Genomic DNA, 57,671 nt, shown 5'->3' on the forward strand with positions numbered 1-57,671 from the left:
GCTTATGGATTCAGAAACTTTAATAATTTTAGAGTAAGATGCTTATTAAATTGGCACTTTAATTATTAGTTTAGCATAACAAGTACTGAAGAACCTTACATATTCATCTAAATCAATATCTGAAACTTGATTGGGTAAATCTTCCCAAACTAATCTAACAACCTCACCATAATCATTTAATATCATCTTTCCATTCTGAATCTCTCCTAACAAGCATTCACAAGTACGCACACAAATTGTCAGAAAATAGGCTCCATTTGAAGAATAATCATAACCTTTTAATCGAATAGATCGGCGATTACGACTAATGAATTTTGACATAATTTTTATCTCTCTGTTATTATGGTAGGGGTAATTCATGAATTACCCCTACTTCATTTCTACTTCTTTTGTTTCACTACTTTTAGCTATCCGCGCATTTATTAATTCTTCTACCCGTTCTGTATATGTCCAGCCTGGTAAAATGCTGTTGACGCGAATTTTATCGCTACCCAGTTCTTGGCTGAGAGTTTTAGTTAAACCAATCACTGCTAATCGAATGGAATTAGACAACACAAGATTTTGGACTGGTTGTTTAGTTGAGGTTGAGGTGATGGTAAGAATCGCCGGTGCTGTAGATTGGCGTAAGTGAGGTAAAGCAGATTTTACCAAGCGGACTGTACTCAGCAAAGTTAAATTTATAGAAGTTTCCCAAGTTGCCAAATCAATATCATCAAAAGTGCCTGCGGGCGGGCCTCCGGCATTGGTAACGAGGATATCCAACCCGCCGAATTTCTCTACTGTGGCATTAATTACCCGTTCAATATCTGCTTGATTGGTAACGTCTCCACGCAGAGATAGCACTTCTGTGCCTGTTTCGCTTGCAATCTCCGCAGCAGTTTTGTCAATTAACTCACTGCGGGCGCAGATGGCAACTTTTGCACCCTCACGGGCAAATTGCCTTGCTGTAGCTTTGCCCAAACCTTTACTAGCAGCAGTCACTAAGGCGACTTTGCCACGGAGTTGCAAATCCATAATTTTGATTTTTCTTGTTTACAGTAACTTGAAGCCAAGGTGATTGAGAACTTCCCGCAAGCGATCGCGTCCTCTCAGTGATTCTACGGTTGCAATCCGTTGGGCTGAGTGTTCTGACCAATCACCAGGGACATTCATCTTTTGTTCAGTATAGAATTCTTTCATAATCTCGTTGTAATGAGCGATCGCTTCTTCTTGATCTGCCAATTTATAAGTTTCGCGGTGCAGCACAGCTGATTGTGGCAATCGTGGCTTAATCGCTGCTTCTACTTCTGGATTCGGATAGCCTACACACAGCCCAAATACAGCATACACAGAGGAGGGCAAATTCAATATCTCTGCTACCTCTTGCGGGTGGTTGCGGATTCCACCGATATATACTGTTCCTAAACCGAGTGACTCGGCTGCTATTGTTGCGTTTTGCGCCGCCAAAGCTGCATCAATTGTTGCCATCACAAACATCTCCAAGTAATCCAGCGCATCATGAGATATGCTGCGACTATCAGCAACGTAATTTAGACGCGCTAAGTCTGCTAACCAAACCAAAAATAAAGGAACCTGCTTAATATGTGCTTGGTTCCCTGCTAGTTTAGATAACTCCTCTTTGCGCTGTTGATCTTCAACTGCTACCACACTCCAGGTTTGCAAATTAGAGGAAGTAGATGCAGATTGGGCAACTGCAATTAGCAACTCCAGAGTTCCCGGTGGTAGAGGAGAGGATAAATAAGATCGGATTGAACGGTGAGATAGTAGTGCTGTTAGAGAATCATTCCATGCAATTTCGGGATTGAAAGGAATTTCACCGTAGCGCGATCGCAGTAATTCTGTAGGATTAGTCATAATCAATTTCAAGATTCACACTTCAAAAATTTTCAGTTGTTTTATTTATAAGGATAGCTAACTGAAAACTCTTGAGGAACAGGCGCACAGCGCCGTATTCCGTACTTCTATCTACCCACATCTTTCTTAACATGGCTGTAATGACTAATGACTAAATCGGGGAACGGCTATTCCTCCTACCTCTATTGTTGAGATGAGATTCCCGCCGATTTTCGTTGAAACACTACTGAAAGATTATTAGCTGGCATTTGGTAAGTTTGTTTCAAGGTGAGATTTTGTGCGCTAGCTGCTGCTACAACATCATCCAAGTTACGTATACCCCACTCTCGGTTTTGGGCGCGTAAAGAGTTGTCAAAAGTGGCATTACTCGGTGCTGTATGTTCTCCAGCTTGTTTGAAGGGCCCATACAAATAGAGGATATCTCGTGCTTTTAGGATACGACCTGCCCCTGCCATTAGCCCCAAACAGGCTGACCAAGGTGAAATGTGAATCATATTGATGTTGACGATGGCGGTAATTGGCGAGGTATCCAGCCACTGGGTTACTGCCCCTTCCTCCACTGCCCAAACTGGTTCTCTAACATCAAGTTCAAGCGGTGGATAAATATTATTACATCCAAGGTGTTCAGTCCATGCAATAATGCTGGCTCTTCTTTGTGGATTTGTATCTGTTGGTAACCACATACAATCTCTGAGTCTGGGCGCAAAAAAGACTGCGTGTTCACCAGTACCACTGGCGATTTCCAAGATCGTGCCACTCTTAGGCAATACTTGTAAAAGTACTTCTAGAATTGGTTCACGATTGCGCTCGGTTGCTGGTGCATATTCTCGTGCGTCTTGTAGTGTCATCCGTATCGTTTTTACATAGCTAATTTCATTTTAGTGGCTATTGTCTAAAAACCATAGGAAACAGGTATTACGAATTACGCAAAGCGTTACTAGAAAATTATTCTAAGAAGAAAATATGATCGAATCAGAGCTAAACTGCTTAGAGTTTACATTTGATAGCAGTAATGTTTCTTGAGTATCTCCCAAATTAAAATTCAAAAGATGTCTGATGTTACAGTATTGAAAGCTAGCGATCGCCTTGGTGGTCGGCACAGACAGAACTACTTCCAAGTAGCGATCGCTTTGTGGTGGGTATTATGGATACAATCATAGATTATCGGACTTAAACATTACAAATTACGAATTAGTATAAGATTGTTTTGGCTGTAGCGATCGCCTGATCCACACTCTCCACAATATAAACATTCTCTGGTGATAGCTTTTTAAAGAAAATCTTACTTTCTTCATCATTAGTCAACAAAATTACTTGCTTATTTCCTTTCAAAGCTAAGGCAATTTCTGAAGCAGTTCCTGCACCCATACCGCAGGCAATTACCACATCACTAGTGAGAACATTAATATTATTTCTAGCATTTCCCATGTCTGTGAAAATAGCAATATCTACTGAAGAGGAAATACTATCTTGATTATCGCTGGGAAGAATACCAATAGTTAAACCCTCATCAGATTTTGCACCTTTACTTACTGTATCCATTACACCTACATTTCTACCACCGGTGAGTAAAATCCATCCTTGTTTGGCAATAAGTTGATCTAGTGTATAAGCATTTTGTAAATCATTTGCTGTCGCATTTTTTCCAGGCCCCATCACCCCAACGATAATTTTTCTCATAGAATTTCAATTTCTAGCAGCATTTTATAAGTAGTTGCTCTTACGGGAGCAATTACTACATGGGTATAGTTATTATTACTAGATAATTGTAAAAATTGATGTAATGATAAAATAAATAAATTAACTCTTTTCAGAAAATATAAATTAGCTTATCTTCGACTGTATCCGTCTCTAACTTCCACCTTGAAATGATTATCATTACTATATAAGTGAATATTTAATTTCCTGAAAGTCTTATATAGCCAAGATTTTGGGGTTTACCTGATACTGGCTTCTAAATTTTATAATGCCAATTTTAAAATTATTCGTTTTTTGCATAAAACACAAAATTTGAGGTGAATAGTATTGTATGGTTGTGTGGGATTTTTTTCAGTTTATAGTAGAGAATATTCCTGCTGTTACGAGCGCTTGGGGATTCTCTGTATAAACTGTGTCAACTTCTAAAAGTGATTTCAACTCTCTGGAATCCTATTTAGTCACACTGAAACTATAACTCAACGTTAGTCAAGAAAGGATTGATATGCGCTTACCTATTGCTATTGGTGCAATCTTAGTAGCATCTTTGACTTTGAACGCTCCAGTAATTTCTGTGCCTCCTACGCATGGAGCAAAAGCAGAGATTAATAACTCGAACTTAACACAGCTAAGAATTAATCGCCAATTGTGGAATCAAAAAAAAATTAACAACTATCGCTACAAACTTAGCAATAATTGTTTTTGTCTTCCCGATTTTAGAGGCCCAGTAATCATTGAAGTACGTAACGGCATCACAAAATCTATCACGAATGCTCAAACTGGTAAGCGAGTAGATCCAAACCTATTACAACAATATAGTACAATCCCTAAACTCTTTACTTTGATTCGGAATACGATCAATAGTGGAGAATCTGAGTTAACTGTAGTGTACAACCCACAACTTGGTTATCCAACCCAAATTAATATCGGTAATCTAGCTGCCGATGCTGGAGTATTTACTACAATTAGCAATTTTGAAGTCCTTCATTAGGGTTCATACATAAAGCGATTGAATCCCCACTAAGAAAGTTTGAATTTAAGTTTACACAAATGAACCTAATATTGTTTCTACAAAATAACAAAACAACCCACCCTAAATATTTGCTGATGGAAAACTAGTTAAATTAAGGGGCAGGTTGTTATATTTCAATATTTTTGATTTTGCTGCCCCAACTTTTAGATAGACAATCGCTGAACTAGCCTTTTTGGACAAGTCAGGAATTTTCTATTATATAGCAATCCTATTTGAGTTGTGAAAAATATAGATTAGGAAACGAACCGCCTTTCCTTCTCTTCGAGAGGCTGCGCCAACGGAACGCTACGCGAACGCGCAGCGTCTCGAAGAGAAGGACGCCAAGGAAAAAAAGAAGAAAGAGAGATATAATTTTCACGAATGATTTCGGACTGCTATATGAATGTTTTCTTTAGCTATATTTACTTTATTTGTTGCAGATTACTAATTGTAATGAATATTTCATCATCAGTTCTTTGCTTATCATAATCAATGTTAATTTGAGTAGGATAGCCAAGTGTCGGATTATATTGTACAGTCAAGTTGTCTGCTCTTTGAATGAACGCATTTCTAATGATATTAAAGAGTTTAGGAATTGTATTGTATTTTTCAAAAAATCCTGCATCTACTGGATTTTTACTATATTTATAAGTAATGGAAGTTGTGACTCCATTACGTACTTCAATAATCACTGGTTCTGTGGCTTTGGGGAAACAGAAGCAACTTCTAGTAAATTCATAGCGATAGTTAGAGATTCTTTTATTTCTCCATAATCGGGAATTATTCTTAAATTGTTCTAAAGCGAAACTATTAGACGCTGGTTTTTGAGCTACCTGTATAGGAGGTTGAGATATTACAGGCGTACTCAAACCCAAAGACGCGACTAAAATGGCAGTAATTGCAATTGGTAAGCGCATATAAATCCATCCTTAACTTGAATTTTTTAGTAGTTTAACTTCTTAGTAGTCTAACGTGCTTCAAAGTCATTACCAAAAAAATGAAATTATTTTTGACACTCATCCATAGCCTAGTTTTACTTATCTAAACGGGCTGCGATCGCATTCAACAACGGCAAAATATCTAACTTTTTGTATTTGATTTTAATATTGTTGTGTGATCTTATGTAACTTGAGGGTTATAGCTTTCTATATTGCCCAGCTTCTATCCAAGATTATTGTATATAAAAATATGCCAGAAACTAAATCAAGTCCCCATACACATATAAACACATCAACCAAAGCTGATACCTTAGCCGCATCTATTATCTCCTCTTCTAATCCTCAAGAAATCTATGATGTTGTAGTAGTTGGCGCTGGGCCTATTGGGTTAGCAACTGCCGTTGGCTTACGTAAACGTGGTATTGAAAATGTCCTTGTCATCGATCAAACTCGCACCTTCCGTCAAGTTGGACAAACAGTGGATCTTCTCCCCAATGGATTACAAGCTCTCAAATACTTAGATCCTAACGCTTACGGAGAAGTCAAAAAAACTGGACTGGATTTATTGAATCCCAAGCAGTCTAATGGCCAGGAAACTGTCGAATCTGCTCAAAAGCAACAACCTGCAAAGGCTTCACCGCAATGGGTTTATAAAAATTTACAAGGGAAGATAATTAATTCAATTTCGCTTAGTTTTGATGACTGGTTTCAAGATTATGGCGAGGGTCGAGTGCCAATTTCTTGGTACAATTTGCAGACAACCCTTAGACAGCTACTTCCAGAAGACCGAGTTAAAGCTAATCACCGTTGTATTAATGTTGTGAATGAGCCGGAAAAAGGTTATATCCGCATAGATTGTGTAGGTGACACACGAATAGAAACCAACCCCTACGCGTATTGGGCAGAGGGACAGAAAAATAATGATATGCAGCTCCAAAACTCAGATATTACCCCCCAAGAATTAGAAACAAAATCGATTAGAGCTAAACTAGTTGTTGCAGCAGATGGGATTAATTCTACAGTTCGTAGGCTGCTTTACACAGATACTCAATATCATGATTTTACCCGACCTGAATACTCTGGGTTTGCAGCTATATATTGTAGGGAAATAGCTGAAGTACCAAAGGAACTATGCACGAAACTAGAAGAAGATTTCTTTCAAAACTCACCACTTGTAACAATCACTAATGATGAAATCTCTGAAAACTCTGTTTGTATAAATAACATCAGGATAATATTATTTCGCAGATCAACTGGTGAACTTGGGTACATAATACATCTTGCTTTGCTTTTAGACTCATTGCAAGGAAAGTCTGGAAGTTCTTTAATTGACTTAGCTTTGCAGGAATTGGAGAAAGCAGGTTTTCCTGATGCGCTCAAGCAATTAGTGCGTATATCTCCTCCTGCCAACATGCAGCAGCGTCCATACTACATTCACCGCGCTACTATTTCGGATTCTATACAAGTTTCTAACCCAACTGACCTCAATACTGAAGCTAATCCTGCCAAAATTCCACCAGCCTGGAGTGTAGGGCGAATCGTATTAGTTGGCGATGCAGCACATGGAATGCCTCCCTTTATGGCTCAAGGAGCTAATCAAGGATTAGAAGATGCGCTAATAGTTACAACACTCATCGCTAAAATTGCTGAGGAGAATAACTGGGACGATCTCCAAGCTATAGCCAAAGCCTTTGAGAAATATGAGTGTCTTCGTCGCCCTTTGATGGTATACGTGCAACAGGCAACATTAACGCGATCGCCCCACTCATCAGACAAAGAGTGGCAGGAGTACAGCCAACAGCTGTATCGCCGCAATTTCGACCAAGTAATAGAGGCGCTGTAGTTTCCCGTCTGGGAAAAATTTTTATTACAATGCAGATGTCCACTAGGCGGCGTGCTGTCTATCCACGTAAATCCAGAAGATAATCGATGAGTAATCAATTACAAGACTACAATCCTAGCGGCATAGGTGAAGTAAATGGCAACCTCTTAGGTTTGCCCTGCGATTATGAGTCTGCAAACCTGATTGTCTTTGGTGTACCGTGGGAAGTCACTGTTTCTTACGGCGCAGGCACTGCTAACGGCCCACAGCGAATTCTCGATGCTTCGACTCAACTAGATTTGTTCGATTTTGATAACCCTGATGGTTGGAAGCAGGGAATTTTCATGGTGGAAATTTCCCAAGATATTTTAGAGAAGAATACATATTATCGCGCCTTGGCAGCAAAAATTATTGAACGATTAGCCCAAGGTAAACAACTCTCAGATACACCAGATTTAACACCTGTCCTCACAGAAATTAATCAAGTTTGTCAACAGGTAAATCAATGGCTGTTTGAAAATTGCCAGCAAGCAATTAATAATGGTAAGCGAGTTGCAGTCATTGGTGGGGATCACAGTTCGCCGTTAGGTTATTTCCAAGCATTAGCGGCTAAGTACGCAAACTATGGCATTTTGCACATTGATGCCCACGCAGATTTACGTGATGCGTATGAAGGATTTGAGTTTTCTCATGCGTCTATTATGTTTAATGCGATGAAAATACCGCAAATTTCCAAGCTAGTGCAGGTGGCTTTGCGTGATATTAGTCATGATGAAGTGCAAATGATTGACCAATCTGATAGTCGCATTATTGCATATTACGACCCAGCCATTAAACAAAAGCTTTACTCTGGAACAACTTGGATTGATTTATGCCGAGAAATTATTAGTCATTTACCTGAGTCTGTTTACATTAGCTTTGATGCAGATGGTCTAGATCCCAAACTTTGTCCGAGTACAGGTACTCCTGTTCCAGGTGGGTTGGAATTAGAGCAAACATTTTGTCTATTCCGGGAATTAGTCAATAGTGGGAGAAAAATTATTGGCTTTGATATCTGCGAAGTCGGTGATGGTGAGTGGGATGGTAATGTTGGAGCGCGGGTAGTTTACAAACTGGCAAATTTAATGGATTTATCTCAGCAGAAAATATAAACGATAAAATTGTGGCAGAGTGGGAATGATACTGAACTCATGGCGATGACTACAGCAACTCCTTTGTTTCTAACTCCTGAAGAATTCCTCAATATGGATGGGGTTCTCTCCCCAGCAAGAACTACCCTCTGCCGCTTTTGCGAGTAAGTCGCAGACTTCTTCATCCGTAGTTTGGGGAAAGTTTTCGTACCAAAGACCAACGCTTTGGAAATGTCTAGGTGTCAAGATACAAACAATTTTATCTACCTTAGCTTCTAACTCATGGCAAGTTTCGGGTGCGCCGACAGGTACAGCAATCACAATCTGAGCGGGTTGCTGCTTTCGCACAGCCACGACAGCAGCCCACATAGTTGCACCAGTGGCTAAACCATCATCTACTAAAATGATCGTGCGTCCTTGTAAATTTGGTAAGGGACGCTTTGAACGATAAAGCCGTTCTCGCCGCTCTAACTCCCGTTCTTCTTGCACTGCCACCCTAGCAATGACTTCATCGGATATCTTCACCAAGCTGATTATATATTCATTGACTATCCGCACTCCACCAGAAGCGATCGCTCCCATAGCTAATTCTTCTTGATCGGGCACACCCAATTTACGTACCACCAAAACTTCTATTGGAGCATTTAATGCTTTGGCAATCTCAAAAGCAACGGGTACACCACCCCTTGGTAGCCCTAATACCAAAACATCTGGGTGGTTACTATAAGCGGCTAACTCTTTAGCTAAAACTTGACCCGCAAACCTCCGGTCTTTGAATTGCATGGTGTGGCACTCCTGATTAGTTTACAAAAAAATTAAGTTTTTACATGGATTTGCCCTTGACTTTTTTTAATTAATTTTGGGTTCAACAGCCCAGAATGATAGCGTTCGCGTAGCGTCTGGTTGAGAAGCATTAGCTCATCCTGGAGCGTCTTGCAATTTTTAATTAATAATTTTTAGTTTTTAATTGGAGCATTAGTGCAATATCTCGTAGAGAAGCGACTTAACTGCTTGCCTCTACCAAGAAATTTCTTAATCGAACGTATTGAAAAGGGCGCGATTTTGCGCGTGGCCAATAAACTCATCATCTTTCATTTTCCCTCCAAATTTGTCTTAATGCATGACTTGTTAAATTTTTAGATGTTCTGAACTGATCTTAGAAAGCTAACAATTCCGTGCCCTCTGACTAACGAGGCGACATCTTCAATTTCCAGTTCTATCAAACGGATGAGTTAATTTTTACTTTCGCATTTTGGGCTGATCCCATTTCACTACTCCACACTCTACACCCGCCCGGAAATGGTTTAGCAAGAGAAAAAGCTTACCGTAGGCAACAGTAAACCAGTTACCAGTTCAGTTTTCTCCCACTTCCTAATCTTTATTGTTAAACCAAACACTGGGTATTTTTTTTACTTTAAATTATAAAATAATTACTTAATTATTGGTAGATGCCAAAATTTAGAAAAATACACTGATAATTCAACTGCTAATTCTTCACCAGCTTCCTTTTGCTTCCATTATCTTTTGTTTACATGATTTTGATACTATCTTTACATTATTCTTTATTTGTATGTGTGGGATAATACAGAATATACTCTTTCCTTAAGTAATGCGTAGTATTATGCTTGGTATTAGAATAAAAACCTCGTCAAAATTACCCGACTTAACACTTTTGAATAAAAATTCATAGAGTAGAATAACTGAATATTGCTCAGACATTTTTAAAATTAAAAGCAGGATTTTTTTAATGATCAGCTTAAGTCATTCGGAAAACGGCACAACTAGCAGCACAGCAGCCACTAAGAGGCTGGCAAGGGCGATGATGGTTTCTGGTGGGGAGTTCTCACTGATATTAGCTTGTTGTAATAGTGTTGAAAGGCAGCAGCAAGTGCTGAATGTGTTAACAGAATTTTCATCAGCAGATATCCACGAAATCCTGCTTTCATCTGCAACAGACACATTGTATACAGCTATTACAACTACGATTGGTGCTACTCAACCCGAAGCTTTGATGGTACGGGGTTTAGAATCTGTAATAAAAATTAACCAACTAATCATCAGTACCAACATTATGCGAAATCAGTTTCGGAAAGACTTCCAGTTTCCGTTGGTGTTGTGGGTCAATGATGAAATTCTGCAAAAGCTAGTTTGGCTAGCACCCGATTTAAAAGACTGGGCAGCTAGTACTATTAGATTTGATCTACCTCAAAATCAGTTAGTTGAAGCTGAACAACAAGCGATTAGCGCTTAATATTGCCTGAGATTACTTGCAAAATCTTGTATACGGTAAGTTTGAGCCGAGCAAAACCTCTGCTAGGGTTTTGTACGATTCTTTATCTAAAATTACTTTTATCTATATCTATACTTCACCAAGTTTACAATCTGCTGTATAACGCTTTCCCTATGGGGAAGCTATAGAAAATAATTAACCACAGATGAACACAGATACTCGTAGGGACATAGCAATGCTGTGTCCCTGATTCAAATGAGAATCGCTATAAGGAACAAACAATCACTACATCAGCGTCTTGTCTTTATATCTGTTTTAGAAGACAGGTACTAACATTAATTCCAACTTGTGAAGTTTTGGAATTGTATTACTTTATTATATATTATTGGCTGGATACTATTTATGAGTTCTATAACTCTTTACTAAATCTTACTATGAAATTAATGCTGAAAGACTACTTTAACCCCAATCAAGCGCGAATTTTCACTGTTTTGATTTTGACTGGAATTTTGTCTGTTACTAGCAGTTTAACATTTATCAAAGGTGCTACGGGCGCTACTGCAAAGTTCTCGCTAGAAACAAGCAATGAAGTTTTCAAAGACAATATTAAACTAAACCGTTTGCAACGTCCAGTAACTAACGCGGCACTGCAAGATTTAGACCATAACAATGAGCGATCGCTACGTTTAGCTTTGGCAAACAATCTGCAAAATAAATTACCCACATCTGTAAAAAAGGCTGTTTTGCAAGCCGCCTCCAAACGTTTGCGACAGCCAATTTCTCAGCTAAGAATCATTGAGTTTCAACAGCAAACTTGGAAAAATGGCTGTTTAGAATTAGCTAAAGCTGATGAATTCTGTACCGAAGCTTTGGTACCAGGTTGGCGGGTGGTTGTAGGCAAAGATGAACAAACCTTGGTTTATCATACCAATCAAATAGGTTCCGCACTCAGGCAAAATGAAAAGGCTAGCTCAAGTCCACTAACCCCGGTGCGAATTCCAGTCAGCGAGTTACCACCACCATTAGCTGGACATGTAGTATTTCGGCAAATTTCCAGTGGTGGTTTTGCTGGTAGAACTTACGAGACTGTTTTACTCAAAGATGGACAATTAATTCGGGTGCGGATTGGTGATGCTAATGATTCTGAGCGTAGTATTCGCCGCGTTTCTGTGCAACAGGTGCAACAATTTGTGCGATCGCTAGAACGTTTTCAATTTAGTAAATTCAAGAATTTGAGTTACCCAGCCCCAAGTGGTTCTGCTGATTATATCACCTATACTCTTACCAGCCAAAAGGGTACGGTTCAGTATAACGATATTTCTCGAAATAACCTGCCAAATGATTTACAAGCATCAGTCAAAGCCTGGAATGATCTTATAGCTAGCGCCAAATAAGAAACCTCTGCATGAATAGCGATTATTTTAGCGCTTACAATCGAAACGATCGCTATTCATACTGATTGCTCATAATTTGATCGTGTCTGTAACTAAATGATGAAAAGGTTTATAAAGTGGTGTGTTGAGTTTCATTCTTGGTGGAATCTTCGCCAAAGCAGAAAGTCTCTTTTTTTTGCCGTTATAACTAGCTTGAGTGTAGTTGCTACGGTGATGCTATCGTTCCCCTTAAACGCTCAAATTAATCTGCCGCCAACGCCAGCATCTGAGTTAAGGGGAGTGTGGTTAACAAATATTGATAGTGATGTGTTATTTGAGCGCGATCGCCTCAAGGGATCTTTGCAACGCCTGGATCAACTCAATTTTAACACGATATATCCAGCGGTTTGGAATTGGGGATATACATTGTATCCTAGCAAAGTTGCAGCCAAAGTTATCGGGCGATCGCTCGATCCTACACCCGGACTCAAAGGGCGAGATATCCTCAAAGAAATTGTCGATGTGGGACATCAAAAAGGGTTAACAGTGATTCCCTGGTTTGAATTTGGCTTCATGGCACCAGCAGATTCTCTATTAGCTAAAAATCGTCCCCAATGGCTCACTAGTAAGAGTGATGGAACTCGGATTCTCAAAGAAGGCATACATAATCGCGTTTGGCTAAATCCCTTTCGCCCAGAAGTACAACAATTTATTCAAGATTTAATCGTTGAAATTATTAGAAACTACAATATTGATGGTATTCAGTTTGATGACCATTTTGGCCTACCATCAGAATTAGGATACGATACCTATACAATGGCACTTTACAAAAAAGAACACCGTGGTAAAGCTCCCTCGAAAAACTCTCAAGATCCAGAATGGGTAAGCTGGAGAGCTAACAAAATCACCGAGTTTATGAAACGGGTATTTACAGCCATTAAAGCTACTAAAAAAGATTGCCTGGTTTCTGTTGCTCCTAATCCTCAACGTTTGTCCTACAATTTCCTTTTAACAGACTGGCAGAAGTGGGAACGCCTGGGAATCATTGAAGATTTAGTTTTGCAGATATATCGTGATGATTTGAATGTTTTTATCAGCGAATTAGAGTATCCAGAAGTGAAAGCGGCAAAGAGGCATATTCCGGTGAGTGTGGGCATTTTGGCTGGGTTAAAAAACCGATCTATACCGATGCAGCAGATTCAGACACAAGTGCAAAAAGTACGCGATCGCAATTTCGCTGGAGTCTCTTTCTTTTTCTATGAAACCCTCTGGAACATCAGCAAAGAAAAGCCTCAAGAGCGTCAAACTGCCTTCCAGAAAATTTTCCCCACACCCGTAGCTTACCCGAATTTACTAGCAGGTTGGAAACCGTAGAAATTTAGGGAGTGGGGAATGGGGAGATAGGCATAATTCTTCAAACTCCTCTTGTACAGACGCGATTAATCGCGTCTCTTTTGTACGATTAATCGCATCTCTCTATCCTATTCCCAAACGCCCAGCTAAACCGGGAGTTAGGGGTAGAAGCGTGGTAATCATCAAGAATAGAGCTAAAAGCCCCAAAGCGGCTCTAGCATCATCAGGTTCAGTGACTTCATTCAAACTAGGGCGTTCTTGATCCCGTTGCAAAAAGAAAATCACGATCGCCCAGTACATGGCTAGAGTATTACCGAGAGACACTAGCGCTAGTAAAATTAAAGTTGCGATCGTTGCTCGTCCTGCGGTTTTGCGTCCATAAATTGCCTGAACAATGCGCCCACCATCTAATTGTCCGGCTGGCATCAAGTTCAAAGCGTTAATTACTAACCCCAACCAACCAATTATCACTAAAGGATGAACACTTACCAACGACGACTGCAACGCCGAACCGAGGACAACTCGCGCCAAACTTCCTACCAAAATCGAGCCTTGGAAAAACTGATTTGGTAATTGAAATAAACTACCTGGGCGGGAAAGCACCAAGCCCGTCACCAGCATTAACAAAGAAACAATACCACCTGCGGCTGGCCCTGCCAAGGCGATATCAAATAATACCTTGCGGTTGGGCAACAGAGATTCAAAGCGGGTAATTGCACCAAAAGAACCAATTTGCACAGCTGGCAGAAAGAAAGGCCAGCTAAGGCGGATTTGGTGACGCCGAGCAAGTAACCAATGACCTATTTCGTGAGCTACTAAAATTGCAAATATCCCAGCGCCTATGGGCAAAGCTTCTTGAAACCGCCCTGGATTGCCAAAGAAATCAAAATTCAGCAGTAATCCCGCAGCTTCTAAACTTGTGGCAATGGTCGCTATCAACAGAATACCTGCAAAAGCTTTTTGCGATAACAACATCGGCCGGGGATCGTTGCGGCTAGGTAAAACAATTACCACTGGTTTGCCGTCTGTATTTTCCACTAAAAACAGGCGATATTGGTCGCCAAGGCGTTGCCGTAAACTTGCAGTTAGACGGTTGTGAGTCTCTTCGGGTTCTCCCCGCAAATTGCCTTTAAAAATGGCTCCATCTTGGTAAGCGATCGTTTCTGTAGCAAAAAACGTATCGATACCGAAAATACCTTTAACTGCATTCAAGTCTTCTTCTGGTATCGGTGGGATCTCCGGTTTCAGTTCTGCTACTTTTGGTTGTGGGGAATTTGCTTCAAGTGAGGAAGCAGCAGCGAGTCTTTCTGTGGCGCGTTGCTTGAGGATGGCATCTTGCCCAGCTGCGCGTAACTGTCTGCCCAAGTAGACGTACAATCCGGCGGAAGTCACTACTAAGAACAATATACCCGCTATATTGATGTAAATCCCTGCGGCAAACAATCCAAAAAACAGGAGCCAGGGAGTCATCAACACCACCGACTGTAACCAGGCTAAGATTCCCAGTTTACCAAAAGGTCTGGCGCGATAAAAGCCCCAGCCCAAAATGCCTAAAGCTACCAGTAGGATTGCCGCCAGGATAGAAGTTTCTGATAAAGTAAACATCTCCAAACCTTTGCTATTGAGACTAAGCCAGAACAAGTCCGGTATTGCAGATACACTTATTAATGTATAACGCCGCCTGTCGTCTGCCCAAATTATCCCGCTTTGCGTGGGCGTAGCCAAACCCAGGTGAGGGGTAAAAAAGTTCGTAGTCAGGACTTTAGTCCTGGATTTTTAAGCACTAAAGTGCTTACTACGAACTCATCAAAATTTTTGGGACAGACCACTAGGTTTTAAAAAGTAATTCTTTTGTAGGATGTGTTACGGCTTTAGCCTAACGCACCTGAGCAACCAGAAAAGAGAGCGATCGCATCATATATCAATCGCTCTCTTGCCCAGTAATTAATTTGTTCAAACTCTATATGAGCGAAGTAGTCTTCTAAGTCAATACGGTTCGGATAAGACTCGATCCCCCCAACTCCCCTTAAAAAGCTACGGTGTATACACAAGCCTGAAATAGCTTACTCACCTGGTTTTGTGCGTCAGTTTTACCCCACCCTAACCCTCCCCTTGCAAAGGGGAGGGAACAAGATTTCTTATTTCCCCCCAATATATCGGGGGGATTAAGGGGGGTAATTCGACTTGTGTATACACGGTAGCTTAAAAAGGGGGGCTAAAAATGGCTCTATTTCCCCCTTTTTAAGGGGGAGTAAGGGGGATCTTTAAGACCTATGCACCTTAACTGAACCGTATTGTCTTCTAAGTCCAATAAAGAATTTCAGCATTTGGAAAGCGCCTAGTAATCTCACTCTCAAAAAAGCTACGCAACGCCTTCATTATGTCCTTTTCATAAACGTATTTCGTCCCGCCAAACTTATTACGCTTGACACTGCGTTTTGCCTCATCCATCTCTAATTTTGATTGCGGATACCAAGTTTGTAACACTTCTTTTGACCCAGGAGTGAACCGATGGGAGATTAACTCAAAGGTAAGGTTACAATCAAAATCCAGTGCCTCGTTTATCTGGTCAAACAAACGACTATAGTGCATTTGCCAATCGTCTATCGGCATAATTGGCGCAATAACCAAACCTACTGGATAACCGCCACCGCCACACTCTTGTGGTAGCGCCAACCGTCGTAATGCATTCAGTCTGGATGCTACGGATGCTGTGCCACCTTCAAACTTACCAGAAATCGGTGCGGCATTAACACTCATCCGACAGCGAGTATGCCCATTGTGTGGTAAATCGAGTAATCCATCCACAGCATCAAACTTCGATACCCAACGTAGATGTGCATTGGTACGAGTGCCAAAGTAACGGATACATTCAGCAAGACTTCCAGTTAAATGCTCAATACCCAATGGGTCTGTGTAACAGCTAACTTCAAAACTTGTGGTTTTCCCCTGCTGCTCGTAGTTCGCTAAGTTGTCTAATATCTGCGGTAAGTTAGCAAAAACGCGGATGACAGGTGGCCCCGATAAGCTACCAGCTAGGTAGCAGTATTGACAGTGAGCAGGACAACCTTCGGCAAGGTGAAACTGCCAATCCGCAGAAGGTGGGATGGGACTCAGTTTAAAAGAACTAGGTGGTGCAGTAACCACCGCTAAGGTACGCTTGGCGATGTTGTAAGTATCCCGCTCAGACTCACCGCGCAGACCCTTCAGGCGGTTCTGTGATAGTTCTTCTATTGGTAAGTTGAGTGACTGCACACGTTTAAGAATCTGCTGCCCCCAATCCTCATCTAGGGCAGCAGGTGTAAACAGTACCCGTTCAGGTATCCACAACCTTGGCGATCTTGTTTGTGTATCTGATACTGAAACTTGGTCTGTAATTGTATTCAGCAATATTTTTCTCCGTTATTTAGTTTGCTGATTTCTGCAATTAATTTTCCAGGACTTGCTTAATTCGTCGCTCTAACAAATCAAGATCCAAACTGCCTTCATCACGGTTAATTCGACGCACAGTCGAATTAACATTAGCTAAATTAACTAATAAATCTTGAAGAATTTCCTGCTGCTGACGGGCTTGGGTAACTTCGCCTGGCTCCTGTACCAAATCACGGACGATGGTATCTTCAGCGCGAGAGGCGATAATTGGATCGTTTTGCCCTTGAACGTGAACAAAGGTTCGTCGCCCTGGGCCTCGCTCCTCTTCTATTGGTATAACTGCTGTCACTTGGTCAGAACGCACATATTTGCCAAATCCTAAATGGACTAGCTCTGATGAGAGGATTTTCATATAATTGAAGCGTTATTTTTATGTCTTACTTATATTGTAAAATCTAGAAAAGTGACTTGAAGCCATAGAGCATACGGGTTATACCCAATTCAAAGTAGTAGTTTCCTTGTACGGTTACGGCAATGCCATGTCCCTACCCAATACCTAATCAATTGATGACAAAATCAAATAAATGATGCGCCATTTCTAATTTAGAACAAGGTGCGATCGCTACTTGCCGTCCTTGGCTATCTAAAAATATCGCTTGATTATTATCACTCCCAAAACCACTATCAGGTTGATCGATGGGATTCGCAACAATAGCATCGAGTTTTTTATTCTGTAACTTTTCTAACGCTGGGTTGACAATATCTCCAGTTTGTGCTGCAAAACCAATTAATATTTGATGCGGCTGTTTGAGTTTTGCTAATTTGGCGACTATATCCGGTACTGGTTCCAGGGGTAAAGCTTGGGGGAGCGATCGCTTGGGTAATTTCTCTGTACTATAATCTCGTGGCTTCACATCTGCAACGGCTGCTGACATCACAATTACATCAGCGTTGGGTAAATATTGCAGCATGGCCTGCTGCATTTGCTCGGCACTAATAACAGAAATTCCTTGCACTCCTAATGGTACATCCCAATTAGCTGGGCCATGTACTAGAGTAACACTTGCCCCTCGGTGAAGTGCGGCTTGTGCTAAAGCTAATCCCATTTTACCTGTGGAAGGATTACCAATAAATCTAACTGGGTCAAGATACTCTCGCGTTCCCCCAGCGCTAATTAACACGCGTTTACCAGCTAAATCACGTTTACCTTGAGTGTGTAACAGCGATTGGATGTGAGCCAAAATTTCTGGAGGTTCTGCTAATCTACCAGCACCGACGCGATCGCACGCTAATAATCCTGATGCTGTATTCATTCCATGATATCGGCTATCCATCAATAGCTGTTGCCAATTTCGCTGCACTGATAGCTGTTCCCACATATCCGTATTCATTGCGGGTGCTAACAGCACGGGACAAGTAGAAGCTAGCACGGTATTTGTGAGTAAATTATCAGCCATCCCGTAGGCTAACTTTGCTAATGTATTAGCTGTCAAGGGCGCAATTACCATGACATCTGCCCATTCACCCAACTCAATATGCAACGGACGAGAGTGAGTTGGTTTCCAAAAATCATCATCTGTGTAGGCGGGATGACGAGATAGGGTGGCTATTGTCAGAGGCGTGATAAATTCTTGCGCCGAACGGGTGAGGATGACTCGAACCTCCACCCCAGTTTTAAACAGCGTCGAAACTAATGCACAAATTTTGTAGGCGGCGATACCGCCACCTACAGCAATTAGAACCTTGTTCAACTTTGGATTAGGCATGGTAAAAGTTAGGAGTAAGTAGTTACAAAAATTAGTACTAAATAGTTAGAACTCCTAACTCCTAACTCTCAACTACGCTTCATCGTAAGGTTCCAAGTCTAAGAGGTAGATATAGGGTTCAACTAACTCTGGACGCTGAAATGCGATCGCTCGCAATAAATGCCAATCATTTAAACCCTCAAAAGCATTACTATAATTATCTAGCTCCAGACGTGTAGCCAGTTCTTCTACTTCTGCCACAGTCATGGCAGCAATTTCTTTCTTGGAAATGCTTAGAGTTGTCATAATGCTTTGCCCCTCCCTTATGCAGCACTCGCCTTCAGCATGGGTTAAGTTGCGCTCTTTCGCAGCCACCCAATATATATTACTCATTAGAAGTCATTAATTTCGTGAAAATTGTCAGAATTTGTACCAGAATTTATAAAAAATTCGTAATCCTGACTAAGCAATTGTATTTACAACGAAATTTCGTAGCACCTCTAACGTTTGTGGATTTATTTCATGCCCCATATCAAATTCGTGGTATTCTACCGCCACTTTTAGAGACTTGAGGGTTTCTTGGGACTTCAAAGCAGCTTGTAGGGGTACAACTTCATCATATCTCCCATGAGTGATTAAAGTCGGCGGAATCCCTTTTTGATCTGCCGTTACTGCATCAGGATGTAAATACCCACTCATGACAGCTAAACCTGCTAGAGGCAATTTTGAGCCGACATCTAAAGTCATTGCCCCGCCTTGAGAAAATCCACTTAAAATGGTATGTGACAAAGGTACGCCAGTGGTACTTTCTAAGGATTGCAAAAAATCTATTAGCAGTTGCCGACTTTCTGCCAATCCTTGATACATATTCTCCACCCGTAGGTCATACCATGCCCTCCCTACTGGAGAATAGGGATAAGGATAAGGTGCGTTGGGTAATACAAATTGGTAATTGGGTAAGTTGAGCAAGGGTAACAAAGATGCTACATCCTCAGCATTAGCACCCCAACCATGTAAGGTGACAATTAAGCCTGTGGAGGGTTGAGAATCTCTTTTAACGGTGATAGCTTGTAAAGACAGAGGTTTACTCCTAAAATTATATTTTTGTACATAGATCCTATCTCTTCAAGTGGATTTAGTATTTAGCGGCATTTGCTGGTTGCCTAAACAATACCTATAGGAATCGTATTTGATTTTTGAAATTATCTAGGTGGGCGGGGAGTGGGGAATAGGAATTAGGCTTTTCGATCTGTACTGAGCTTTTTCAGAAATCAAACATTAGTCCTACTATATCGTCAAATAATTTATGGAAAACACAAATCGGCAGTTTTGAGTTAACCGCGAATCACACCGATGATAGTAGTGAAGTCATGATCTGCCAAGAAGACTTTATTTTAAAGCCAGACAATAATTTCTGTAGTTTTTCGCACCCGAAGGTTTTTAGTATGGGAGTACCAATATTATTTGTAAACTCCTTCTGGGAAGGAACTCCACGCGCGATCGCTTGCTATAATTGCATTGATCAATCGGATGCGAGTTGCTACTTTAGACACCTCGCAATCCGATCATTTCCTCTTTTCTCTGCTTAGAGTGATAGAGCGCTAATTACAATTAAACAACCACAAAATTGTTTGTGGTTAGTGATAACCCACTCGAAAGTTGTCCAAATTCTACCTGAGTAAAGGCACTCGCACTGCCATCTTGGTCAAAGAACAATGCACCTGTAACATCGTTGTAAATAAATCGCTGAGTGCTAGTGGTTGCAGATGCTCCGATGCTAAACTGACTTGTCTGAAGTGAACCTGGTGATAACCCGCCACCAAAACCAGCAGCCGATACCCGAATTAGTTCATTAGTCGCATTGAAGTCATAAATTTGATCGACGCCCTCATTGAAACTATTGAAAGCAAAGGTATCAGTACCAGATCCTCCAATTAGGCTATCATTACCGTTGCCACCTATGAGGGTATCATTGCCACCACCACCATTGAGAGTATCATCCCCATTACTCCCCAGAATATTGTCATCCTGGTATGTACCTGCGATATCTAATCGTTCGATATTCTTGTAGCTAACCTGATTCGTGCCAGCCGTAATTGCTCCTTCGTTAGTGATAGCATTAAATGTCGAAGTGATTCCCTTGCCCCCAAAATCACCACTGTCATGGACGATCAACAAATCGTCACCTGCGCCCCCATCTATTATTGTGTCATTGCCACCAATAACCTCAACAATAGAAGATTCACGGTATCCGACATCGTAAGAATAGTTTCCTGTTATCGTATCGTTGCCATTGCTCCCCACAATCAAGTCATTGTAGCTTGTACCTGCGATCTGTAATCGTTCGATATTCTTGTAGCTAACCCGATCGCTGCCTGCCGTAATTAAGCCAGTATTAGTGGTAGCATCGAAACTTGAAGTGATTCCCAGGTAGGCGGTATAAGACAATAAATCATCACCTTTGCCCCCATCTATCGTATCATTTCCACTGCCGCCCGGATTGAGCGTATCATTGCCATTGCTCCCCACAATCAAGTCATCGTAGGATGTACCTGTGATATCTAATTGCTCAATATTTTTGTAGCTAACCCCATTCGCGCCCGCCGTAATTGTTCCAGTATTAGTAGTAGCATTGAATGTCGAAGTGATTCCCTCGGTAGCATAGGTCAAAAACTTCAACAAATCGTCACCTGTTCCTCCATCTACCGTATCATTGCCACCCCTGCCTGGATCGAGCGTATCGTTCCCATTGTTCCCCACAATATTGTCATCATAGAACCCACCTGTGATATTTAATCGTTCGATATTTTTGTAACTAACCCGTGTCGTGCCTGCCGTAATTGTTCCAATATTAGTAGTAGAATTGAAAGCCGAAGTAATTCCCCCGGTAGCATTTTCGTCATCGACGATCAACAAATCGTCACCGATTCCCCCATCTACAGTATCATTGCCACTACTGTATAATCCGCCAAGCGTATCATTACCGTTGCTCCCCACAATCAAGTCATCGTACTGTGTACCTTTGATATTTAATCGCTCTATATTTTTGTAGGTAACCAGTGTCGTGCCTAATGTAATTGAGCCACTATTAGTAATAGGATTAAAAGTCGAAGTCATTCCCTCGCTAGCATAGTAGTAACCGTTATTGGTGTTATACAACAACAAATCGTCACCTTTACCTCCATCGATCGTATCATTGCCACTATTGCCACTGTAGTCGTTGAAGAATGTATCGTTGCCCTCACCACCATTCAGCAGGTTATTGCCTTTTGAAAGGTTAACAATCAAGTAATCGTCACCAGCGCCACCGTTGAGGGTGTTGTTACCAGAGGAGTAATTGTCGTTCCCGTTGCGGCTTTCGTAGCCTGAGGCAGAGAGAGTATCGTTGCCATCATCCCCAGAGAGCAGCTGATTGCCTCCGACAAAAAAATCAACATTTGAAGAACCAACATCTAAGCGATCGTCACCACTACCACCAAGAAGGGTATCATTGTCCGTACCACCAAGAAGGGTGTCATTGCCTGCATCACCCGACAACAGGTCATCCCCTTCACCACCGTTGAGAGAGTCATATTATTTGCTGATAAATTTATAGATTAAGAGCCTATCCGAAAAGCAAAACGGGTTTAAAAGTAATCCAAACAAGCGAAATGTAACATCGCTAAGTAGTTATCTAACTTCTTCTCCTTGCTAGCCCAAACTTGCCAATGTCAAGGGAGTTACGGATAACCTGTCTACCTCCTTTTGTTGCCACGCTACTACCGGATCTCAGAATGATGCCGAAAAATCTTGAAGTAAACCAAAGCTTATGCAAAACTTGAGATCCTTCGTTTCTAGCCTAACTTTAAGGAATTGATCAATGGCGCGTCTAGCCCTGCTGAGTGTATCTAACAAAACTGGTATAATTGACCTAGCCCGTAGCTTGGTTGAAGAATTTGACTTTGATTTAGTCAGCAGTGGGGGAACAGCCCAAGCACTCAAAGATGCGGGACTCCCTGTCACCAAAGTTGCAGATTATACAGGTTCACCAGAAATTTTAGGTGGTCGAGTAAAAACCCTACATCCCCGAATTCATGGCGGAATTTTGGCGCGGCGAGATGTTCCCCAAGATATTACAGATTTAGAAAATAACCAAATTCGCCCGATTGATTTAGTGGTGGTGAATCTATATCCTTTTGAGGAAACGATCGCTAAACCAGGGGTAACATTATCCCAAGCGGTTGAACAAATTGATATTGGTGGCCCGGCTATGCTACGGGCATCATCGAAAAACTTCGCCCATCTGGCTGTATTATGCGATCCAGCCCAGTATGACGAGTATTTAGAGGAATTGCGCCAAAATAACGGTGTAGCATCTCTTGAGTTTCGGCAAAAGGCTGCTTTAAAAGGATTTTTACATACTGCTAGTTACGATCAAGCGATCGCATCTTACCTCGCAGAAGCACAGCAGTACACTCTTAGCGGTACACAATTGCAATCTCTGCGTTACGGTGAAAACCCCCATCAACCCGCCACCTGGTATCAAACTGGTACTACTCCAACAGGATGGACAGCCGCGACAAAACTGCAAGGCAAAGAACTTAGTTACAATAACTTAGTTGATTTAGAAGCTGCACGTCAAATCATTGCTGAATTCACTGATACTCCAGCCGCAACGATAATTAAACATACAAATCCCTGTGGTACGGCATTAGGAAGCACTATTTCAGAAGCTTATCAAAAAGCTTTTAATGCTGACTCTGTTTCTGCCTTTGGTGGGATTGTCGCACTCAACCGTCCAATTGATGCAGCTACAGCTAGCGAGTTAACTAAAACATTTTTAGAATGCGTGGTTGCACCAAATTGTGATGCAGAAGCTCAAGAAATTCTTGCCAAGAAATCTAACGTGCGGGTTTTGACTCTACCAGATTTGAGCGATGGCCCTAAGGATACAGTAAAAGCGATCGCAGGTGGTTTTCTTGTCCAAGCTAGCGATGATATAATTGCTAACACCAGTCAATGGCAAGTAGTCACTGAACGTCAACCCACAGACAGCGAATTAGCCGAATTGCTGTTTGCTTGGAAAGTTTGCAAACATGTTAAATCTAATGCCATTGTTGTGACAAGCGATCGCACTACACTAGGAGTAGGTGCTGGTCAAATGAACCGCGTCGGCTCAGTTAAAATTGCCCTAGAACAAGCTGGAGAAAAAGCCAAAGGTGCAATTCTCGCCAGCGATGGATTTTTCCCCTTCGATGATTCTGTGAAAACAGCCGCAGCAGCAGGAATTACAGCCATTGTCCAACCAGGGGGAAGTGTACGCGATAAAGATTCTATCATTGCTGCTAACGAACTGGGTTTGGTGATGGTATTAACTGGTATACGTCACTTTTTACACTAAATCAGTCTCCGGAAGGTGTACACTTTATAAAGTGTCACATAGTACGCTTGTTTTCTGATTGAATTAATGATATGTTTTAGTCGTGTGTGAGGAGCAAGTTAAAAGTAAAAAGCGCCTGGGGTGGAAACACGGCAACACTCCCAAGCGCTTTTTAATTTGTCAAAAATTTCATTCAATATACTTGCCATTTGATAGAAGTAGTGATAATGTTTATTTGTGTGTGAGGAGCAAGTTGAGAATAAAAAATGCCTGGGGTGGAAACACGGCAACACTCCCAGGCATTTTTTAATTTATATATAAAAATTGCATTGTAGGTACAGTTTTGAAAGTGTCACTCAATATACTCGCCTTTTGATTGAAGCAGTGATACTATCTAATTGTGTGAGGAGCAAGTTAAAAATAAAAAGCGTTTGGGGTGGAAACACGGCAACACTCCCAGGCGCTTTTTAATTGGTATACTAATGCGCCAAAATTTCCTCCCATTCAGATTGCGAGAGTGGTTTCAACTCTATTTGCATATCAAAACAATTACTAGCTGCGGCAACTAAAGCTGCAATAATCTCTTCTACACTCAGATTTTGAGGCAGTTGTACAGCCGTAAAAGATTCTGCACCAAATACTTGCTCGAACAGTTCAGCATCGGGTTGCAAACGGATGGAACCATGTTGCAAAATTGCGCCACTACGTCGCAGTTGAGCGCTACCAATGAGTTTGGTACTATCTGGCAAAACTAAATCTGCACTGGTAGCAGTACCAAAACAGTTAGGATTGTGGATGTAACTTCGCCCAGCCGTACCGTAATCTAATTCTACACCGAGCGATCGCCACCCTTGAATCAAAAACTCACAAATTTTTTCGTACACATGGAGGCGACTACCCGTCAGTCTAGATGTGATTACAGCGTAAGTTAAATCACCTTGGTGTAGCACCGCCCGTCCACCAGTGGGACGCCGCACTAAATCCAGTTTTTGCCCTTGCCAAGTTAAATGTTGCCAATGTTCAGGATATTGGCGTTGATGATAGCCGAGAGAAATGGCAGGTGGCGACCAGGTATAAAAACGCAGAGTTGGCGGGTGCTTTCCCGAATAGTGCTGTTCTAGCAACCATCGGTCAATTGCCATCTGCACATTGCCGTCTGCCTCTAGCAAAGGAATTAGTCGCCAAACCTGATTGCTATGCATTCGATGCAGAAGTTGCGCTGAAAGCGCACCAAAGGTGCGACCTAAAATCCAAAATCCAAAATTCCTTAAGTTGCACCAAATTCAGATTGTAAAGCTTCATCGTTATTATCAGCGATCGTTGCCACAATGGTAATGAGTCGAGATACTTCGCCAGGAGATAACTCAGCTAAGGTGCGTGTTGATATCACAACCACCCGGTTTTCAATAATACCAAAACGTGCTTCAAAAGTACTAGAGCAGTTTAACTCTAAAAGATACCGCATCAACTTAGGTTCATCTTTAGCAGGTAAATTTAGCACAGCAGACCAAACTGTAATGGTGTCTTCATCGGTTGTCCCGTTGAGTTGGACAAATACTTCCACACTTCCGTACTTAAACTTCCAGAGATAACCACCTTCTGGAGTGCGCTTAACCATCGCACTGTCATCTTGTTCCAAAGAATCGATGACATTCTCAATTACCTCCAGATGGTTAATGCTTGCCGTCTCGGCAATTAGCTCATTAATGGATTCGTTACTAGGTATGGTTTCTTGGTAGCTTGTCATAGAGATTTTTTCCTCAACATACTTGCTGTCTTATCTACACATACTTTATAACTTGTGGAGGCAGTTAGTTTTAGCCTCCTTTTGGTCTACTTTCCAAATGCCTAAAGTGTAGGGGTGCGAAGGACGTTATTCCCTAGCTGTGGCGATTGGGGCGATTTTTGGAGCGTTGAGTCGTTTTTATGGAACCGAATTGGCAAAAGCTATTTTTGGCAAAGATTTTGGTTTTTAGGGCACATTCTTAATTAACGTGACTGGCTGTTTATTGATTGCTTATATTTTGACTCTAGCTGCGGAGAATATTCGCATCATCTCGACTGAACTTCGCCTGATGACGACAACAGGTTTTTGCGGTGCATATACTACTTTTTCTACCTATGGTTTGGAATCAAAAGGTTTTTTAGATAAGGGAGATATCACGATGCTGTTAATTTACTGGGTTGGCAGTGCGATCGTGGGAATGATTTGCGTCCAAATCGGTGTCTTATTGGCAAGAAGAAGCATTTAAAGATTTTAAATTATAGCTAGCGCGATCGCACTCGGATTAAATGCGATCGCTGCTAGGGACTATGAGTAGGTGTGTCATCGGAATTAAACAGCCCTAATAATTATCTGGATTTTCAAACTGGTCTTTTGTTGATTTTTTCACCTGGGAACTGGTACTTGATTAATTACCGACGCAATTACCGCATCCATTTGTAAACCATCTAGCATTGCTTCTGGTTTCAAAATAAGGCGATGACGTAGCAGTGGCGATGCAACTGCTTTAACATCATCTGGCGTGACAAAATCTCTTCCAGCTAACCACGCTAAAGCTTGAGATGTCTGCAACCAAGCACCGGCGGCGCGAGGCGATGCGCCCAAAGTTAAATCGGGAGATTGACGCGATGTTCTCACCAACGCTAACAAATAATCAACGATCGCTTCTGATACTTTAACCTCTTTGACTGCTTGTCGTGCTTGCAAAATGTCGGCTACTGTTGCGATTGGTTTCAAACGGCTAATATCCAAACGCCTTGCTGCAAAACCCGCCTGACGGTTCAACAGCATTTGCTTTTCGGCAGCTTGATCGGGGTAATCTACCACCAGCTTAAATAAAAATCTGTCTAACTGCGCTTCTGGTAAGGGATAAGTCCCCTCAAATTCTAAGGGATTTTGGGTTGCAATCACCCAAAATAAGTCTGGTAAGGGCAAACTTTCACCATCCAATGTTACCTGCATTTCTTCCATCGCTTCCAGTAACGCTGCTTGTGTCTTGGGAGGAGTACGGTTTATTTCATCTGCTAGCAGCACTTCGGTAAATATTGGCCCTTTTTTTAAAGTGAAATTGCGGCTATTCAAGTCAAAAATATTTGTACCAGTAATATCTGAAGGTAAAACATCTGGTGTTAATTGAATCCGGCGAAACTCTCCTTGGATTAACTGTGCTAACACTTTTACTAGCAGAGTTTTACCAGTCCCCGGTACTCCTTCTAAAATTACGTGTCCACCCGCTAGCAGTCCTACTAAAAGCTGTTGTATTAGGCTTGATTGTCCGACAATTACTTGATTAAGACCTTGACCAAGATGAATTAAGATAGGATGAGTTTCGCTCATATTTTTTATTGATAAATAACTAACGCAAAAAGATTATGCATAATTACAAAGGTATTTCCAACAAATAAATTATGCAAATAAGTAAAGCACAGAGACGCAGAGAACACAGAGGGGAGAAATAGAGAGTATTTCTACATCAGTTTTGGGATATTTTTTATTTAGAAGTCCCAAAAAATTAATTACTAATTACGAATTAATCTAATGTTTCGCCATTTCCCCAACCAGCTTAACAGTTCTCGTTCACTGATGGGTTGTTTGCGAGATTGTAGCTTTAAAACTGCATCTAGTTCTGCTGCACTTGCGCCTGTTTTTTCTATCCAGAAATTGATCAAGGCTTGATGTTCTAAAGGTATTTGCCCTAATCCCAAGGCTTTTTGGAGTTGTAGTTGTTCTTGTTTACCTACCATCTCGATAACAAAGTCGGTGGTATCAGCTTTCTGCAAGACTCCCGCTAAAGCTTGAATGTATGCCTCGCTGTTATCTACAACTGGTGTATCTAAAGCTACTGGCTTACCAAAGCGGCGATTCTGCGCCCAAATTAGCACTAATAGCAGGATACTTGCTTGTACCAATATTGGAAATACAGGAGTTTTAGCAACAAAACTAGATAAATCTGCTTCGCTTTCTTTCTTTCTGACATCGGCATCTTTATAGCCGTGGATGTATTCATCGACAAATACTGTGTTACCTTTTTGAGTAACTAAATTGGCTAAATACTTGAAATTACTTGAATAATCTTGGTAGGCGTTGGCGGCTAAATAAGGAGTAGTAGAAAAAATTACCTTTCCCTGATTGTAATTTTTTTCCCAGACAACAGCACCAAAGCGATCGCCTAAATCAACTTGCTGGGAGTTGACTTTCTGATATCGTCTACGTGTATCAATTTTAATATTACCTTGGGGGGACTTTTGCATAGTGCTAAACTGCGCTTCTGTAACCCGTGCCCCCGCACCTAAAATTACCAAAGTATTTCCTTTTTCTATCCATTCACGCTTTTGACTATCGAGTGTCATCTGCCTTGGATCGCCGCCTACCTGTAGGAAGGTAATAGGGTTGTTATCTGGCTGAATGTCACTAAAAGGCTTTTGCCAGCGTTTGATAGAAATTCCCTGCTGTTGCATAAAAGCATACCAAGCACCATAGCCATCGGAGGCGCGGTTATAAGTAGAGCCAGTGCTAATTTTAGTATTGTTGGGAGCGGCAAATAAACTAAGTAAAACGATCGCAGCGAGTGCGATCGCTCCCATCCAAGCAAGGCGATTTGAACGTTTCATCTTCGATCACTATAATCACTGCGTTTCAGGATCAGTAGTGTTAATACTTACTTATTTTGCAGGGAAAGTCAAAAATATTATTAATTTTCTTAAATCCTGCATTAAAACACCTGTGGTAACAAACCATACAAGTTCTTTTAATTATGCACATTACAGTATATGCGATCGCGCTGAACTGGTAGGTTGCCCCGATTTATTCAGCGAATACTAAAATTTATTAATACGTATCTATCTTAGGCTATAGTTTATCTAGCTTATAAAGATTGATAGTTGATGGTTTTGAACAGCATGAGAACTCAGATAATTCTGGCCATGTTTTACAAAAAAATAAATCTATATGCATAGACGAGCGCGCTTATCTTTGTTTTTAGGAGTATTAACGAGTTCTAGCTGTTTTATCTTCAGTGTAGTAGCCCAAGTCCCATCTAATTCGCAGCAGTCCTCGACTCGGAGTGAAGTTGAAACTGCTAGTTGGTTTGAAGCCCATCGCGCACAGCCGGCCGCTTTACGAGCATTTGTACAGCGAATGCCGAAGGGAGGAGATATCCACAGTCATCTAAGCGGGGCTGTATACGCAGAAAAATATTTGGAGTGGGCTGCCACCGATGGATATTGTGTGAATCCAAAGGCGGGGGCTTTAGTTGAACCTAAGGCTTGCGGTCAGGACAGTAGCTATTTTCCCGCCTCAGAATTGTTAAACCGAACATCTGTTTATGATTCCCTGATAAATCGTTGGTCTACTCGTAACCTCCAATTTGCTGGAAAATCCGGACACGATCAATTTTTTGACGCTTTTAGTGGTTTTGGGACAATATCAGACTCTACGAACCGTTGGGATGATATGGTCGCGTCAGTAGCAAATCGGGCAGCATCACAGCATATTACCTATTTAGAGTTAATGCTTACCGTTCAGGGCAGCGAGGTTCGACAGCTAGGGCGTGAAGTTGGTTGGAATAAAGATTTTGCTCTGATGCACCGTCAATTGCTCAAACGAGGATTAACCGAGCGAGTGACACTCGGCAGCCAGCAATTTGCACAGTTGGAGCGCGAAGTCTCGAAAACACTCGGTTGCGGCACTCCATTGGCACAGCCTGGATGTGCAGTGACGGTGCGCTATTTGCAGCAAACGACAAGAACAAAGTCGCCCGTTGAAGTGTTTGCTCAGTTAGATTTTGCCTTTGCACTAGCTTCATCTCAAAAGCGGGTAGTTGGCATCAATCTCGTCGCTCCAGAAGACAATCCGATTGCACTGCGCGACTACACCTTGCAAATGCAAATGCTGCAATTTTTCAAACGCCAATATCCCGATGTCAAGGTCGCGCTCCATGCCGGAGAGTTAACCCTGGGTTTGGTTCAGACCGAGGATTTACGTTTTCATATTCGGCAAGCTGTAGAAGTGGCACAGGCATCTCGCATTGGACATGGCGTAGATATACTTTTTGAAGAGCGTCCCTTCGAGTTGATGGAGCAAATGCGGCGACGCGGCGTTTTGGTCGAAATCTGCCTGACCAGTAATGAGGTTATTTTGAATGTCCAGGGAGATCAGCATCCTTTTAGGGAGTATTGGAAGGCTGGAGTACCAATGACCCTTGCTTCTGATGATGAAGGCATTTCCCGCATCGATTTGAGTCATGAGTATTTGTTAGCAGCAACGAGATATGGGCTGGGATATAAAGACCTCAAGCGACTGGCTCGCAATGGCTTAGAATATAGTTTCGCTTCGGGAAATAGTCTTTGGAAGTCGCCTGAGTTTAAGGCAATAGTTCTAGCTTGTGCAAGCGATACCCCTGGTGAAACCTCTGTTTCTCAAGGGTGCAGTGCTTTTTTGCAAAAGAGCGATCGCGCGCGGATTCAATGGCAGCTAGAGTCGGAATTTGCTCAGTTTGAGTCATTGCAGAACGGACTTCCAAATAAAAAAATGTTCCAAAACTGAGGCAAAAACTCTCTCTATTTCTTCTCTCTGCGTTCTCTGCGCGGCAGTCGCTCATGGGGGAAACCCCCAAGACCGCGCTGCCTTGTCTCTGTGGTTCGTTTCTTGGAATAATTTATTTCTTGGAAGTCCCTTATAGCGCAATACTGTTCAGTTAAGCTATTTATATCTCTCCCCCTACTTCCCCTGCTTCCCCTGCCTGCCTTAACAGGTAAATATTCCTTAACCAAAGCGTATTGAGCTATAGCGGACTAAAAAACCCCACCCCTAAGACAGGGCAGGGTTGTTACAATAACTAAAGCTATTTAACCGTAGATAATATCACTCAAATTCCACAAGCGATCGCCCCGATACAACAATAAAACCGACAGAATCAAGTCTAATTTGGGGCTGACGAATTCCCTCTAGAATGGCTGCATTTAAAGCAGTTTCTATGTTCAATTCTTCAGCTAAGGCATTATCCCAACTTTGCTGGTTCAGACGCAGCCGTAATTGTTCTACTCTATTGGCTAATTTCTTTTCGGCGACCTTAGCACAACTTTGGCATAAGTCAATAAAATCGGGACGATTAGAGAGTAATTCCGCAGAAGTATTACGCACTTGATAACAGAAATTTTGCCATTTACTAGGGTCAACAAAATCGTCAATAATTCCTAAGCGCTCTTTTGCCAGATTGTAATCTCGTCCTTGATTATTGTTTTTATCTTTATATGAACGTTGCAGAATACTTAAGAGTGCTTTATCTTCAACAACGCGTATTGGCTCCTTACGACCATCAACATAGATAGTTTCTATAATTGGCGGAAATAGAGCATCAACACGTCGCTGCAAGTTTTTGAATTGAGAATTATCTAGTTTGTTATCTAGTAAAACAAGTTTTGCAAGTTTTAAATTTGCCTCGACTACATAATTGCATTGGAAACCGAACCACTCTTTCCCTTCTTTAGAGTCCCAAGATGCATCAGTGCGCCACATCGCAAAGGCTTCACCTCGATCATCCCAGTTTATATAGTTCCAGAGTGCTTCAATAAATCCTTCTCCAACTCGAAAGAGTTTAATACCAGCATTCTGGTTTGCTACCCTGCGATTATAAGTACCAAATTGGTCTAGGGAACTCTCAGCAAAACGGTTTTTTAAATCATTTATGGGAACCAATGTCCGCGTTGTCGGTTGATAACGTCGCATCTCTGATGAATCTGGGTTATTCAGTCCTCTGAATCCCAGTGCATCACAAATCCAGCCTTCAATTGCTCGTTTAATTTCTAAATGACAAGCATCGTAATTATCTAGCTCTTGAAAATACTCGGTGGCAATTTCATCGTTGGCATCAATTTCATCTAGAGCATTCTGTTCGCTAATTTTTGCTATTTCAGCTTCAATTTGCTCTTGAATTGGCAAAATCATCTCTAACAGTCCAGCAGCACCTGATTGAAACAAAACTGTTTCTAATTCTGTAAGTTTTTCATCCACATAAAACTGGAGGCTGGCAATTGATTGTTGGAAAATGCCAAATCCATCTTTCAATACTTTATACCAAGCATTGTGAGGGCTATCTTCCAAATAGGGGCCAATCAAGGCACTAGATTGGATGCCAATTTTGCTGCCAATGCGGTCAAGTCTGCCAATTCTTTGTTCTAATTGATTAGGCGACCAAGGCAGGTCAAAATGAATTAACCAATCGGCAAACTGGAGGTTACGTCCTTCTTCTCCAGAGCGATCGCATACTAAAATAAAGCAGTTTGGGTTATTCTTGAATCTATTTAAGCCTTCCTCAACCTTGTCTGGTGGTTCTCCTAATTGATGGCTGGCTATCGTCTCTGCACCAAAAGTATCAGATAAATACCGGACAATTTCGCCACAAGTTTGCACAAAACTGGTAAATACAATAAATTTGGGCAGAATATCGCCAGTAATTGGTCTTTTAATTCTCTGCTGTATCCTGGTGATGAATTCCTTTTGATTCTTCCGAACGTTTGCGGGAATTTTGAAGTATGTACCTAACTGATTCAGCAGCACTGTTTTCAAATTTTCCGTCCGTTGTCCGTCCTCTTGAGGTTGACGAATAATTTTTAGCAAGGATTGCAGAATCTCTTCTTCGCCTGAGAATTTTGGGGTTGTAGTTAATAGGCGAACATCATCATCTTTAAACTCCTGGATGAGTTTAGCATGAGGTTTACCAGTTAACCGGGCGTTAATTACCTGCTCTAAAATGCCTAACCAAGTACCAGCAGCTAGGAATAATAACAGAAAAATTCGCTGATATTGCTTTTCACCAGGAGCAACACTACGCCATTGATTGAGCAGTTCGTGGATATCAAGCGATCGCTCGTCTAAATCATACTCTTCTTTGGGCGTAAAATTGCGGTCAAAGATCACATCTTCCACCGCAGCGCGACGGTTACGAAGCATTCGGCGGTGTAGTCGATAAGTATCGCTGACGTGGACACGAATCGCTTGGAGGATTTGCTCTTGCTCGGTAGAATTCGCTGGTAAATTTTCTAAATCATCCGCCAGCTTCAGTAAATACTTATCTTCAGCAAAGAGGTTTCGTAATTGCTGCAAGTTGCTTTTGAGGACAAGAGGTTCCGCACCTTCTTTAAAAGAAAGCAGAACTTTGCCAACTTGCTGACGGCTTTCAACTTTGGCGCGAAAACCTGCTAAATCACCAATTTTATAGGTTGTCGGGTCGAGCAAGTGCAACATTGCCAAAAAATCTTGCTCATGATTGAGAACAGGAGTGGCAGATAATAAAAGTAAGCGATCGCTTTTATGAGCAAGTTCTTTGCAAGTCTGAAAACGCTGGCGCACTGCCGCATCCTTAGAGATCGCCATTGCTGCGATATGATGAGCTTCATCTAAAATTAAGCAGCCTATCTTCGCTTTCAGGTTGATTTTATGAATATCTTCAACCGCTAGCACCGCTACCCGTTTGCCAAAATGGGAGATGTAAAACTTGTTTTCTAACTCAAGCCGCCATTGTTTGAGCAAATATTGCGGAACTAATACCACCGCATTTTTTTTCGGTTCATCCAGAAGGAATTGACGCAGAATCGCACCTGCTTCGATGGTTTTTCCCAGTCCCACCTCGTCTGCTAGCAAGTAGCGTTGAATTGGGTCTTCCAGTACCCGCCGCACTACTTCAACTTGGTGAGGATAAAGATTGATATTTGCCGAAATCAGTCCTGTCATCCCGCGACTGACAGCGCGTTGCTTAATCAAGGATTTGACGAAAGCCAATCTTTTGTCGTGGAAGTAGGGTGTTTCGTGACCCTTCATCGCCAGAGTTTCGATGGGGTCAGTGTTTGGGAGATTACAACGAACGTAAATGTCTTCTTCAGTAGCGATCGCAGTTTTCTTATCTGGTAAATCAATTTGATACATTTCTGTATCTTCATCCCAAATGAAAACTCTGCCAACTATCCATTTATCCTGCGTTTGGGACTTAATGTAGCATCTAGCTTGGGGTTCAAGCCTGACCTGAGAGAGAGAATTTAAAGGTAAAGTTTTTTGAAGACGTTGCCCTATAGAGCAGAAATACTCAACGTTCGCATTGATATCAGATATTTCAGTAACTTTTCCTATACCCAAAGAGTTATTCTGGGACTGTACCAATAAACCAACCTTAATCATAGATCCAGTCCCCTGAACACACTAAAAGAACCTTCCAGACTAGTTTGTTCACCTATATCTGGCAGTTTTATCGATCAACATTATAGATAATAAACTGGCATCACAGCTTTTTGTTATAGCGATCGCTATAGCTCAATACTTTTCGGTTAAGGGGGAAAGGAGAAAGGTTTAAATTCACCTTTCCCCCTTGCTCTTTAACCTTTTTCCAGACCAAAAGGAAGATTGTTAGGCTTATCCGAAAAGTATTGCACAACAGCCAATTAGTAAAATCAGCCCAAACGTTGATTTTCGTTCTAAAAGTTTACCTAAGCAGTAGCATTTTTAAATGCATCGGGACGCATTGGCATTGTATTACAGGGTATTGTCAAATTTGCTACAAATTAATGAAATACTGTATTTATACCAATTCTGTATGAAGATGCACATAATCAGTCCCCCCTTCACAATGGGGGACGGCGTAGCCGGGGGGTAAATATATGCAGCTTCACAAAGGAAGGGTATTAGGTAAGTATGTGGTGCAATATAGGACTCATATTTGATTGCGTGAAAAAGTTCAGTAGAACTCAAAGAGGTTTCTTGACTGTTGCCTATTGCCTGACTACGCAAATAATTTCAAAATCAAATCGGATTGCTATAGATTCACGTTTTGGCTTGATAACGTCACGATACAATTAAGATGAAGTAGTCTTAGTTAGTATGAAGAAAATTAGAGATAACACAATTAAGTTAAATCAATATTTAAAGTTGATGGGTATAGTGCCAAGTGGAGGCCAAGCCAAGCTGATGATTCAAGGTGGTGATGTTCAAGTCAACGGTATGCTAGAAACCCGACGAGGGCGGCGATTAGTGCCAGGTGATAAAGTGACAATAGAAGGAAAGACTTTAGAGGTGAATTTGGACAACAATGAAGACCAAGACCTAGTAATAGATTCTACCGAACAAACCGAGTAGAGGATTTTTATCGCAAATTGAAAAGTTTCTCTTTTGTTTTGTAAGCAATGCTGCAAATTTCCAACAAAGTTATTATCCCACAGAGTGAGATTGAAATTAGTGCGATTCGTTCGCAAGGAGCAGGAGGCCAGAATGTAAATAAGGTTTCCACGGCAATTCACTTGCGCTTTGATATTGCGGCTTCATCATTACCAGATTATTATAAAGAACAGCTTTTAAAGTTGAACGATCGCCGCATCACTCAGGACGGAGTTGTTGTAATCAAAGCACAGGAACACCGAAGCCAAGAGAACAATCGGGAGTCAGCTTTGAAACGACTTCAAGAACTCATTCAAAGCGCAGTTGTAGTGACGATAAAACGCAAACCCACCAAACCAACTCGCAGTTCTCAAAGAAAGCGCCTTAACTACAAAACTAAGCGCGGACAGGTTAAGTCTAACAGAGCAGAAGTGACAGATTATTGATTTATAAATTAGACTTTGGCACTCAATTTGGTTGCAAAATATTACCAGAGAACTAAGACGAATTCCTTCTATTGACTGTGGTCAAGATAGTAACTTAGCTGGTTAGCTTGAGAGTAGTAACTATTAAAGGTGAAAAAGATGAATAAGACATTACTAACGATTTTGATGCTTGCACTCTTACTCTTATTCATCATCTCTCCCTTTGCTGCCCTTGCTAGTTTAATGATGATAGTCTTCGTTTCAGCGTTTTTCTCTTTACTAGGAAACTTGTTAAAAGTAATAATTGGTGGTGACACCAACCCTAAAGGGTCTTAAGTTATATCTTGCACCTGCCTATCCTGCCTGAGAATAAATTTTCTTTTCTTATAGCCCAAGTCCACTAAGCATGGACTACAACCCTTACTTAGTCTTCAATAGATAGACTTTAGCTATAAGCATCAGAATTCATTCTGAGGCGTTCGTGGAGACTGGTAGTTCTGAGTTAAGCGGTGCGTTAGTCTTAACGCCATAACGCCTCTACAAGCGACGAGCTTTAAGCTTAAAAATCAATTTTCATCTTAAAAGAGATGCTACCAACTCGATTGATTGTCTCACTGTTAGCAAGAACTTCCCAGCCAAATCGTTTATACAAACCCACGGCTGGATTTGTCGCTCTGGTACTAAGTGATATTGATAGATAAGATGTTTTAGCTGTCGCTAATAAATGTGTGAGTAATTGCGTTCCTATGCCTTTATTTCTATGTTGAGGAAAAATGGCAATAGCTAGTTCAGGAATTTGCTCATCAACATAGCCATATCCTTTATTTTCACCTGTCAATAGACGCAGCCATGCCGCTCCTACTGGTTGATTACTACTTTCCAGAATAGCGACAAAGCCGCTATCATCTTTACGTCCCCAATCTTTAACATATTTTGCCAAATCAGGATTATTTATTGCATCCTGCACCGTTAAATTACCTTCTTCTACCAGATGGGCTGCTTCGTAAAGCATTTGCCAAAGAAAAGGCTCATCTTGCTGTATGAGTGGACGAATAGAATAATCCATAACTCATGCCCCAAAGTCCGCTTTTGTAAAATTTAAGATAATTTACTCAGTGGTGTGGCTAAACCGTCAATGCTGACAAGATTTTTCTGCTGTTGATATTCTCGAACTCCCTCTTCGCCTTTTTTACTAGCCCAGTTTACTAAAGTCTGGCGCTCACCTTGATATTCATAAAGTGGTACGCCAAAACCACAGGAAGTCTGTATTTTTTCAATGTCAGCGACGATAATTTGACGAGTTCCAGGCATCGGTACAAACAAAGAGTACAGGGAGTCCCAATCTTGTGAACTCGGTAAAATTGTCTTTCCTTGACCATAAAGACGTAATATACAGGCGGGTTCCTCAAAGGCGCAAAACATGAAGGTTATCCGCCCATTTTCTTGCAAATGGGCTGATGTTTCGTTACCACTGCCTGTAAGGTCTAAATAAGCTACTTGGCTGGGAGAAAGGACGCGAAAGCAGCCTAAACCTTTAGGAGACAGGTTAACATGGCCTGTAGCACTCAAGGGTGCAGAGCCAACAAAGAAAAGGTGTTGGGCTGCAATAAAGCCTTGCTGTTCCTCAGTAATACAGTCAAAAACTTTAGCCATAGACTGTCTGATATATATTTACTAATTTTCTATCTTCTCAGCCTATGCCTTAGCTAAAAATCTAGCAAGGGCTAACTATTGATGTTTAAGGGAGTGGGGAGTGGGGAGTGGGGAGTTAGGAGTGGGGATTAAGAAGTGTTACCTTTGCATATATCGACTAGCCATTTGGATGGCGTCAGCGATATCGACATCACCATCGCTGTCAGCATCCAAGAAAGAATTCAGTACAGAGTTCCCGCCAGCTTGGGGATTTTGAGCATTTGCACCTGATTGCAAAAAATTCAGTACTAAAGGTACTGCTAAAGGCAGCAATTGTAGAACCATATCAGCATCTAATCCAGTGCGCCCGGCAACAACCTGAGCTACCTGTTGTTGTATCTGAGGAGAAAACAGCGAATTAACGGCTTGGGGGTTAGGTGAAGTCCCAGCATATTGATTGACTAGACTTTGTGCGGCTTCATTTCCATCTGTGGCTTGCTTTTGTTGCAAAGCAGAACGCACTTGACTACCGACAATTGATAAAACTGATTGGATGGTAGAAGGGTCTGTGCCAGTGCGTTGGCTTTGCCCACCGTAGGTATCGCTCATCTGTTGTACACTATTAACAATACTTCCTAATTGACCTAAGCTGCCTTGTTGATTGGGATTAGCAACGGCACCAAGAATTTGATCGAAAAGTCCCATAAGTTTTCTCTCTTTGTTCTCAAAAATCTTACCAAAACTGGCGTAAGTCCACTAATAAATTAGAACACGCGAGCTTCATAGTGAACGAATAAAATTTTAAAAGCTACTAGCTTAAGGAGGATAGAAACGCAGTGCGAGGTTTAAAATTTTGTTAGTCAAGCAGATGAGCGTTCTTGGTTGAATCAAAAGCTGCTTCTTACTACTCTGGTAAAAAATAGTGAAACTATTAAGATTAAAAGCATCTGCCTACTGAATACCCACTAATCTTTCCCAGCCATGCCCCTGTCACGCATAGTAACGCTGATTGTTGGTCTGATCGTCATTTTGGGGCTAGCCCTATGGCTAATTGATTCCCTATCGCGCCTCTATTGGCAATTGTCCTATTCGCCGTTGCTAGGCAATTTGCTGCTGTTGCTGCTGATTGTCCTCATTGGAGCGTTGGTTGCCGCTTTTGTTTATTATGTATTGGTGATTCAAGCTGGAGAAAAGCGATCGCGCCGCAACCCAAAGCGAGTAACTACGGCGCAAATTCCTGCCGGCAAATCTGATGCTGCTTCTACAACTCTCCAAGCTGTGCGCCAACAGGTAGGGCAAATTCAAGATGAAGTAGCACGTCAAGCTTTATTAAGTAAATCGCGGGAGATTGAAGCAAACTTAGCACGGGGTGAAATTCAAGTAGTGGTATTTGGTACGGGGAGTGCTGGCAAAACTTCCCTAGTTAATGCGATTATGGGACGGATGGTGGGTCAAGTAGATGCACCGATGGGTACAACTCAGGTTGGAGAAACCTATTGTCTGCGGTTGAAAGGATTAGAACGCAAGATTTTAATTACGGATACGCCAGGAATTTTAGAAGCAGGGGTGGCAGGAACAGAACGGGAACAAATGGCGCGAGAACTGGCGACAGAAGCCGATTTACTCTTGTTTGTGGTAGATAATGACTTACGGCGCTCAGAATATGAACCACTGCGGGGATTAGCAGAAATTGGGAAGCGATCGCTCTTAGTTCTCAACAAAACTGATTTATATACAGATGAAGATAAAGAATCCATCCTTGCAAGGTTGCGTCAACGGGTACGGGGATTTATTGCTACTAATGATGTGGTAGCCATCGCTGCTAATCCCCAATTTGCACAATTAGAAACCGGCGAAACCTTCCAACCGGAACCCGATATTGTCCCTTTGCTGCGGCGCACGGCTGCTGTTTTACGCGCCGAAGGTGAAGATTTGGTAGCAGATAATATTCTTTTACAATCTCTGCGATTGGGAGACGAAGCCCGAAAACTCATCGATGGCCAGCGTCGCCGTCAAGCTGACAAAATTGTAGAACGCTTTCAGTGGATTGGTGCTGGTGTGGTATCAGTGACGCCGATACCAGTGGTAGATTTGCTGGCGACAGCTGCTGTTAATGCTCAAATGGTTGTAGAAATTGGCAGAGTCTACGGCTGTGAATTGAATATGGAACGGGGACGAGAGTTAGCCCTTTCTTTAGCGAAAACCATCGCTAGTTTGGGCATTGTTAAGGGAGCAATCGAATTATTATCTACAGCTTTGCAACTCAATGTTGCCACCTTTATTATTGGTAGAGCAATTCAAGGTGTGACAGCAGCTTATTTAACGCGAATTGCTGGTAAAAGTTTTGTTGAATATTTTCGTCATGACCAAGATTGGGGTGATGGTGGAATGACAGAAGTTGTACAGCGACAGTTTCAAATTAATCGCAGAGATGAGTTTATTAAGGCTTTTATTCAAGAAGCGATCGCGCGGGTAGTGAAGCCGTTACAAGATAAGGTTGAAGTAGTTGAACACGATGAAGAAGCTAATAGTTAATTGAAAATTCAAAAACAAACGTGCTTACTGTTGTTAAGCGGTAAAAATTCAAGGTAAAAAAAGAATGCATCAAAAAGCAAGTCTTTAGAACGCATATTTAAAGTGTATTAGGGTCAATTTTTTGCTGTTGTAATTTAGCTAAAAGATTTTGCAATTCTTCTTCTGGCGTTAAATACCTACTATTATTTTCATCATACCAATATAGCGATTCCCGTGTTTTTCCTTGATAGGTTCCTCTTTCAATTCCAATACCTAAACCAATTTCAGGCATCCAGAGTTTATCTCCTGGTTGTAAAATATATTTACCGTCAACTAAACGATAAACTTCTAAACGTTGTCGCTTTCGTCGCAAACGTGTTGGAGCATAAATTACATAATACAAAATACCTAAGTTGGCATAATCTATTTTCTTTTGTTCATATTCACCGTTGTAAGTTTGAGAAACAACCTCTAAAGCTAAAGTTGGCACAATTCCATCTTCTTCCCAAAGAACATAACTAGAACGTCCATTTTCTCCAACAAAACGTTCTACACCCAAGCTGAGAAATCCATCTGGAACAATGGCAGGGTTACTGGGTGTATAATAAATTCCCATGTTGATGCCGAAAAACCAATCATCACGGTTTTGCCAGATTAAAGCTAAAGTAGCTAATAATAAATTAGGAACTAATATTTGCAGTTCGTTATCCACAGGTGTATCATCAGAATCTGGTAATTCTACCGATGAAGGTAGACACTCTAGCGGATTGTAGTTGAACATAAGTAGTCCTCAATCCCAAAATCAAAATTTAAACTTATTTGCTCATAACTCAAGGGTAACTCAGGTTGCACATTAGACATTTTTGCTTGAATTTCATCGACTATTTTCGATGAAATAAAAGATACAAATTTTAATAAAAAATTATATTTCATTACGCAAAAATACTTAAAAATTAAACTTATATTCCAGTATCAAAAATTTAGTCATTTATTTCTAAAGTCTTCCGGAAACAGGTGGGAATGGCAGAAAAAGTAAATAAAAGAACTTACTAAGTAACCAGGTCATGAGTCACCACATAATCGGTAAATTACTACAAGGGCGTTACCAAATTATCCAAAGCCTGGGTGCAGGGGTATTTGGACAAACATACATAGCTGTAGACGTAGATTATCCAGAGAATTCCAAATGCGTTGTTAAGCAGATTAAAGTTAGTAGTTCCGAATCCGGCTACTTGGAGATGCTGAGGTTACTGTTTCAGGCTGAAACCGAAACCCTCAAGCTTTTGGGAAGCCATCAGCAAATTCCTGAATTTATCGCCTGCTTTGAAGAAGACGAGCGATTTTATTTAGTCCAAGAGTGGATTGAAGGACATGCGTTGGCTGCGGAATTGCCCATCGATCAACAATGGGGGTGTCTGTGGAGTGAAATGGAAGTTGTAGAATTCCTGATAGATGTCTTAGGTATTCTGGAATTTGTTCACTCTCAAGGCATAATTCATTGCGACATCAAACCGGAAAACTTGATTAGACGTAATAGCGATGCCCAACGCCAGTTAGTTTTGATTGACTTTGGCTCAATCCAGTCTATCGATTTTGGCATAGGTGCGGAATTGCCCATTTATAGAATTCCCGTCACTTCATTAGGCTATATACCGCCAGAGCAATTTATTGGAGAAACACAGCCTAACAGTGATATTTATGCTTTGGGTATGGTTGCCATCCAGGCTTTAACTGGCTTAGAACCACTAAAATTAAAAGCTGATCCTTATACTAATGAAATTGTTTGGCGTTCTGAAAACACACCAGTTAACGATTATCTAGCTGCTGTTATCAGCCAAATGATCCGCTACAATTACCAAGATCGCTTTCAGTCTGCCAGTGAGGTGCTGCGGGTACTCAAACAAATAATATGGGAACAACCACCAGAAATTTTAGAAGCAGATGATGAATTTCCTATAGAAGCGGCGATTGGAAATAATAATCTTACATCTGGAAATTTATCTCCGTTATTAACAGGAATGAAAGTAGGACTGGCAGCTAATTCTTTAGTGATGGGATTTGGTGTATATTCTTTAATTAATGCTGCGCCTGCATACTCAGAAACAGAAACTTTATCTAAAGCCACACAAGAATATCAAGCAGGAGATTTAGAAGAAGCGATCGCACTTGCTAAATCAATTCCCTCCCACAGCAATGTTTATCCAGAAGCGCAAGCCACAATTGAAGAATGGCAAGAGCAATGGCAAGTAGCTGCACAGCAATACCAAATAGCCCAAACAGCTTTTCATGAGGGCAAATGGTCAGATGTTATTCATGCTGTTGCAAATGTTCCAAATATTTTATATTGGAAATCTAAAACAGATAAATTAGTTCAGCAAGCATCCGTCAACATTGAAGTACAGACGCAAGATTTATTAACAAAAGCTTACGAAAGTGCCGATACAAAAGATTTTTCTGCTGCTTTACAATATCTGCGGCAAATTCCTAAAGAAAGTCGTGCGGGTGCTTTAGTTCAAGACAAGTTGGCTGAGTACAATCGAAAGCGCCAGATTAGAGCAGCTTACTTTTTACAGAAAGCCTATAAACAAGCATTTGTTGGTAATTTTGATCAGGCTGTAAAATTTCTCCGAAATATTCCCAACGATACTCTAGTTTATGCTCAAGCTCAAGTCAAATTGAATGAATATACTCAAAAACAACGCCTGCTGACTGATTATCAAAAGGTCGCTTCTTTAAAAAGAAAAAATTCATTTTTCTCTAAAAACTCAGCCACTAATATTGAATATGTTCAAGGAGTAAATTACCTGCAAGAGGTTAATATTCGCTAGTTACAGCAATTTCTTGATTTAGAGATTAGTTAGATATAACATAATACACTTGGGTTAAGGATTTTTGGTATTGATTTTAGGTATGTAGAGACGTTGATTTTCTTCGTCTCTACAAAAAATTTGGGGTTTAACTGAACTGTATTGACATATAATAATTTTAAAATGCGAGTAGGAGGACAATATATTGCGCCCCTACGAGTTTCTTTTATTTGGTTTGCAAATTCTCATTTATCGGATGGGTAATTCAATGATAAACTCCATGCCTTCACCTGGTTTGGAATCGTATGTGAGCTTGCCGTGATGATTATTCACGACAATTTGGTAAGCAATAGATAGACCAAGCCCTGTTCCTTTCCCGACAGGTTTTGTTGTGTAAAAAGCATCATATATTTTTGTGGCATCTGCTGTATTTATACCTGAACCATTATCGACAACTCTTAAAATAACTTGCTCTCCAATTGCCTCAGTTTTAATTTTAATAACTCCAGGATTTTGATAAACTGCCTCAATATCTTCATTCTTATATTTTTCTTCAATTGCATCGATCGCATTACAAATTAAATTCATAAAAACCTGATTAATTTCCCCAGGAAAACACTCAACAAGTGGCAAGCTTCCATACTCTTTGACTAATTTGATGCTTGGTTGATGAGCATTATATTTAAAGCGATGCCCTAGAATGAGTAATGTACTATCTAACCCTTCATGCAAGTTGGTTAGTTTTTTACCCCTTTCTCTGTGTCGTGAAAAGTTGTTTAGATATGACACAATTTCTGTAACACGATCTGTACCAATTTGCATGGATTGAATAATTTTAGATAAATCATTTAATAAAAAGTTGAGATCGCTTTTTTGAATTGCGGTTTTAATTTCTTCTGGTGGATCGGGCAGATATTTTTGATAGAGATAGAGTAAACTAACCACTTCCTGTACATACTGTTGAACAAAATTTAAGTTGCCAGCTATAAAATTGATGGGATTATTAACTTCATGAGCAATTCCTGCTGTCAGTTGACCTAAAGCTGCTACCTTTTCTGCTTGAATAAGTTGAGTTTGAGTCTGTTCTAATTCGGTGTTTTTAGCGATTAAGGTTTTCGTCAAATTTCTTAGCTTTAAATGATTTTCAATCCGTAGTAAGACTTCTTCATACTGAAAAGGTTTGGTAATGTAGTCTACGGCTCCCAATTGCAAACCTTTGATTTTATCAGCAGTTTCTGAGAGGGCTGTCATAAAAATGACCGGAATATCTTGGACACGAGGATTGCTTTTTAGCTGTTTACAGATTTCAAAACCATCTATACCGGGCATCATTACATCCAGCAAGATTAAATCAGGTAAATCATCATTTTCTAATCGTTGAAGGGCTTTCTCACCGCTCCGTGCTGCCCAAACTTCAAAACTAGACTGATCCAGAAAGCTGGATAAAACTTGTAAATTAGCAGGGTTATCGTCAACGACTAAAATAATTCCTTTAGAAAAAGTGTAATTGATAGAATTTTTTTGGTCTTCAATAGTAGTTTTCATACTGTTTCCATTGCATATTGAGTCAAGAAATTGAGGATTAAATCTTCATCAAATTGCCTTGCTAGCTGCCTTATTTCGTTAGCAAATGGCGCGAAGGTTATGTCTGTTTCCTCCAGTTGATCGGCCCACTTGAGAATGGCATTGAAGTTACCTTTACTGGCGAAGGTGACTAGTTCCTGCAACACTTGGGGAGAAGGAGAGGTTAATTGAGCAGATTGGCTATTTGCTGTTGCTTCTTTGGCTTTTTCTCCATCAGGCTGAGATTGCTTGTAAATCCATACCAAATTTAAGTATTTTTCTAGTTGATCCAATAATTCATCTACATGTATGGGTTTGCTTAAGAAGGCGTTACCTCCAGCTTGCAGACTACGATGTTTGTCGGCTTCAAAGACACTAGCGGAAGAAACGATAATCTTGACATTCTGAATTTCTGGAGTGTGACGTATGTGTTCAATTAACTCAAACCCATCCATTTCTGGCATCAGTAAATCTGTGATAATTAAGTCTGGCTTGAGGGCGATCGCTATTTCTAAACCTTCTTTACCATTGCTGGCTTCAACTACATTAAAACCCAGTGGTTGCAGTAAGTTTGTAATCACTGTACGATTCTCCCAGCGATCGTCAATCATCAAGATGGTGTAGGAGTTACCCTCAAAGCCAATGATTTGTTTCTCTGATGAAGCGATCGCAGATTGTACCCAGTCAGTTGCTTCGGAAATCTCCAATTCAAACCAGAAGCTACTCCCATGACCGATCTGACTCTTAACATGGATATCGCTACCCATCATCTGTACTAACTGTCGAGTTATAGCTAAACCCAGCCCTGTACCTTCAGCTTGGCGCTTTTTATCACCCACTTGTTCAAATGGCAAGAAAATTTTGCTCAATTCTGCGGGAGTTATACCAATTCCTGTATCTTCTACGGTGCAGCGAAGGCGATGTTTCTGGCGATCGCTGGAAGGTTGATTGATTACTTCAATATTAAAAGTAACCTGACCTTGATCTGTAAATTTGATGGCATTTCCCAACAGATTCAATAACACCTGACGTAATCTTTTGACATCAATATTAACTCCTGTAGGCAAGTTTATCGCGGGTTTATAGACAAATAAAATACCTTTTTGCTTTGCCCGAATCTGACAGATTTCGACAATTCCTTGGAGAAATGAGGGGAAATGCACATCATCTGGATGCAATTCTAGCTTTTTTGCTTCAATTTTGGAGAGATCCAAAATGTCATTAATTAATGTCAGCAAATGAGAGCCGCATTGTTCAATAATATTGACGTGATATTGCTCTTGATTAGGTAAAGCTGGGGAACGCAGCAAAATTTGGGCACAACCAAGAATGCCATTCAAGGGCGTTCGCAGTTCATGACTCATGTTGGCTAAAAATTCACTTTTAGCATGGTTAGCTGTATCAGCCGCAGTTTTAGATTTTTTCAGTTCAGCTTGTTCAAATGCTTGTACTTGCCACAAGACGGTAATCATGGTGACTGTCAATCCACCAACAATTAAGGCGATTAAATCGAGGAATTGCAATCGAGATTCGATATTTTCGCGGGGAATCACCAAAGCCACAGACCAATTAGCGGCTTGCAACGGCAGATAAGCTACATACTTTTTAGTGCCGTCAATTTCCATTAACTCAATTCCCTGTTGTTTGTTTACCATTTGCTGCGCGATCGCATTTAAATTGCGATCGCCAATTTTCAGCAGGCTGGGTGCAGGTTTTTCTACCGTTGACATTAACGCCGAGTTAGGATATACGATGGCTTGTCCTTGGGAATTGAGGGCAAAAGCATAGCTATTGGCACCGTAGTAGAGGGAGTTGACAACATCTGCAATGTGATCGACTTTCACATTGCCGTGGAAAGTCCCTATCGGTGAACTACTGATAGCGGAATTTGACCAAATTGGGGTAGATATCGCAATTAAAGAAATTCCTGTAGAACGGCTAATGAAGGGATCGGAAATGTTGGTATTTCCTGCAATTGCTTTTTTAAAGTAGTCTCGATCCCGAATATTTTTATTTGCTCGACCAACTTTTGTATTGGAATATGAACCATCAGGGGTAGCTATTTGGAACAAGAAAAATTCATGAATCCGCTTGACTTCTGCTTTTAAATAAGGTTCTGCCACATACCAGTTTAAGGAACGTACAGTTGAAGTATTTGCCAGGGTTTGTACCTCTACTTGGCGAACGTGTAACCACTGCTCAATTTCAGCACTCCCTCTCTGTACCTCTAAAAAAGCACTATGTCTCAAATCTTTGAGCATCATATTTCTAGCGGCTTGATAGCTAAAATAAGCAGAAATACTGACTATAAGGGTAGTGCCGCCAAGAATAAATCGAATTAATAAATTTCGTGAGGGATGATTTTCTCTGTTAGTTGCTGATAGGCTGGAGTTTGCTCGGATCAAGGGTTAGCTCCTTAATGGCATAGTTCGGCAAGAAGAAATTCTAGGTTATCTTTAGATTGCCCAAGAAACTACCGATGCTCACAGCTTTTGATAAAATAATTAATAAATTTATAGTAATGGCGTGTATTATAAGTTTTTATTTGACATTCTTTAAAATCAACTAAAATTCCAATTATTGGCTAGAAGAAGTGTTGTTAACAATTCGGAATTCCGAATTGTTAATGTACTAGTACCGCAAGACGGAAGTTAAAAGTCAAAAAGCTTTAATTTTGGGCTTTCTGACTGTAATGAAATCGTAGCTTTATTGACGCCGTGCTGTACTAGGGTGTCGTTTGCGGTGAATTAGTAGCATTAGGAAATGGGAGAACTGGCACAATTACAGGTTTAGGCTTTGATATTTCGCCTTGTAGTTGAATTTGGGCTTGATTGCGCCCGTCTATTGCTTGTTGGTAATTAGGCTTATATTTTATTGCTTGATCGTAAGACGCGATCGCATCTTTAAACTGTTTCAGATTTAATAGCGCATTACCTCTGCTATACCAGCTTTCAGAATGGTCTGGTTTATAACGAACTGCCTTATTATAAGATGCGATCGCATCTTCGTATTTTTGCAAAATGTATTGCGAATTACCCAAATTATACCAGAGTTGATAATCTTTTTGCTTAAGTGTTGCTGCTTTTTTATAAGCTTTTATTGCTTCTTCATAGCGTTGGCTTTGATGCAGCGACCAACCCAGATTATACCATGCTTGATAATTACTGGGATTATATTTTATGACTTGATTAAAAGATTCAATCGCGTCTGGATAACGTTGTAAATTGAGCAGTACATTACCTCTAGAAAACCAAGCTTGATAATAATTTGGCTTGTATTGTACAGCTTTATCATAAGCTGTAAATGCGTCTTTATAGCGTTGCAATTTAACTAAAGAATTTCCCCAATTATACCAGGCTTGCTCGTAATCTGGTTTTAAATCTACAACTTTTTGGTATGCTGCGATCGCTTCTTCATATCGGTTAGAATTTTGTAACGCTAATCCTTTTTTATACCAAGCTTCATAATTATCTGGTTTCAGTTCAATCGCTGTTTCATAAGCTTTAATTGCTTGATCGTATTGATTTAAGTTACTAAAAGCTTCACCCTTAGCATTCCAGACTTCCGAGCTTTTATTATTGAATTGTAAGGCTTTATCAAAAGAGGCGATCGCTTCTTGATATCGTTGTAAATTTCCTAATACAAAGCCTCGTCCACTCCAAGCTTCAAAATCATCTGGTTGAATTTGAATTGCTTTATCATACGCCGCTAGCGCATCTTTGTATTTTTTTAATTGAGACAGCGTTTTACCTTGACCATTCCAGGCTTGAGCATAATCTGGTCTAATATTAACGGCTTTTTCATATACTTCTAATGCATCTTGATAGCGTTGTAAATCAAAAAGGGTATTTCCTTGTTTGGATAATTCTATGGCGTTATTTGAATTAATATGATTTAAAATTAATATTGATGCTATTGTGCTAACCCCAATTAAAAATATTGCTAGTAAAATTTTACCCAAAATACCTTTTTTAGGTTGAGGTTTGTTTATATTTTTGGGCAAATAAATAGGAGTTAATGCAATTGTCTGGGCGGGTGGTTGTGTTAACTCTTTCAGCGCTTGTAATGCCACCGTTGCCGAAGCATAGCGTTGTCGAAAGTCGTAGCACACCATCTTATCTAAGAATTGAGCGAATTCTGGCGTTACCGTGGCTTGATTGTGCCAGATAATTTCATTAGTATCGGCATCTTTTACTATTTCCTCTGGTGACAATCCAGTGAGAGCTTGAATAGCTATTATTCCTGTAGCGTAGATATCACTGCTTAATTTTGGCGTACCATGAGCTTGTTCTCCAGGAATATATCCAGGCGTACCTATAGCAACAGTACCTTTAATTGAGCCTTCGGGAAGAATCACCTGGGTAGTAATTTGTTTAACTGCGCCAAAATCAATTAAGATTAATTTGCCATCTGGATGGCGTCTGAGGATATTTCGTGGATTCACATCACGGTGAATTACATTCTGTTGATGGACAAATTCTAAGATTGTCAAAAGTTCTTGTAAAAGTGAAATTACTTGCTCTTGACTCCAGGTTTTACCTGGGATTAATTCCAGACTCAAGTCATGCCCTTCGATCAATTCCTGTACAAGATAAAATTCGGCGTTCTCCTCAAAGTAAGCTAAAAGTTGGGGAATGCGATCGTGAGTTCCTAATTTATACAGAACTTGTGCTTCTGTATCAAATAAACGCCTAGCTGTCTCCAAGCTTACGGGATCATTTGCCTGGGGTTTAAGTTTCTTAACGACACATGGAGGTGAACCTGGTAATTGTGTATCACAAGCCACAAAAGTTTCACCAAAACCCCCACCTCCCAAGTTACTAATAATCTGGTATCTTCCTACAAGTGTGTTTCCCAGCATCTCGTTTGCCTACTTAAGTGCGATGCGATCTGATTTCAATCTTGCCATACGTTAAGGGGGATAGGGGGAGGCAGGGGAGGCAGGGGGCAGGGGGCAGGGGAGGCAGGGGGAGAATAACTAATGACTAATGACTAATTTATATGATTCCTATTAGTGATAATATTCGTTGTCGGAATAAACCGATTATTAATTACTGGCTGATTGGTATTAATGTTGCCGTATTTTTATGGGAGCTTCAACTAGAATTTAGTGGTGGATTAGGCGATTTTATTAATAGTTGGGGTGTGATTCCGGCCCAGATTAGTGGGGCAATTACAAATGCATTATTCTACAACTCTGCTGCTTGGATAATTGTAATTTGGCGGACATTTTCACTACTTGTTGCAATATTCCTACATGGCAGTTTTAGTCAAATATTGGGAAATCTGTTATTCTTATGGGTTTTTGGTAAGACTGTCGAGAATATTCTGGGGCATAGACGCTATCTAGGATTGTATCTGGCGGCTGGCGCGATCGCTTCTTGTGTGCAAATTCTAGCGGCACCGAGTTTGACAATACCACTGATTGGGGGCAATGGCGCGATCGCAGCTATTTTAGGAGCATATATTACAAAGTTTCCTAAAGCTAAAATAGACACAATTTTACCGCTAATAATCTTGTATATTCCTATTGAACTTCCAGCTTTTTTCTATCTCTTTTGGTGGTTTGTGCAACAATTATTTTATGGCATAGGCAGTTTAAATATTCCTCCTGTTGGCATAAACCAATCGGGTGTTGTCTTCTGGGGACAGGTTGTGGGATTATTGATTGGTGCAGGTTTTACGCGTTTGAAGAGATAATTTATTATTGGATGCAAAGTTTCTTGTTGTTAGACATCGCTCTTAATCTCACAAGATGTCTTTTGGCTAAAACCTTATGCGCCTTTTGACGGATTACATTTTTTAGCTTCAAAATCCATACTGTTAAAGCTAGGGGATGCCTACTCTTCAAATCGGTATTGTTTAGTTATAAGCGGTGTGCAAGATGCCAAATGTTGATAAAATGAACTTTCAAGTCACTGATGAATTAGTAGCTTTGCGGCAGCGTGTAGCTGAGTTAGAGCAATCAGAAACATTTTATCAGCAAAGGCAAGCAGCCCTTAAAGAGCAAGTAATTGAGCTAGAAAAAAAACTGGCGCTTGCACTAGAATATCCCCATATTCAAGCTGTTGAATATGATATCAAGCGGCATTTTGAACAGGGGACATCCACAGTCCAGAATATGCCAACAGATGTAGCAATCATTTTAGAGCAATTCCAACAACAAATTGCACAGCGACAGCAGGTAGAAGCCTCTTTGAGGGAAAGTGAAGAACGGCTGAGGTTAGCCCTAGAGGTTTCCGAGATGGGCTTGTGGGATTGGAATATTATTACCAATAAAGTCATCTGGTCTGAAAATTATGAATTGCTTTTTGGTGTGCTTCCAGGCAGTTTTGATAGCCCTTACGAAACGTTTCAGAAGTGCGTTTATCCTGAAGACAGGCAATCTGTAATGCAAGGGATCGCCCATGCTTTAGAACAAAAGTCTGATTACAACGATGAATTTCGCATAGTTCGAGCAGACCAAAGTGTACATTGGATTTCTGCTAAAGGAAAGTTTATCTACGACGATCGCGGACAAGCCGTGCGGATGATCGGCGTTTGTATGGAAAATACTGTCTGCAAGCAAGCAGTAGAAAGTACTCGTGAACTCACAACCCAAGTCCAAGAACAGGCAAATATTTTAAATGCCATCCTCACTGCCTCAGTCGATCATATTTATATCTTTGATGACAGAGGTTGCTATCAGTATGTCAGTCGAGATGCAGCTACTATACTAGGCTTCAAGCCCCAGGATCTTGTCGGAAAAACTTTGCAAGACCTGGATGTACCCGCAGACCTTATAGAACAGGTAGATAATCAACGAAAAGCTGTAATGAAAACTGGGCAGCCAATCAAGGATGAGTGTAAATATGTTACTTCTGATGAAGTGCATTATTATGAATACATTCTCACACCATTACGGAATTCTAACCAAAATATTGAAGGCGTAATTACAGTTTCTCGTGATATTACCGAACACAAACGGGCAGAAAAAACATTACGCGAAAGTGAAGCCAGATTTCGGCGTTTGTTTGAATCCAACCTAATGGGGATCGCTTTTTGGGATGTGGATGGCTTTATTCTTGATGCCAATGATGCCTTTCTCCAGCTAGCTGGCTACACTCGTGATGAATTTGCGACTTTGGGTAGAATTAATTGGAGAGAACTTACTCCTGTTGAATATAAAGATTTAGACGATCGCGCCCTTTTGGAAGTGGAAACCACTGGAGTTTCTAGAATTTATGAGAAAGAATATCTCCAGCGCGACGGGAAACGAGTCCCAATTGTTTTGGGGATGGCCTTGCTGAATGACTCCAAGGATAATGGTGTTGCTTTTGTACTAGATATTACTTATCGCAAATCAGTTGAGCAAGAATGCGATCGCCTCCTCGAACGAGAAATGAAAGCACGCAAAGAAGCAGAAATCGCCAACACACTCAAAGATGAATTTCTGGCGGTTCTCTCCCATGAACTGCGAACCCCACTTAACTCTGTTCTGGGGTGGTCAAAAATGTTGCGAACTCGTAATTTTGATGAAAAAACCACTAACCACGCCTTAGAAACCATTGAACGCAACGCCAAGTTACAAACTCAGCTAATTGAAGATTTATTGGATGTGTCTCGCATCCTCCAAGGAAAATTAAACTTGAATACCTGTCCAGTGAACTTGGTGATGGTGGTTGAAACAGCACTACAGACAGTAAAACTCGCAGCACAAGCTAAGTCAATTCAAATTCAAACGATATTTGATCCCATTTTGGGACAAGTGATGGGCGATCCAAATCGGCTTGTGCAAGTTGTATGGAATCTACTTTCCAATGCGGTAAAGTTTACACCAGCAGGCGGACGCCTAGAAATTCGACTGATGGAAGTTGGCAACCAAGCTCAAATTCAAGTCAGCGATACAGGTAAGGGAATTAGCTCAGAGTTTTTACCTTATGTGTTCGATTACTTTCGCCAAGCTGATAGCACAATTACGCGGGCCTTTGGTGGATTAGGTTTAGGATTAGCGATCGTGCGTAAGGTTGTAGAGATGCATGGGGGAAAAGTTCAAGCTGAAAGTTCTGGAGAAGGATTGGGTACTACTTTCACTGTTGAACTACCGCTTTTAGTTAGAAGTGAACAGGTGACGCGTGGAGATAATGAGTCTTTAGATTATGAAGTTGAATCCTCGCTTCTTTCTGATACTCAAGTTTTAGTGGTGGACGATGAACCAGATATCCGCGACTTAATTACCTTTATTTTGCAAGACTACGGTGTACAAGTAACTGCCGTATCTTCAGCACAGGAAGCATTAGAAGCGCTGTCTGAGTCGATACCACATGTTTTAATTAGCGATATTGGAATGCCAAAAAAAGACGGTTATATGCTGATGCGTGAAGTGCGATCGCGATCGCCTGAACAAGGAGGACGCGTACCAGCGATCGCTCTGACGGCTTATGCAGGCGAAATGAATCAGCAGCAAGCATTAGCAGCCGGATTTCAAATGCATATTTCTAAACCAGTAGATCCAGATGCATTGGTAAAGGCGATCGTTGATTTGATAAATTAGTCATTGGTCATTGGTCATTGGTTATTTGTCATTTGTCAGTGTGACAATTTAACTCTGACAAAAATGTGGGTAAAAGAGTTGAAACGTATGTGTACACACAAGTCTCTTGACCTGCACCTTTGATGTATTGACCTGCACCTTTGATGCATTGACCTGCACCTTTGATGCATTGACCTGCACCTTTAATGCATTGCCCTGCACCTTTGATGCATCGACCTGCACCTTTGATGCATTGCCCTGCACCCTTGATGCATTGCCCTGCACCTTTGATGCATCGACCTGCAAAAATTAACCCACCCTACGTTACACAACAACTTTATAGGACTTACGCAAGAGTTACGGAATAACGAACCACAGAGGCGCAGAGGGCACGGAGAAATAAGAGTTTGAGAGATATTTTGCGTAAGTCCTACTTTAAAAGATTTGTGTGTACACCATAGCTTTTTAAGGGGGGTTGGGGGGATCAAAAACTTGTGGGGCAATCTTAGAAGACTTGTGTGTACACCTTAGCCCGGCGGGAGCGGGGTGGGGCTTAGTGAAGTAATCTAAGCAGACATAATATAACACTACTAACGGTACTAGTTATCCCTTTGAGAATCGCTATAAGATGAGTAAAAAGGTCTTCTACGTTTAGATGGAAATGACTGAGCAACGTGATGCTGACTCACCGTCAACTGATTCTCAGCAATTGAGTGAACCGACTGATGGAGCAACTACCAAATCGGTCGATGATTCCTGGACAAACCGCATTACTGGTGTCTGGAACAAAGCAACAACACATCTAACGCAACTCCTACCCGTAGAACAAGTAGCACAGACAGTTGTTGAATGGTTTAGTGTGAGCGAAACTCAGGTTGCCGAGATTTTAGAGAAAATCCGAGCCGAACTGCCAACCACAGAAGCCCTCTTAATTGGTAAACCCCAAGCTGGAAAAAGTTCAATTGTCCGGGGATTGACGGGAGTTTCTGCCGAAATTGTCGGTCAGGGATTTCGTCCTCACACGCAACATACCCAGCGCTATGCCTATCCTTCCAATGACCTGCCGTTGCTGATTTTTACTGATACAGTCGGATTAGGTGATGTTAAACAAGATACTCAATTAATCATTCAGGAGTTAGTTGGCGATTTAAAAAAGGAAACTCGTTCCGCTAGAATCCTGCTTCTCACCGTCAAAATCAATGATTTTGCAACTGACACGCTACGACAAATTGCTAAACAGTTGCGCCATCAGTATCCAAATATTCCCTGTTTGCTGGTAGTTACTTGCTTGCACGAGGTTTATCCTGCCGATACCGTCGATCATCCTGCCTATCCACCAGATTATCAAGAAGTCAGCCGCGCATTTGCCGCAATGCAACAAGCCTTCGCAGGAATAACCGATCGCTCTGTACTCATTGACTTTACCCTAGAAGAAGATGGCTATAATCCGGTATTTTATGGCTTAGAAGCACTGCGAGATGCCTTAGCAGAACTACTCCCAGAAGCAGAAGCGCAGGCGATTTATCAACTATTAGATCAAGAAGAAGCAGGGAAGCAACTTGGTCATCTTTACCGAGATGCTGCACGCCGTTATATTTTGCCATTTTCGATTATGTCTGCCACTCTTGCGGCTGTACCTCTGCCATTTGCCACAATGCCAGTACTCACTGCCTTGCAAGTATCAATGGTGGGATTGTTAGGTAAATTATATGGGCAGACAGTTACTCCATCTCAAGCGGGAGGCGTTGTGAGTGCGATCGCAGGTGGTTTTTTAGCACAGGCAATTGCACGAGAATTAATTAAATTTATACCAGGTTTTGGCAGTGCGATCGCAGCCTCTTGGGCAGCCGCCTATACCTGGGCATTAGGGGAAGCAGCCTGCGTTTACTTTGGTGATTTAATGGGAGGTAAAAAACCCGATCCCCAAAAAATTCAGTTGGTGATGCAAGAAGCCTTTCAAGCCGCGCAAGAACGGTTTAAGGGAATTAAACATTAAGGGTAGTTGTTAGGGTTTTCAACAAGTAGACCTTCACTTGCTGCGGCTGCATTTAATTCGGAATCAGCAGATACAAATGTTACCAGAGGTAAACAACCCTCTAAAACTCTCATTCCTCCGTGACCTTTGCGTTCTCTGTGGTAGCCTGCGGCAAGCCGCGGACGCTCCCTTCTCTGCGAGACGCTACGCTAACGTCGCTACCGCTTCGCTAATGCGTCTACGTTTTCCGTTACCCGTGCGTAAGTCCTATAATTCTAACAAGCGGGATACATAGGATTAAGCTGTTGCGCCTTTAATTTGCACTAATATTTTTTCAAGATCGATTGTGGGGTGGGCATCCTGCCCGCCCTGATAATGCAAGTTATATACGTAACAGCTTACCTGTGGCATAGGCTTCTACTGTTTAGCTCGATTTGTATAGCCAGAACTCATAGGGTAGCACAGCTAGCTGTGTCACCAAAGCGTGGATTATTATTGTTTCTCCTACACTTTCTCCTTTGCTGCTGGCACAATCCCAAACTTATTTAAACCTGCATCGATTTCCTTAAGTAGTTTAAAATCCTCCTCTGGTAAGGGATAGCTACTACTGCTGAACAAACCCGCACTGACAGCAGGCTGCTTTTCTAAAAAAGAGAAAGCTTGGCGAAACTGGTAGGCTTGGGCTTTAATCGGTGAATCAAAGTGGCAGGGAATAATCCACTCGAAGTCCCAACTTGCAACTTTATCAGCCCAATCGATAGTTTCTTTCGGTGCGCGGTTGAGAATCAGCGTCTGTAAAATTGGCGCGACAAACAAACGCCCATCACCTCGCAGAGCATTAAACGATCGCTGCCAATCTGGATGCCATTTAAAGGGATACAATCCAAAATAAGCTTTCTTTGAGCGTTCTGGTGCTTTCAAGGCATCTTGCAACACCTGACTCCATTGGCGGATATTTAGTGCGTTTGGTTGAAAGTACAAAGCAAACAACGAGATGCGCCCCCATCCCTTACGGCGATTTGCCTGAATGTCTGCAACAATATCAGAAGCATGATCCTTGGCATGGAATAGTAAGGGATATGGATCTAAAAGTGCGATCGCAGGTGGATCTTCTGGGATAGAAAGCACAGAATCTGTTACTAAAAGAGTATGCGATCGCTTGTGGAAAAAAGCAACTTCTGCAAACCGACCAGGGCCAAGCTCGATGGGCCCCAGCATTGCATAATCAAACTCGTCAGCAAAGGGTGTTTTGCTATTATCTTCTGGGAGTACTTGAGTTCGTTTCGGCGGTAAACCAAGCCAGCTAAGGGGGAGATTTAGGGGGAAACTCCACTGATGAGGAGCTACAAAAACCTGTGCAGTCGGAAAGTATCTGGCGAAGGGGCCGACGAATACCTTATGTTCTATGCCGGAGATAGTTGGCAGGATAATGTACTTAACACTACCGTGTTCCGCCACCAACTGATTCACAAGCCGGATGCACTCTGGGGTTGGTGCAACAGGTGCATAGATGAGAAGACCCCCGGCTTCGAGCTTAACAACAGTCATGCGAATCGGCACAACAACGTAGAAAATTCCCTGAATCTGGTCAAAATTCCAGATTGTGTCTTTGACCACTTCTTTACGGATTGTCTGCCGCCTGCCATAAGGGTAGAGTGGCACAACAGGCCATAATCCCCATGAAAAGTCTTTTGGATCTATCTGTTGTGCATTGACTATGCGTTCATCATCAGCCACTCTGCAACCCCTCCAAATTCCCTGCTCAAATTTTTCTTATTTGCTATCCCTAAAGTTGGAGTTTAGCAAATTATTGAGATAATCAGATCAATTATTAATTCCTAATTGTAATTCGTAATATCTCCGGTGTATTTTATAAACGATAAAAATCATGAGCAAATATAGAATTTTAAAACCTGAGCAAAGTTACACCTTTAGTCAATACTTTTTGTTACCTAACCCAACAATAGATGTAGTAGCTGAGTTTGAGTACAGCTATGCTCGTACAGAGCTAGAATTACCAAGATACTTTGCTGATATTAGCTATTTAGAATTTTTGCGAAATTACTTACAGCGCAATATAAAGCTTTTTAACCCAACGGCTGAGATATCAATCAGAGAATTTATGATTGCTCCTATCCTTGCTGAAATCTGCGATCATACAAAAGCTCAACTATATAGTGAGTATCCAATTCATGTGGATGAAAAGCTCAAAGGGACTTTGGATTATTACTTACATAAATCTAACTCTCTATTAGTAATTGAAGCAAAACAATCAGATATCAGAAGAGGGTTTACACAGCTAGCAGTAGAATTAATAGCTCTAGATCAGTCTATAGACGAGCAATCATCAATTTTATTTGGTGCAGTTACTAATGGAGATGACTGGAAATTTGGTACACTCAATAGACAACAGAAGCTAATTACAGAAGATATTAAAATTTATCGTGTTCCTGAAGGTTTAGAAGATTTGGTACGAGTATTATTAGGCATCCTTTCATCTGAATTTTAAATTTTTAATTGGAGCAAAGCGACGTGACTCTTTACATTTTAAAAGCTTCAAAAAAAACTGTGCATTTAGGTGGTTTTTCCCATCTACTAGAACCAGCGCTCATTATTGATTCTGGCGATACGGTTGATGTGGAAACTTACACTGGTTACTACGTTTATGACAAAGCACCACCTGAATTTGTCACACCAGAATTTCTCGACATCTGCCAAAATCTTTTACCAGAACGCAAAATTGCTGGGGGGCCGCATTTACTTACAGGGCCAATTTATGTACGCGATGCCGAACCAGGGGATGTTTTAGAAGTACAATTAGATGCGATCGCACCTAGTTTACCCATCGGCTTCAATGCCATTCGTACAGGTTGGGGAGCTTTACCACATCAGTTTCCTCAACCTGCGTTGAGATTCATTCCTCTAGATTTAGCAAACAATATCGCGGAATTTCCGGCGGGTACTGGTATAAAAATTCCCCTCAAACCATTTTTTGGAATTCTTGGTGTCGCTACCCCAGAAACCTCTCGAACTTCTGTCCCACCAGGTTCTTACGGCGGTAATATCGACAATCGGGAACTGCAAGCTGGTTCTCGTTTATTTTTACCGATTTTTGTACCAGGTGCATTATTTTCTATTGGTGATGGGCATTCCGCACAAGGAGATGGCGAAGTGAATGTCACCGCCATTGAAACTTCTATGAACGGTAGAATTACCC

Annotated in this window: 47 protein-coding genes and 1 pseudogene (1 of these 48 running past the window's edge); 19 read left to right on the plus strand and 29 right to left on the minus strand. The window is 41.2% G+C overall.

Annotation, left to right across the window (positions count from 1 at the left end; genetic code table 11):
- Positions 1–45 precede the first annotated feature (45 nt).
- The 5 genes from V7K25_RS08490 to V7K25_RS08510 all read right to left on the minus strand — a co-directional run bounded on the left by V7K25_RS08490 (position 46) and on the right by V7K25_RS08510 (position 3,534).
- Positions 46–321, minus strand: a complete 276-nt coding sequence (locus V7K25_RS08490) for a hypothetical protein (protein WP_335156905.1) — start codon at positions 319–321, stop codon at positions 46–48.
- Between the two features lie 48 nt (positions 322–369).
- The gene (locus V7K25_RS08495) at positions 370–1,014 is read right to left on the minus strand and encodes an SDR family NAD(P)-dependent oxidoreductase (RefSeq protein ID WP_335156907.1); all 645 of its coding nucleotides are present in this window, start codon (positions 1,012–1,014) and stop codon (positions 370–372) included.
- An 18-nt stretch (positions 1,015–1,032) separates the two neighbouring features.
- Positions 1,033–1,854, minus strand: a complete 822-nt coding sequence (locus V7K25_RS08500; RefSeq protein ID WP_335156909.1) for an NADPH-dependent oxidoreductase — start codon at positions 1,852–1,854, stop codon at positions 1,033–1,035.
- A gap of 182 nt (positions 1,855–2,036) precedes the next feature.
- Positions 2,037–2,702: a DUF938 domain-containing protein gene (locus V7K25_RS08505; protein WP_335156911.1), complete on the minus strand. Its 666-nt coding sequence runs from the start codon at positions 2,700–2,702 to the stop codon at positions 2,037–2,039.
- A gap of 343 nt (positions 2,703–3,045) precedes the next feature.
- Complete coding sequence (locus V7K25_RS08510; RefSeq protein WP_335156913.1) at positions 3,046–3,534, minus strand: TIGR00725 family protein; 489 nt, start codon at positions 3,532–3,534, stop codon at positions 3,046–3,048.
- 520 nt (positions 3,535–4,054) lie between these two features.
- Between V7K25_RS08510 and V7K25_RS08515 the strand changes: the two genes are divergently transcribed.
- Positions 4,055–4,540 carry a DUF6174 domain-containing protein gene (locus V7K25_RS08515; protein ID WP_335156915.1) on the plus strand — a complete coding sequence of 162 codons (486 nt, stop codon included), beginning with the start codon at positions 4,055–4,057 and terminating at the stop codon, positions 4,538–4,540.
- Positions 4,541–4,983: 443 nt separating this feature from the next.
- On the opposite strand, the gene V7K25_RS08520 is transcribed toward V7K25_RS08515, so the two are convergent.
- Positions 4,984–5,478 carry a DUF6174 domain-containing protein gene (locus V7K25_RS08520; RefSeq protein ID WP_335156917.1) on the minus strand — a complete coding sequence of 165 codons (495 nt, stop codon included), beginning with the start codon at positions 5,476–5,478 and terminating at the stop codon, positions 4,984–4,986.
- 271 nt (positions 5,479–5,749) lie between these two features.
- On the opposite strand from V7K25_RS08520, the gene V7K25_RS08525 reads away from it, so the two are divergent.
- Both V7K25_RS08525 and speB read left to right on the plus strand, forming a co-directional pair.
- The gene (locus tag V7K25_RS08525; RefSeq protein WP_335156919.1) at positions 5,750–7,342 is read left to right on the plus strand and encodes an FAD-dependent oxidoreductase; all 1,593 of its coding nucleotides are present in this window, start codon (positions 5,750–5,752) and stop codon (positions 7,340–7,342) included.
- 86 nt (positions 7,343–7,428) lie between these two features.
- Positions 7,429–8,472: an agmatinase SpeB gene (speB, locus tag V7K25_RS08530; RefSeq protein WP_335156921.1), complete on the plus strand. Its 1,044-nt coding sequence runs from the start codon at positions 7,429–7,431 to the stop codon at positions 8,470–8,472.
- Positions 8,473–8,541: 69 nt separating this feature from the next.
- On the opposite strand, the gene V7K25_RS08535 is transcribed toward speB, so the two are convergent.
- Positions 8,542–9,234 carry a phosphoribosyltransferase gene (locus V7K25_RS08535; protein ID WP_335156923.1) on the minus strand — a complete coding sequence of 231 codons (693 nt, stop codon included), beginning with the start codon at positions 9,232–9,234 and terminating at the stop codon, positions 8,542–8,544.
- Between the two features lie 964 nt (positions 9,235–10,198).
- Between V7K25_RS08535 and V7K25_RS08540 the strand changes: the two genes are divergently transcribed.
- From V7K25_RS08540 to V7K25_RS08550, 3 genes are all read left to right on the plus strand, one after another.
- Complete coding sequence (locus V7K25_RS08540) at positions 10,199–10,702, plus strand: hypothetical protein (protein ID WP_335156925.1); 504 nt, start codon at positions 10,199–10,201, stop codon at positions 10,700–10,702.
- 413 nt (positions 10,703–11,115) lie between these two features.
- Entirely contained in the window at positions 11,116–12,075 is a 960-nt protein-coding gene (locus V7K25_RS08545) for a hypothetical protein (RefSeq protein ID WP_335156927.1), read from the plus strand.
- A gap of 99 nt (positions 12,076–12,174) precedes the next feature.
- Positions 12,175–13,428 (plus strand): glycoside hydrolase family 10 protein, encoded by a 1,254-nt coding sequence (locus V7K25_RS08550; protein ID WP_335157179.1) that lies wholly within the window; start codon positions 12,175–12,177, stop codon positions 13,426–13,428.
- A gap of 102 nt (positions 13,429–13,530) precedes the next feature.
- Here V7K25_RS08550 and V7K25_RS08555 read toward each other — a convergent pair whose 3' ends face one another.
- From V7K25_RS08555 to V7K25_RS31575, 8 genes and pseudogenes are all read right to left on the minus strand, one after another.
- On the minus strand, positions 13,531–15,012 hold the full coding sequence (locus V7K25_RS08555; RefSeq protein WP_335156929.1) for a site-2 protease family protein: 1,482 nt from the start codon (positions 15,010–15,012) through the stop codon (positions 13,531–13,533).
- Positions 15,013–15,708: 696 nt separating this feature from the next.
- On the minus strand, positions 15,709–16,731 hold the full coding sequence (locus tag V7K25_RS08560) for a spore photoproduct lyase family protein (protein ID WP_335157181.1): 1,023 nt from the start codon (positions 16,729–16,731) through the stop codon (positions 15,709–15,711).
- Positions 16,732–16,834: 103 nt separating this feature from the next.
- Entirely contained in the window at positions 16,835–17,191 is a 357-nt protein-coding gene (locus tag V7K25_RS08565) for a hypothetical protein (RefSeq protein WP_163930487.1), read from the minus strand.
- A 148-nt stretch (positions 17,192–17,339) separates the two neighbouring features.
- Positions 17,340–18,545: a bifunctional phosphopantothenoylcysteine decarboxylase/phosphopantothenate--cysteine ligase CoaBC gene (gene coaBC / locus V7K25_RS08570; RefSeq protein WP_335156931.1), complete on the minus strand. Its 1,206-nt coding sequence runs from the start codon at positions 18,543–18,545 to the stop codon at positions 17,340–17,342.
- Positions 18,546–18,617: 72 nt separating this feature from the next.
- Positions 18,618–18,830, minus strand: coding sequence for a protein IsiD (gene isiD / locus V7K25_RS08575; protein ID WP_229457986.1), 213 nt, complete (start codon positions 18,828–18,830; stop codon positions 18,618–18,620).
- A 156-nt stretch (positions 18,831–18,986) separates the two neighbouring features.
- Positions 18,987–19,589: an alpha/beta hydrolase gene (locus V7K25_RS08580; RefSeq protein WP_335157183.1), complete on the minus strand. Its 603-nt coding sequence runs from the start codon at positions 19,587–19,589 to the stop codon at positions 18,987–18,989.
- A gap of 546 nt (positions 19,590–20,135) precedes the next feature.
- Complete coding sequence (locus V7K25_RS08585) at positions 20,136–21,641, minus strand: beta strand repeat-containing protein (RefSeq protein ID WP_442948077.1); 1,506 nt, start codon at positions 21,639–21,641, stop codon at positions 20,136–20,138.
- 42 nt (positions 21,642–21,683) lie between these two features.
- Positions 21,684–22,067 (minus strand): annotated as a pseudogene (locus tag V7K25_RS31575) (calcium-binding protein); the annotation flags it as partial.
- Between the two features lie 316 nt (positions 22,068–22,383).
- Between V7K25_RS31575 and purH the strand changes: the two are divergent.
- Positions 22,384–23,904 carry a bifunctional phosphoribosylaminoimidazolecarboxamide formyltransferase/IMP cyclohydrolase gene (gene purH / locus V7K25_RS08590; protein WP_335156935.1) on the plus strand — a complete coding sequence of 507 codons (1,521 nt, stop codon included), beginning with the start codon at positions 22,384–22,386 and terminating at the stop codon, positions 23,902–23,904.
- A gap of 458 nt (positions 23,905–24,362) precedes the next feature.
- Here the strand turns inward: purH and V7K25_RS08595 are convergent, their stop codons facing one another.
- Together V7K25_RS08595 and V7K25_RS08600 are read right to left on the minus strand one after the other, a co-directional pair.
- A complete protein-coding gene (locus V7K25_RS08595; protein ID WP_335156937.1) occupies positions 24,363–25,085 on the minus strand; it encodes a lipoate--protein ligase family protein in 723 nt (240 codons plus the stop codon).
- 65 nt (positions 25,086–25,150) lie between these two features.
- Entirely contained in the window at positions 25,151–25,630 is a 480-nt protein-coding gene (locus V7K25_RS08600; RefSeq protein ID WP_335156939.1) for a YbjN domain-containing protein, read from the minus strand.
- A 241-nt stretch (positions 25,631–25,871) separates the two neighbouring features.
- Here V7K25_RS08600 and V7K25_RS08605 point away from each other — a divergent pair, with 241 nt between their 5' ends.
- A complete protein-coding gene (locus V7K25_RS08605) occupies positions 25,872–26,135 on the plus strand; it encodes a fluoride efflux transporter FluC (protein ID WP_335157185.1) in 264 nt (87 codons plus the stop codon).
- A 137-nt stretch (positions 26,136–26,272) separates the two neighbouring features.
- Here the strand turns inward: V7K25_RS08605 and V7K25_RS08610 are convergent, their stop codons facing one another.
- The gene (locus V7K25_RS08610) at positions 26,273–27,223 is read right to left on the minus strand and encodes an AAA family ATPase (protein WP_335156941.1); all 951 of its coding nucleotides are present in this window, start codon (positions 27,221–27,223) and stop codon (positions 26,273–26,275) included.
- Between the two features lie 182 nt (positions 27,224–27,405).
- Positions 27,406–28,497, minus strand: a complete 1,092-nt coding sequence (locus V7K25_RS08615) for a DUF4350 domain-containing protein (RefSeq protein WP_335156943.1) — start codon at positions 28,495–28,497, stop codon at positions 27,406–27,408.
- 337 nt (positions 28,498–28,834) lie between these two features.
- On the opposite strand from V7K25_RS08615, the gene V7K25_RS08620 reads away from it, so the two are divergent.
- On the plus strand, positions 28,835–30,430 hold the full coding sequence (locus V7K25_RS08620) for an adenosine deaminase (RefSeq protein ID WP_335156945.1): 1,596 nt from the start codon (positions 28,835–28,837) through the stop codon (positions 30,428–30,430).
- A 318-nt stretch (positions 30,431–30,748) separates the two neighbouring features.
- Here V7K25_RS08620 and dpdE read toward each other — a convergent pair whose 3' ends face one another.
- Positions 30,749–34,057, minus strand: coding sequence for a protein DpdE (dpdE, locus tag V7K25_RS08625; RefSeq protein ID WP_335156947.1), 3,309 nt, complete (start codon positions 34,055–34,057; stop codon positions 30,749–30,751).
- A 696-nt stretch (positions 34,058–34,753) separates the two neighbouring features.
- Between dpdE and V7K25_RS08630 the strand changes: the two genes are divergently transcribed.
- From V7K25_RS08630 to V7K25_RS08640, 3 genes are all read left to right on the plus strand, one after another.
- Positions 34,754–35,008 (plus strand): RNA-binding S4 domain-containing protein, encoded by a 255-nt coding sequence (locus V7K25_RS08630; RefSeq protein WP_335156949.1) that lies wholly within the window; start codon positions 34,754–34,756, stop codon positions 35,006–35,008.
- Between the two features lie 47 nt (positions 35,009–35,055).
- A complete protein-coding gene (gene arfB / locus V7K25_RS08635; protein ID WP_335156951.1) occupies positions 35,056–35,472 on the plus strand; it encodes an alternative ribosome rescue aminoacyl-tRNA hydrolase ArfB in 417 nt (138 codons plus the stop codon).
- A 138-nt stretch (positions 35,473–35,610) separates the two neighbouring features.
- A complete protein-coding gene (locus V7K25_RS08640; RefSeq protein ID WP_335156953.1) occupies positions 35,611–35,787 on the plus strand; it encodes a hypothetical protein in 177 nt (58 codons plus the stop codon).
- Positions 35,788–36,010: 223 nt separating this feature from the next.
- Here V7K25_RS08640 and V7K25_RS08645 read toward each other — a convergent pair whose 3' ends face one another.
- From V7K25_RS08645 to V7K25_RS08655, 3 genes are all read right to left on the minus strand, one after another.
- Complete coding sequence (locus V7K25_RS08645; protein ID WP_335156955.1) at positions 36,011–36,517, minus strand: GNAT family N-acetyltransferase; 507 nt, start codon at positions 36,515–36,517, stop codon at positions 36,011–36,013.
- 32 nt (positions 36,518–36,549) lie between these two features.
- A complete protein-coding gene (locus tag V7K25_RS08650) occupies positions 36,550–37,104 on the minus strand; it encodes a pyridoxamine 5'-phosphate oxidase family protein (RefSeq protein WP_335156957.1) in 555 nt (184 codons plus the stop codon).
- Between the two features lie 138 nt (positions 37,105–37,242).
- Positions 37,243–37,788, minus strand: coding sequence for a DUF937 domain-containing protein (locus V7K25_RS08655; RefSeq protein WP_335156959.1), 546 nt, complete (start codon positions 37,786–37,788; stop codon positions 37,243–37,245).
- 276 nt (positions 37,789–38,064) lie between these two features.
- Here V7K25_RS08655 and V7K25_RS08660 point away from each other — a divergent pair, with 276 nt between their 5' ends.
- Complete coding sequence (locus V7K25_RS08660) at positions 38,065–39,618, plus strand: YcjF family protein (protein ID WP_335156961.1); 1,554 nt, start codon at positions 38,065–38,067, stop codon at positions 39,616–39,618.
- A 97-nt stretch (positions 39,619–39,715) separates the two neighbouring features.
- Here V7K25_RS08660 and V7K25_RS08665 read toward each other — a convergent pair whose 3' ends face one another.
- Positions 39,716–40,378, minus strand: a complete 663-nt coding sequence (locus V7K25_RS08665) for a Uma2 family endonuclease (RefSeq protein WP_335156963.1) — start codon at positions 40,376–40,378, stop codon at positions 39,716–39,718.
- Positions 40,379–40,661: 283 nt separating this feature from the next.
- On the opposite strand from V7K25_RS08665, the gene V7K25_RS08670 reads away from it, so the two are divergent.
- Positions 40,662–42,425: a serine/threonine-protein kinase gene (locus V7K25_RS08670; protein WP_335156965.1), complete on the plus strand. Its 1,764-nt coding sequence runs from the start codon at positions 40,662–40,664 to the stop codon at positions 42,423–42,425.
- A gap of 228 nt (positions 42,426–42,653) precedes the next feature.
- On the opposite strand, the gene V7K25_RS08675 is transcribed toward V7K25_RS08670, so the two are convergent.
- From V7K25_RS08675 to V7K25_RS08685, 3 genes are all read right to left on the minus strand, one after another.
- Positions 42,654–43,949: a hybrid sensor histidine kinase/response regulator gene (locus tag V7K25_RS08675; protein ID WP_335156967.1), complete on the minus strand. Its 1,296-nt coding sequence runs from the start codon at positions 43,947–43,949 to the stop codon at positions 42,654–42,656.
- The gene (locus tag V7K25_RS08680) at positions 43,946–46,372 is read right to left on the minus strand and encodes an ATP-binding protein (RefSeq protein WP_442948075.1); all 2,427 of its coding nucleotides are present in this window, start codon (positions 46,370–46,372) and stop codon (positions 43,946–43,948) included. The genes V7K25_RS08675 and V7K25_RS08680 overlap by 4 nt, the downstream gene beginning before the upstream one ends.
- Before the next feature lie 320 nt (positions 46,373–46,692).
- Entirely contained in the window at positions 46,693–48,828 is a 2,136-nt protein-coding gene (locus tag V7K25_RS08685; protein WP_335156969.1) for a tetratricopeptide repeat protein, read from the minus strand.
- A gap of 140 nt (positions 48,829–48,968) precedes the next feature.
- On the opposite strand from V7K25_RS08685, the gene V7K25_RS08690 reads away from it, so the two are divergent.
- Both V7K25_RS08690 and V7K25_RS08695 read left to right on the plus strand, forming a co-directional pair.
- Positions 48,969–49,667: a rhomboid family intramembrane serine protease gene (locus V7K25_RS08690; protein ID WP_335156971.1), complete on the plus strand. Its 699-nt coding sequence runs from the start codon at positions 48,969–48,971 to the stop codon at positions 49,665–49,667.
- A gap of 184 nt (positions 49,668–49,851) precedes the next feature.
- A complete protein-coding gene (locus tag V7K25_RS08695; RefSeq protein ID WP_335156973.1) occupies positions 49,852–52,500 on the plus strand; it encodes a PAS domain-containing hybrid sensor histidine kinase/response regulator in 2,649 nt (882 codons plus the stop codon).
- 48 nt (positions 52,501–52,548) lie between these two features.
- Here V7K25_RS08695 and V7K25_RS08700 read toward each other — a convergent pair whose 3' ends face one another.
- Positions 52,549–52,785 (minus strand): hypothetical protein, encoded by a 237-nt coding sequence (locus tag V7K25_RS08700; protein ID WP_335156975.1) that lies wholly within the window; start codon positions 52,783–52,785, stop codon positions 52,549–52,551.
- Positions 52,786–53,140: 355 nt separating this feature from the next.
- On the opposite strand from V7K25_RS08700, the gene V7K25_RS08705 reads away from it, so the two are divergent.
- Positions 53,141–54,475, plus strand: coding sequence for a GTPase family protein (locus V7K25_RS08705; RefSeq protein WP_335156977.1), 1,335 nt, complete (start codon positions 53,141–53,143; stop codon positions 54,473–54,475).
- Positions 54,476–54,958: 483 nt separating this feature from the next.
- On the opposite strand, the gene V7K25_RS08710 is transcribed toward V7K25_RS08705, so the two are convergent.
- On the minus strand, positions 54,959–56,191 hold the full coding sequence (locus tag V7K25_RS08710; protein WP_335156979.1) for a DUF4336 domain-containing protein: 1,233 nt from the start codon (positions 56,189–56,191) through the stop codon (positions 54,959–54,961).
- Between the two features lie 151 nt (positions 56,192–56,342).
- Between V7K25_RS08710 and V7K25_RS08715 the strand changes: the two genes are divergently transcribed.
- A complete protein-coding gene (locus V7K25_RS08715; protein ID WP_335156981.1) occupies positions 56,343–56,963 on the plus strand; it encodes a hypothetical protein in 621 nt (206 codons plus the stop codon).
- A 23-nt stretch (positions 56,964–56,986) separates the two neighbouring features.
- On the plus strand, positions 56,987–57,671 hold the 5' portion of the coding sequence (locus V7K25_RS08720) for an acetamidase/formamidase family protein (protein WP_335156983.1). Its footprint extends 281 nt past the window's final position; 685 of the gene's 966 nt are visible here — the first part of the coding sequence; the start codon lies at positions 56,987–56,989; its stop codon lies off the right edge, out of view.

It is taken from the genome of Nostoc sp., from assembly GCF_036919495.1.
GTDB lineage: Bacteria > Cyanobacteriota > Cyanobacteriia > Cyanobacteriales > Nostocaceae > Nostoc.

What these genes read in the sequence shown, in the direction of transcription:
- V7K25_RS08715 (WP_335156981.1), top strand. Translation starts at nt 56,343, where the DNA reads ATGAGCAAATATAGAATTTTAAAACCTGAGCAAAGTTACACCTTTAGT.
- purH (WP_335156935.1), top strand. Translation starts at nt 22,384, where the DNA reads ATGGCGCGTCTAGCCCTGCTGAGTGTATCTAACAAAACTGGTATAATT.
- V7K25_RS08640 (WP_335156953.1), top strand. Translation starts at nt 35,611, where the DNA reads ATGAATAAGACATTACTAACGATTTTGATGCTTGCACTCTTACTCTTA.
- V7K25_RS08595 (WP_335156937.1), bottom strand. Translation starts at nt 25,085, where the DNA reads ATGCATAGCAATCAGGTTTGGCGACTAATTCCTTTGCTAGAGGCAGAC.
- V7K25_RS08540 (WP_335156925.1), top strand. Translation starts at nt 10,199, where the DNA reads ATGATCAGCTTAAGTCATTCGGAAAACGGCACAACTAGCAGCACAGCA.
- V7K25_RS08705 (WP_335156977.1), top strand. Translation starts at nt 53,141, where the DNA reads ATGACTGAGCAACGTGATGCTGACTCACCGTCAACTGATTCTCAGCAA.
- V7K25_RS08585 (WP_442948077.1), bottom strand. Translation starts at nt 21,641, where the DNA reads ATGACTTCGACTTTTAATCCTATTACTAATAGTGGCTCAATTACATTA.
- V7K25_RS08660 (WP_335156961.1), top strand. Translation starts at nt 38,065, where the DNA reads ATGCCCCTGTCACGCATAGTAACGCTGATTGTTGGTCTGATCGTCATT.
- V7K25_RS08565 (WP_163930487.1), bottom strand. Translation starts at nt 17,191, where the DNA reads ATGAAAATCCTCTCATCAGAGCTAGTCCATTTAGGATTTGGCAAATAT.
- V7K25_RS08535 (WP_335156923.1), bottom strand. Translation starts at nt 9,234, where the DNA reads ATGCAATTCAAAGACCGGAGGTTTGCGGGTCAAGTTTTAGCTAAAGAG.
- V7K25_RS08505 (WP_335156911.1), bottom strand. Translation starts at nt 2,702, where the DNA reads ATGACACTACAAGACGCACGAGAATATGCACCAGCAACCGAGCGCAAT.
- V7K25_RS08550 (WP_335157179.1), top strand. Translation starts at nt 12,175, where the DNA reads ATGAAAAGGTTTATAAAGTGGTGTGTTGAGTTTCATTCTTGGTGGAAT.
- V7K25_RS08495 (WP_335156907.1), bottom strand. Translation starts at nt 1,014, where the DNA reads ATGGATTTGCAACTCCGTGGCAAAGTCGCCTTAGTGACTGCTGCTAGT.
- V7K25_RS08600 (WP_335156939.1), bottom strand. Translation starts at nt 25,630, where the DNA reads ATGACAAGCTACCAAGAAACCATACCTAGTAACGAATCCATTAATGAG.
- V7K25_RS08675 (WP_335156967.1), bottom strand. Translation starts at nt 43,949, where the DNA reads ATGAAAACTACTATTGAAGACCAAAAAAATTCTATCAATTACACTTTT.
- V7K25_RS08500 (WP_335156909.1), bottom strand. Translation starts at nt 1,854, where the DNA reads ATGACTAATCCTACAGAATTACTGCGATCGCGCTACGGTGAAATTCCT.
- V7K25_RS08520 (WP_335156917.1), bottom strand. Translation starts at nt 5,478, where the DNA reads ATGCGCTTACCAATTGCAATTACTGCCATTTTAGTCGCGTCTTTGGGT.
- speB (WP_335156921.1), top strand. Translation starts at nt 7,429, where the DNA reads ATGAGTAATCAATTACAAGACTACAATCCTAGCGGCATAGGTGAAGTA.
- V7K25_RS08620 (WP_335156945.1), top strand. Translation starts at nt 28,835, where the DNA reads ATGCATAGACGAGCGCGCTTATCTTTGTTTTTAGGAGTATTAACGAGT.
- V7K25_RS08690 (WP_335156971.1), top strand. Translation starts at nt 48,969, where the DNA reads ATGATTCCTATTAGTGATAATATTCGTTGTCGGAATAAACCGATTATT.
- V7K25_RS08555 (WP_335156929.1), bottom strand. Translation starts at nt 15,012, where the DNA reads ATGTTTACTTTATCAGAAACTTCTATCCTGGCGGCAATCCTACTGGTA.
- V7K25_RS08610 (WP_335156941.1), bottom strand. Translation starts at nt 27,223, where the DNA reads ATGAGCGAAACTCATCCTATCTTAATTCATCTTGGTCAAGGTCTTAAT.
- V7K25_RS08615 (WP_335156943.1), bottom strand. Translation starts at nt 28,497, where the DNA reads ATGAAACGTTCAAATCGCCTTGCTTGGATGGGAGCGATCGCACTCGCT.
- V7K25_RS08655 (WP_335156959.1), bottom strand. Translation starts at nt 37,788, where the DNA reads ATGGGACTTTTCGATCAAATTCTTGGTGCCGTTGCTAATCCCAATCAA.
- V7K25_RS08490 (WP_335156905.1), bottom strand. Translation starts at nt 321, where the DNA reads ATGTCAAAATTCATTAGTCGTAATCGCCGATCTATTCGATTAAAAGGT.
- V7K25_RS08665 (WP_335156963.1), bottom strand. Translation starts at nt 40,378, where the DNA reads ATGTTCAACTACAATCCGCTAGAGTGTCTACCTTCATCGGTAGAATTA.
- V7K25_RS08630 (WP_335156949.1), top strand. Translation starts at nt 34,754, where the DNA reads ATGAAGAAAATTAGAGATAACACAATTAAGTTAAATCAATATTTAAAG.
- V7K25_RS08650 (WP_335156957.1), bottom strand. Translation starts at nt 37,104, where the DNA reads ATGGCTAAAGTTTTTGACTGTATTACTGAGGAACAGCAAGGCTTTATT.
- coaBC (WP_335156931.1), bottom strand. Translation starts at nt 18,545, where the DNA reads ATGCCTAATCCAAAGTTGAACAAGGTTCTAATTGCTGTAGGTGGCGGT.
- V7K25_RS08695 (WP_335156973.1), top strand. Translation starts at nt 49,852, where the DNA reads ATGCCAAATGTTGATAAAATGAACTTTCAAGTCACTGATGAATTAGTA.
- arfB (WP_335156951.1), top strand. Translation starts at nt 35,056, where the DNA reads ATGCTGCAAATTTCCAACAAAGTTATTATCCCACAGAGTGAGATTGAA.
- V7K25_RS08515 (WP_335156915.1), top strand. Translation starts at nt 4,055, where the DNA reads ATGCGCTTACCTATTGCTATTGGTGCAATCTTAGTAGCATCTTTGACT.
- V7K25_RS08545 (WP_335156927.1), top strand. Translation starts at nt 11,116, where the DNA reads ATGAAATTAATGCTGAAAGACTACTTTAACCCCAATCAAGCGCGAATT.
- V7K25_RS08685 (WP_335156969.1), bottom strand. Translation starts at nt 48,828, where the DNA reads ATGCTGGGAAACACACTTGTAGGAAGATACCAGATTATTAGTAACTTG.
- V7K25_RS08645 (WP_335156955.1), bottom strand. Translation starts at nt 36,517, where the DNA reads ATGGATTATTCTATTCGTCCACTCATACAGCAAGATGAGCCTTTTCTT.
- isiD (WP_229457986.1), bottom strand. Translation starts at nt 18,830, where the DNA reads ATGACAACTCTAAGCATTTCCAAGAAAGAAATTGCTGCCATGACTGTG.
- dpdE (WP_335156947.1), bottom strand. Translation starts at nt 34,057, where the DNA reads ATGATTAAGGTTGGTTTATTGGTACAGTCCCAGAATAACTCTTTGGGT.
- V7K25_RS08510 (WP_335156913.1), bottom strand. Translation starts at nt 3,534, where the DNA reads ATGAGAAAAATTATCGTTGGGGTGATGGGGCCTGGAAAAAATGCGACA.
- V7K25_RS08525 (WP_335156919.1), top strand. Translation starts at nt 5,750, where the DNA reads ATGCCAGAAACTAAATCAAGTCCCCATACACATATAAACACATCAACC.
- V7K25_RS08670 (WP_335156965.1), top strand. Translation starts at nt 40,662, where the DNA reads ATGAGTCACCACATAATCGGTAAATTACTACAAGGGCGTTACCAAATT.